This window comes from Plantactinospora sp. DSM 117369, assembly GCF_053764795.1.
The window spans coordinates 7,378,736-7,435,016 of sequence record NZ_CM132446.1; the positions used below are offsets into that span (position 1 = coordinate 7,378,736).

Here is a 56,281-nt window from a genome sequence, read left to right on the forward strand (position 1 = left end):
CCGGCTCCGGTCGTTCGGCTTCGTGCTCCAGTTCGGCGACCTGGTGCCGGAGCTGTCCCTGCGGGAGAACGTCGAACTGCCGTTACGGCTGCTCGGCAGGCCCCGGGCCGAGGCCCGGCGCCGAGGTGCCGAGTTGCTCGGCCACCTGGCCGTGGCCGAGCTGGCCGACCGGCGCCCGGGGCAGGTCTCCGGCGGTGAGGCACAGCGCGTCGCCGTCGCCCGCGCGCTCGCGCACCGACCGTCGGTGATCTTCGCCGACGAGCCGACCGGGGCGCTGGACAGCGCGGCCGGCGAGGTGGTGCTGGACGCGCTGACCGGGCTGGCCCGCAAGGAGGGCAGCTCGGTCGTGATGGTCACCCACGAGGCCCGGGTCGCGGCGTACGCGGACCGCACGGTCTTCCTCCGCGACGGGCGGGTAGCCGCATGAGGCGGTGGATCTGGCTCGGACTGAGGCTGTCGATCGGCTCCGGGCGGGGCGGGCTGCTGCGTACCGCGCTGATGTCGTCCGGGGCGGCGCTCGGCGTACTGCTGGTGCTGGCGTCGCTGGCCACGGTCTCGGTCGCCGGGGCGCAGCACGAGCGGGCGGAGGCGCGCACGCCGGTACGGGAGGAGAAGCCGGCCAGCCCGTCGGCACTGCGGATCTACGACATCGAGGACGCGGTCGGCGGCCGGGTGCTCCGGCGTACCGCCGTGGTGGGCGCCACCGCGACCAGCCCGCGCCCGCCCGGGGTGGCCGTGCTGCCCGCGCCCGGGGAGATGGTGGTGTCGCCGGCCCTGCGCGACCTGCTCGCCACCGACCCCCGGGCGGCCGGGCGCTTCCCGCAGCGGATGATCGGCACGGTCGGCCCGGCCGGGCTGCTCGCCCCGGACGAGCTGCTGGCCTACGTCGGCGCCCCACCGGCAGCGGTGCCGGAGGAGGATCGGATGCTCGACGAGCACTGGCCGGTCACCGGATTCGGCCATGCACTGGAGTACGCCCTCGGCCAAGGCTCCGGACCGGACGTCTTCACCCCGGCCCGGATCCTGGCCGGCGCCTTCGGGCTCTTCGTGCTGGTCCCGTTCGGCGTCTTCCTGGCCACCTGCGCCCGGCTCTCCGCCTCCACCCGGGACCGCCGGATCGCCGCCCTGCGGCTGCTCGGCGTCTCGGCCCGGCAGGCGACGCTGGTCAACGCGGTGGAGACCGGGGTGGTCACGCTCGGCGGCGCGCTGCTCGGCCTGACCGGCTTCGCGATCCTCGCCCCGCTGTCGGAGGGCTGGCGGATTGGCCGGCTGCGCTGGTACGCCGCCGACCTCGCCGTACCGGTCCCGGTGGTCGTCGGCATGGTCGCGCTGACCGTGGCGTACGCGGTCGCCATCGGCGTCCTCGCCACCCGACCGGCCCGGGTCAACCCGCTGGCCGTGCGCCGGGACGCGCCGCACCGCCGGCCCGGCGTCTGGCGGCTGCTGCCGCTGCTGGCCGGGCTCGCCGGGGCGGTGCTGGCCGGCTGGACCGGCCGGCACGAACCCCACCAGTCCGACGCCCTGCTCTTCGCCCTCTCGATGCTGCTCATCGGGCTGGCCTTACCGCTGGCCCTGCCCACCCTCGGGTACGCCGCCGCCGCACTGGTCGCCCGGCTGCCGGGTACCCCGGTCTGGCTGGAACTGGCCGCCGCCCGGCTGCGGCACGCCCCCGGGGTGGCACCCCGGCTGGTCGCCGCCTTCACCGTGATGATCTACGTGGCCGGGATGGGCTCCCTCAGCGTCAGCCTGGTCGTCGACGTCCGCGACCTCGGCGCGGCCGACGACCCGGGCGGACCCCGGATGTACTCGGTCCGCGGCCCGGGGCCGATCCCGGCCGCCGAACTGCGGCAGGTCCCCGGCGTGCAGGTCGTCGACCTGGCCAGCCTGCCGGCGACCGTCTCCGGCGAGCAGGGCTATCTGATCGTCGGCGACTGCGCGGACTTCACCGGCATGTTCAGGCTCGACGCCGGGGAATCCTGCGTGGACGGCCGGGTTTACCGGCTGGTGCACGAGCACTGGTTCGGCGGGCCACCGCTGCCGGAGCCGGGTAGTGAGGTGATCGCGCAGGGCGGCACCCGGATCCCGGTACCGGAGCAGATCCTGCACACGCGGATGCGGTTCGACGTGGGGATGGGCGGCATGATGCTGGTCACCCGGCAGGCGCCGGTCGCCGCCACGCTGAACGTCCCGCCGTCCTCCTCGATGCAGTTGGTGGCGAGCGACCCGGCCACCGCCGACCGGGCCGCCCAGGTGCTGGCCGCCCAGGTGCCGAGCCACTATCTCGGCGGCGACCTCGGCGCCCGGCGCGGCTTCGACACGGAACTCCTGGTGACCCTGCTGGTCACCGGGCTCACCGTGACCTTCGTGCTCGGCATCGGGGCGTTCGCCGCCGCCGCGATCGACCGCACGGTGGAGCGGCGCCGCGACAACGCCACGCTGGCCGTGGTCGGCACCAGCCCGCGCACCATCACCGCCGGAGAGGTCGGGTTCGGCACCCTGCCGCTGGTGATCGGGCTCGGCCTGGCCAGCCTGGCGACGGTCACCCTCGCGGCCGTCCTCGCCGGCCTGCTCGACCTGGACGTGGGGCGGGTGTTCGACCGGGTCGCCCCGGCGCTCTGGCTGGCTGGCGGGGCGCTGGCGGTCGGGCTGGTGCTGATCGCCGTACCGGCCTGGCTGACCCAGCGGATCACCGCCGAACAGCTCCGCCGGCCCTGACCGGGCGAGGCGATCGGGGCAGCCGGTATCTGGGGCGACGCTTCGATCCCGGATACCGGCTGGGTCGCCGTTATGGGTGCTGCCCCGTCGGTCGCGGATCGCTCGGGCGGAGTTGACGGTGCCTGTCGCGCGGACTGTCGAGCTGCCCCGCTTGTGCACCCGCCCGACCCAGGCGGTCGTCCCCGGTCGACCACGGCGTTCGTTCTTATGGGCGGGCCGCCGGCACCGCACCCACGAAGACCCGCCAGGCGTACGGGTCGAAGCGCAGCACCGGCCCGGCCGGGTCCTTGCTGTCCCGCACCGCCACCATCCCGGGCAGGTTGCCGGCGACCTCCACGCAGTCCCCGCCGGTACCGTTGCTCCGGCTGCTCTTCCGCCACCGCGCCCCGGTCAGTTCCATCGCTCCGCCACCTCTGAAATCAACTCGATCGACTGCTCGTGCGGCAGGGCCACGCTGCGGATCGCCTCCCACGCCCGGTGCAGCGCGCCGACGTCCTCCGGCTGGTCGAGGACCATGCCCCGGCGGGAGTTGTCCAGGAACGCGACGTCGTCGCCCTCCTGGGGAGTGGCGATGGTGAATGGCCCGTTCAGCCCAGCGTACGCGCCGGCCGAGGCCGGCACGACCTGCACGCGGACCCGGGGGTGCTCGGCGCAGACCCGGACGATCGCGAGCAACTGCTCACGCATCACCGCCGGGCCGCCGACCGCACGGTGCAGCACGCCCTCGTCGATGACCGCGAAGAGATGCGGCGCCGGCTCCCGGGAGAGCACCTGCTGCCGGTCCAGCCGGGCGATGACCTGCTCGGCCACCTCCTCCGGAGTGAGCAGCGCGCCGCTGGCGAGCACGGCCCTGGCGTAGTCCTCGGTCTGCAACAGGCCCGGCACCACCAACGGCTGATAGCAGCGCAGGATCACCGCCTCCTGTTCCAGGTTGGCCCAGTGCTGGAACCAGGGCAGCACCGCCGCCTCCTGGCCGGCCGCCCGGAGAATCCGCTCCAGCAGTCCGCCAGTGTTCAACACCTGCTCGCAGCGGAGCGTGAAGTCGCGGCTGGGCCGCCGCTCGCACAGCTCGATCTTGGCGATCAGCGCCGCCGAGTACTTGATCCGCTCGCTCAGCCCCTGCTGCGACAGTTCCGCCCCGGCCCGCGCCCGGCGCAACTCCTCGGCGTAGATGACCAGTGCCGTCGACCGTCCCACGTCCGTCTCTCCCTCTGCTCAGGCCAACCCCGTCGTGTCCTCGCCTCCGTATGCAGCGGCACCTACGCCTCCGATCGATGCCGACGGAGCCTGAGGGTAGCGGGATCGTCACGGCACGAGAACCACCTGGCCGCGTACGGTCTCGACGGTCCGGGAAGAGGCCCGGCTGTGGACTATCCGATAGCGGTACGGCGTGTCGCACCGTGTCGGCAACGCCGGTCGGCGGAACATCTACGCTTTGCCCCATGGACCAGGAACACCCGGCCGAGCAGGCGCCGGAGTCACCGTCGGAGTCGGACCCACCGCAGGTCAGCGGGCCCACGACGGAGCCGCAGAGCGTATTTCCGCCGGGCCTGACCGCCCGGGTCGAGCTGACCGTCACCGACGTCGACACCGCGCAGGCGGTCGGCTCCGGCGACGTACCGGTGCTGGGCACGCCCCGGGTGCTGGCGCTGGCCGAGGCGGCTACCGTCGCCGCCACCGCGAGCCGGCTGCCGGCCGGGATGACCACCGTCGGCATGCGGGTGGAACTCGACCACCGGGTGCCGACCGCGATCGGCCGGACCGCCGTGGCGCAGGCCCGGCTGGCCAAGGTCGACGGGCGGCGGCTGCTCTTCGAGGTGGCCGTCACCGAGGGCGCGACGACGGTAGCCGAGGGCCGGGTGGAACGGGTCCTGGTGGACCGGCACCGGTTCGTGGAGCGGGCTCTCGGTACGACATGACGACGACCATGGGCATCGCCTTCACCGAGATCGCCGACCGGGTGTACGTGCTGCGCCAGCCGCTGCTCGACGTCAACGTGACCCTGGTGGTCGGCGACGGCACGGCGCTGGTGGTGGACACCCTCTCCACCGCCGGTCAGGCCGCCGAACTGCTCTCCGCCGTCCGGGGGCTCACCACCGATCCGCTGGTGGTGGTCAACACGCACCACCACTTCGACCACTGCTTCGGCAACGCGGCGCTGGCCGCCGGGGGCCCGGTGCCGATCTACGCCCACTCCGAGACCGTCCGGCTGCTCCGCGAACAGCCCGCGCTGGTGCGCCGGCAGGCGTACGACGAGGTGCTGCCGGCCGATCCCGGGCTCGCCGCCGAGCTGGCCCGGACCACGATCCTCGCCCCCACCCACCCGGTACACCAGGAGGCCACGATCGACGTCGGCGGCCGGGCGGTGCTGCTGCGCCACCTCGGCCGGGGGCACACCGAGGGTGACCTGGTGGTGCAGGTACCGGACGCCGACGTGCTGGTCGCCGGTGACCTGATCGAGCAGAGCGGCCCGCCGGCCTTCGAGGACGCCTTTCCGCTGGAGTGGGTGGAGACGGTCGCCGCGCTGCTCCGCTGCCTCACCCCGGGCACGGTGGTGGTGCCGGGCCACGGCACGGTGGTCGACACCGAGTTCGTCCGGGTCCAGCACGACGACCTGGCCACCATGAGCTGGCTGATCCGCAACGGGGACGCCGATCGGGCCCCCGCCGAGCGGGTCGCCCAGCGCACGCCGTTCGGCCCGGAGGCCGGCCTCGCCGCCGTCCAGCGCGGGTACGCCGAGCTGCGCGGCGACGCCTAGCAGCCCGACGTTCGAGGGACGGGTGACCGAGGAGGGTGGCCGGCGGCTGTTACGCAGCGCGGCCACCCCACAGCGGGCCACCTTCCTGGAACTGCTGCTCGATCTGGTCTTCGTCTTCGCCCTCACCCGGATCTCGGCCCGGTTGATCGCGGACTTCACCGGCGACCAGCGCGGCGTACCGGCCGGCGTCGGGCAGTCCCTGCTGCTCTTCCTGGCGCTGTGGGCGCTCTGGTCGCTGACGGTCTGGTCGACCAGTTGGCTGGAGCCGGAGGCGCCGGTGGTGCAGACCGTCGTCGTGCTGACCACCATCGGTGCCATGGTGATGGCCGTCGCGGTACCCGACGGCTTCGGCGAGCGGGCCCCGCTCTTCGCGGTCACCTTCGTGGCCCTCCAGATCGGCCGGGTGGTGTACTTCCACCTCGCCGAGCACGGCCGGCCGGATCCGCGGCAGTCCATCCGGATCCTGTTCTGGCTCGGCCTGAGCGCGCCGCTCTGGGTCGTCGGCGGGCTGGTCGAGGAGGGCACGGTCCGGGGACCGCTCTGGACCGTCGCGGTACTCGTCGACTACACCGGGCTGCTCCTCGGCTGGCCGACCCCTCGGCTCGGTGCGCAGCGGCTCGGCGTCCGCCGGATCGCGGCCGAGCACCTGGCCGAGCGGTACCAGCAGTTTCTCCTCATCGCGCTCGGTGAGGCGATCTTCGTCATCGGGCTGGCCTTCAGCGGCAGCCGGTTCCACGCCGAGCAGACGGTCGGGTTCGCGCTGGCGCTGGCGAGCACCCTCCTGCTGTGGCGGATCTACTTCCATCTGGCGGGACGGGTGCTGAGCGCGGCGATAAGCCGCTCCCGGAACACCTCCCGGCTCACCACCGACCTGGCGTTCGCCCACCTCGCGATGATCGCCGGGATCGTGCTGACCGGCGTCGGCTTCGAGCTGTTCATCACCGAGCCGCTCGACGACCTCGCGGCGACCTGGCTCGTCGCCATCCTCGGCGGCCCCGCGCTCTTCCTCGCCGGACGATCGGTCCTCGAGTTCCAGGTCTTCGGCCGGATCTCCCGATCCCGGGCGGGCGGTCTGCTGGCCCTCGGGCTGCTGACCCCGGCAGCCCTGCACCTGCCGCCGCTCGCTGCCGGTGCCGCCGTCACCGTGGTACTGCTCGGCGTCGTCGGCGCGGACGCGCGGCGCTCGTACGGCAAGCCGGTGGAGGAACCGGCACCCCCGGTCTAGTGTCCGGTGCCGTCGCGGCCGGCGGGGCGGGTCAGCCGGGGAAGCGGCGGGCGACCTGCGCCCGGGTCGGCATCGAGACCGCGCCGCCCGGGGACTCGCAGACCAGCCCGGCGACCTGGAGCGCGTAGCCGACCCGGTCGGACCAACCGGCCGGGTCCGCCGGGAGGCCGTCGGCGAGCAAGCCGGCGATCAGGGCCGCCATCACCGAGTCACCCGCGCCGGTGGCGTCGACGGCGTCGACCACCGGCGCCGGCAGGCGTACTCCAGCGGTGTCGGCGGCGGTCGAGACGAGCGCGCCGCGCGGACCCAGGGTGACCACGACGGTGCCGGCGCCGAGGTCGTGCAGCCGCCCGGCGACGGCCTCGGCAGAGGCGTCGCCGTAGAGCACCTCGGCGTCGGCCACACTCAGCTTGACCAGGTCGGCGGAGGCGACGAACTCGGCCACCACGTCCCGGAACCCGGCCACCGCGGCCTGGTCCGGCAGCAGCCGGGGCCGCACGTTCGGGTCGAAGACCCGCAGGCCGGTGGCGAGCGTCCAGGCCCGCCGGGCGGCGGCCAGCACCGGCGGGCAGAGCAGGACGATCGAGCCGGCATAGAGCACCGAGGCGCCCTCGACCAGGGGTACGTCGAGATCCTCCGGCCCGAGCAGCCCGTAGGAGAGCGGTTCCCCGTAGAACCGGAAGTCGGGTTCCGCCCCGGCGAAGGTGGCCACCGCCAGCGCGGTGGGCACGGGGCGGACCACCACGCCCCGCCGGCCTACCCCGGCGACGGCCAGGAAGTCGGCGATCCGCCCGGCGAGTACGTCGTCGCCGAGCGAGCCGGCGAACTCCACCTCCGCGCCGAGCCGGGCCGCCCCGACGGCCACGTTCAGCGGGGCCCCGCCGATCGCCTGCCGGTAGACGGGCTGCCCGTCGTACTCGCCGTCCAGCAGGTCGACGAGGGCCTCGCCCAGCACCACCGCGTATCCCATCCGAGCCCTCCCGCACCGCACCGCATCGCACCGGCCGAGTCCGGTGTTCCCCCTGACCCTGGCACATCGGCGGTTCCGTCGTGCCCACCGGGCGGACCGGGCGGCGGCTCCCGCCCCGGGGAGCGTGATCCGCGACGGTGCACCGGACGGGTCGGCCGGACGTCCGACCCGGTGGCCAGCCGTTCCGCCGGGAAACATTTCATCGAGAGATTCCTATTGCCTCGGGCCGGGTTCCGTGATGCGATTGCCCGTACCGAGCCAGTGCGGGGGCTGACGCGCTGTGCCGGGTGCCGGCAAGGGGCCACGCGAAGGGCACACATCCGTGATCGGACTGTGCGCCGTGTCGCCCGTCTGCCGTCCGGCAGATACCAGCCCACCACCTCTGGCGGGGCGGACCGGCGATACCGCAACCAGTGTCGGAAGCGGGCGCCCGCCGTGTCGCGGGTCCCCCGCAGGTCGTCCGCAGCGTCGGTTACCAGCTGCGACACTGAACCTTTTTCAACCTGAACAGCGCGGCGAGTGCGCCCGATCTCCACCTTCGGCCACCACCAACCGCGAGGGGAGGTTGCAAGAGGTTCACTGCCCCCAGAAGGAGAACTCGGTGAAACGTCTACGCAGGATCGCGGTACTCGGCGCCGTGGCCGCGCTCACCGCCGGTGTCATCACGGTGGTCAATCCCACTCCGGTCACCGCGCACGGTGCCGCCATGGCGCCGGGCAGCCGTACCTTCCTCTGCTGGAAGGACGGGCTCAGCCCGCAGGGCGACATCAGGCCCAACAACCCGGCCTGCGCGGCCGCGGTGGCGCAGAGCGGGGCCAACTCGCTCTACAACTGGTTCAGCGTGCTGCGCTCGGACGCGGCGGGCCGGACCACCGGCTTCGTCCCGGACGGGCAGCTGTGCAGTGGCGGCAACAGCAGCTTCAGCGGCTACAACCTGGCCCGCAACGACTGGCCGCTGACCCACCTGACCGCCGGTGGCAACTTCAACTTCAAGTACAGCAACTGGGCCCACCACCCCGGCACGTTCTACTTCTACGTGACCCGGGACGGCTGGAGCCCGACCCAGGCGCTGAACTGGAGCGACCTGGAGGCGACGCCGTTCCTGACGGTGACCAACCCGCCGCAGCAGGGCGCGGTCGGCAGCAACGAGGGCCACTACTACTTCAGCGGGCGGCTGCCGACCGGCAAGAGCGGCCGGCACATCATCTACTCCCGCTGGGTCCGCTCGGACAGCGCCGAGAACTTCTTCGGCTGCTCCGACGTGGTCTTCGACGGCGGCAACGGCGAGGTCACCGGGGCTGGCCCGGGTGCCAACCCGACCAACCCGCCCACCGGCAACCCGACCACCCCGCCGACCGGCAACCCGGGCCCGGCCGCCTGCACCGCCACGTACCGGTCGACCGGTAGCTGGAGCGGCGGCTTCCAGGCCGAGGTGACCATCCGGAACAGCGGCACCACCGCGCTGAGCGGCTGGAGCACCCAGTGGACCTGGGCGAACGGCGAGACCATCGGCAGCCTGTGGAACGGCACGCACAGCCAGAGCGGCAGTACGGTGACCGTCCGCAACGTCGCGCACAACGGCAGCCTCGCCCCGGGTGCGAGCGCCACGTTCGGCTTCGTGGGCAGCGGCAACAGCACCGGCGCCCCGACGCCGACCTGCACCAGCCCGTAACCGCCACCGCAGAAACGCGACGGGCCCGGCGTCGGCGGCGCCGGGCCCGTTCGCTGCGCTCAGGAGGTCGGACGGGCGGTCAGCGGACCATCGAGCCGACCACCGGCTTGGTCAGCAGGGCCGACTGGTTGCGCTGGATGCCCGGGTCCAGGGTGCGGGCCACGAAGATGGCGTGCCAGACACAGAAGATCAGCACGGTCCAGATCTTGCGGGAGTGGTCGGCCTCGCCCCGCTGGTGCTCGTCGAGCAGCCGCATCGCGTACGACAGGTCGAGCAGGTCGCCCGCGCCGGAGATCGAGAAGATGTGCCGGGCCCAGTCGTACATCTCGCCGGCCAGCCAGACCCGGGTCGGGGTCGGGAAGCCCAGCTTGCGCCGGTTGACGATGGCCGGCGGCACCACGCCCTGCAACGCCTGCCGCATGGCGTATTTCGTCGCGTCGGAGCGGGGCGGCAGCTTCAGGTCCACCGGGATGCCGGCGGCGACCTCGAACACCTCCCGGTCGAGGAACGGCACCCGCACCTCCAGCGAGTGCGCCATCGAGATCCGGTCCGCCTTGACCAGGATGTCGCCGCGCAGCCAGGTGTAGAGGTCGACGTACTGCATCTTGGTCACGTCGTCCAGCTCGGTGCACTCGGCGTAGATCGGCGCGGTCACGTCGGTGTAGCGCACCCCCGGGTCGTACCGGCGGAGCAGCTTCTGCTTCTCCTCCTCGGTGAACATCCGGGCGTTGCCGTAGTAGCGCTGCTCGATCGGGGTGGTGCCGCGCTCCAGGAAGCTCTTGCCCTTGACCCCCTGCGGGATCGCCTTGGAGACCGCGCGCAGCCCCTTCTGCACCCCGCCGGGCAGGCCGTTGACCGCGCCGAGCGAGAGCGGCTCCCGATAGATCGTGTACCCGCCGAAGAACTCGTCCGCGCCCTCGCCGGAGAGCACCACCGTGACATGCTCGGCGGCCTTCTTGGCGACGAAGTAGAGCGGCACCAGGGCCGGGTCGGCGACCGGGTCGTCCAGGTGCCAGACGATCTTCGGCAGCGCCTCCATCATGTCCCGGGGGCCGATCTTGGTCGGGATGGTGGTCACCCCGAGGTGCCGGGCCGAGTCCTGGGCCACCTCGATCTCGGAGTAGCCGGGCACGTCGTAGCCGACGGTGAAGGTGAGGATGTTGGGGTTGAACTCCCGGGCCAGCGCCACCACGGCGGTCGAGTCGATGCCGCTGGAGAGGAAGCAGCCGACCGGCACGTCGGCCCGCATGTGCATCCGGACGCTCTCCCGCAGCGTCTCCCGGATCCGGTCGTAGAGCTTCTGCGGCTCCTGCACCGGGGCGGGCCGGAACACCGGCCGGTACCAGCGGCGCACCTCGATCTGCCGGCCCGGGCTCCAGGTCAGGTACTCCCCGGAGCCGATCCGGTTGATCCCCTGGTGCAGAGTGCCGGGCTCGGGGACGTACTGCAACGTCAGGTAGTGCGACAGGTTGGCGGTGTCCACCCCGGCGTCTCCGGCGTGCGCCGACGGCGCGAACGGCAGCAGCGCCTTCTTCTCCGAGGCGAGGTAGACCCCGTCCCGGGTCTGCAGGTAGTGCAGCGGCTTGATCCCGAAGTAGTCCCGGGCGCCGAAGGCCCGGCGCTGCTGGCGGTCCCAGATCACGAAGGCGAACATCCCGCGCAGCCGGGTGAGCACCTGCTCTCCCCAGTAGTGGAAGCCGGCGACGATCACCTCGCCGTCACCGGCGGTGGCGAACTGGGCGCCGTAGTCCCGGGCCAGCTCCTCGCGCAGCTCGATGTAGTTGTAGATCTCGCCGTTGAAGGTCAGCAGGTAGCGGCCGCCCGCGTACGGCAGCGGCTCGTGGCTGGACGCCACGTCGATGATCGAGAGCCGCTTGTGCGCGAAGACGGCGTCGGTGTACCCGTCCGGGGTGGAAATCACCTCTACACCGGTCTCGTCCGGTCCCCGGTGGTGCAGGCATTCCAACGCACCGGCCAGGGCGTCTCGGTGTGCGCCGGCGTTGCCGTGCGCGCTGAAGAAGGCCAGGAGTCCGCACATGGCGGTCATCTTTCCACGCGGACCCGCCCGCTGTGCCGGCACCGCCACCGAGACCGACCGGTCCAGGCACGGTACGGTCGGGGCACGCCAGAAGCGCAGATCAGGTCAGCCGGACGAGGGACCGGGTCGCCGGCCGGCGGGGAGTCGGATCGATCCCCCGGCCGCGCGCCGATCACGCCTCGCCCGGAACGGGCCGGACGAGGGAGGAGCGGCGATGTCAGACGAGCGCACCGACATCACGGCGGAGCCGGCCGAGGTGGACGGGACCCGGACCGAGTCACACGACCCGGACTTTCCGGAGAAGTTCCTCGAGTTCATGCGGCAGGGCTGGCGGGACAGTACCCTGCCGGTCGGTCCCCGCCCCGAGGTGCCCAACCACGCCAAGCGGCGGGCGGCGCTCTCGGCCGCGCTCCCCGGCGAGACCCTGGTCATCCCGACCGGCCCGGAGAAGGTACGCGCCAACGACACCGCCTACCGGTTCCGCCCCGGCAGCGACTTCGTCTATCTGACCGGCGACCACGATCCGGGCAGCGTGCTGGTGATGCGGCCGAACGGCTCCGGCCACGACGCCGTGCTCTACATGCGCCCCCGGTCGTCCCGGGAGAGCGACGAGTTCTTCCGCAGCCGGGACGGCGAACTCTGGGTCGGCCGCCGGCACACCCTGGCCGAGAAGTCGACCGAGCTGGGCATCGAGACCGCACCCCTGTCCGACCTGCCGGCGGCGCTGGCCGACTGCGCTCCCGGGCGGACCCGGGTGCTGCGCGGGCTGGACCCGGCGGTGGACGGCGCGGTGCGGCCGTACGAGCCGCCGAAGAGCGCAGCGGCCGAGGACTCCGAGCCCCCGCTGGGCCGGGACCGCGAGCTGGCCGCGCTGCTGAGCGAGCAGAAGCTGGTCAAGGACGAGTGGGAGATCGCCCAACTCCAGGAGGCGATCGACGCCACCGTACGCGGCTTCGAGGACGTGGCCCGGGTGCTGCCGGCCGACCGACCGGTCAGCGAACGGCTGCTGGAGGGGGTCTTCGGGCTGCGGGCCCGGCACGACGGCTACGACGTCGGCTACAACTCGATCGTCGGCTCCGGCGAGCACGCCACGATCCTGCACTGGATCCACAACACCGGCATCACCCGCCCGGGTGAGCTGCTGCTGATGGACATGGGCGTGGAGGGGCGGCACCTCTACACCGCGGACGTGACCCGGGTGCTGCCGGTCTCCGGCACCTTCTCCCCGCTGCAACGCCAGGTCTACGACATCGTGTACGCATCGCAGCAGGCCGGCATCGACGTCATCCGGCCCGGGGTGAGCTTCAAGGACGTGCACCGGACCTGCATGCGGGTGCTCGCCGAGGGGCTCGCCGAGCTGGGCCTGCTGCCGGTCAGCGTGGACGAGGCGATGGACGAGACGTCGATGGTCTACCGCCGGTGGACGCTGCACGGCTTCGGGCACATGCTCGGGCTCGACGTGCACGACTGCGCCAACGCGCGCAAGGAGAGCTACCGGGACGGCACCCTCGGCGAGGGGTACGTGCTGACCGTCGAGCCCGGGCTCTACTTCCAGCCCGAGGACGACCTGGTCCCTGCGGAGCTGCGCGGGATCGGCATCCGGATCGAGGACGACGTACTGGTGACGGCGGACGGCGCGGTCAACCTCTCGGCCGGGCTGCCCCGGCGGGCCGACGAGGTGGAGGCGTGGCTGGCGGCCCAGCGCGCCGCCGGATTCCGGCTGCCGGGCTGACCCCGGCCCCGCTCGCGTCGCCGGTCGGGCACCTCGCCGGCCGGCGACGCGCCGGTGCGAAGAAATGCCTCGATCGTTTCACGTTCGCTGCGGGCAGACCTCGACGGTACGATGGCGCTGCGTCCCGCACCGGATAGCAGGAGAGGTGTGGTGCCCGGAAACAGCCTCGGCGAGCCGCCCCGCGCACCGACCAAGAGTGTGCTCAGACTGGTGTTCGCGCTCGCCGGAGTGGTCGCCTTCGTCTGTGGCTACATCGGGCTCTATCAGCACATCAACCGGATCGGCGGATACGGCAACAACCCGTACGACCTGATCTACTACGACCTACAGCTCTTCGTGCTCGGCTCTCCGCCGCTGGACGAGGGTGGGCCGTTTCCGCCGCTGCTGGACTTCGCCCGGTTCGCGGCACCGGCCGTCACCGCGTACGCCGTGGTGGAGGCCTGTCGGCTGCTCTTCGCCACCGAGCTGCGCCGGCTGCGTGACCGCAACGCCCGGGGGCACGTCATCGTCTGCGGCGACGGCCTGGTGGCGGACACCCTGACCCGCCGGCTCCAGGCCGCCGGGCACCGGGTGGTGGCAGTCCGCTCCGACGACACGACGCCGTCCGGCACCGGCCGGGTGGCCCGGGCCGCCCGCGATCCGAACGTACTGCGCGGCGCCGGCATCGGGCGGGCCAAAGCGGTCTACGCCTGCACCGACGACAGCGCGACCAACGCCGCGATCGGGCTGGCCGCCGCCCGGCACGGCCGGTCCCCGCTGGCCGTGTACGCCCAGGTCGCCGACCCCGAACTCTGTCTCGCCCTCCAGGCCCGGCACCTGGGGCTGGCCCGGCACCCCGGCGCCCGGCTGGACTTCTTCAACATCGACGACCTGGCCGCCCGGAAGCTCTTCGCCGAGGACCCGCTGATCGCGGTGGACGGCCGGCCGCCCCGGGTGGTGGTGCTCGGCGCCACCGCGTTCGGCCGGGCGGTGCTCGTCGAGCTGGCCCGGCGGTGGCGGGTACGCGACCCGCACGGCGCCCGGCTGGTTCCGCTGGTCCTGGTCGACGAGGCGGCGACCGAGGCGGCGGCCCAACTCACCCACCGCTATCCGTTCCTGTCCCGGGTCTGCCGGATCATCCCGCTCGACGGCGGGCTCACCGAGCTGCTCGGCCAGCTTCCCCGGGCCGGCTTCCCGCTCCCGCCGGACCGGGTCTTCATCTGCTACGACGACGAGGAACGGGCGCTGAAGACCGCGCTCACCGCCGAGCAGCTCTGGCACGGCGGGCCCGGCTCGATGGTGGTCCGGCTGGACCGGCTGGCCAACCTGCGGGAGGCGTTCGGCAGCGGGCACGGCCTCGGCGTCCTCGACGACCTCTCCGGCGCACTCCGGCTCTACGGCGTGGTGCACGCGGCCTGCGACCCGGCGCTGATCGGGGACGACCTGGTCGAACGGCTGGCCCGGGTGATCCACGAGAGTTACGTGGTGGCCCGGCGCCGGCACGGTGATCGGCCCGGCAGCAATCCCGCGCTGGTGCCCTGGGAGGAGTTGCCGGAGTCGCTGCGCCGGGCCAACCGGGCCCAGGCCAAGGACATCGGCCGGAAACTGCGCGAGTTGGGCTGCGCCCTGTCGCCCCGGGTCGGGCCCGGCGACGAACACGCCCTGGAGGAGCCGGAGATCGAACGGCTGGCCGTCCTGGAGCACCAGCGCTGGCTGGCGGAGCAGGTGGCGAGCGGGTGGCGGTACGCGCCACACCGCGACGACGAGCGACGACTGCATCCGGCGTTGAGCCCCTGGGAGGATCTACGGGAAGATCTCCGGGAGCGTAACCACGAAGCGGTCCGGGAACTCCCGGTCATCCTGGCCGACGCGGGCTTTCGGATCGTCCGCGTCGGGCACGCGTAACCACGAACGGACGGTGCTGGATGGCCCGCATCGGTGTCACCGGGCACGTAGTGCTCGCCGACGGCACGGCGGAGCTGGTCTACGCCCGGCTGACCGAGGAGCTTCGCCCGTACGCCGGGCCGGAGCTGCACGGCATCACCTGCCTCGCCGACGGCGCCGATCAACTCTTCGCCCGGGCGGTACTGGCCAGCGGCGGGAGCTACGAGGCGGTGATCCCGGCCCGGGACTACCGGCAGCGGGCGGTGCGGGCGCACAACCTGTCCGCCTTCGACGAGCTGCTGTGCCGGGCCACCTCGGTGTCGTACATGCCGTTTCCGCGCTCCGGGCGGGAGGCGTACCTGGCGGCGAGCCTGGAGATGCTGCGCCGGTGCGAGCGGCTCTTCGCGGTCTGGGACGGCAACCCCTCGGCGGACGTCGGGGACACCGCAGACGTGGTCCGGGCGGCGCAGTCCCGGAACCTCCCGGTGACCGTGCTCTGGCCGGCCGGCGCCCGCCGCCGCTGACCGATGGACGGCGAGGTCCGTCACCGACGACTGACGGCGTCGTTGCCGGTGAGCAGGGCGCGGGCCAGCGGGGTGAGTGTGTGGTGGGCGGCCTTGCCGTGCCGGGTGGTGCGCAGCAGCCCGGCGTCGCGGAGCACGCTGGCATGCTGCGACGCGGACGGGGTACTGATGCCGGCCCGGCGGGCCAGGTCGGTGGTGTTCGCCCCGACCAGGGCGGCCCGGAGCACCGCCGCCCGGGAGCGCCCGAGCAGCGCGGTCAGCGGATCGCCGGTGGCCGCGGCGGCGCCGAGCGCGTACACCGGAACCGGCCGGTGCCCGGGGGCACGACCGCCCGGGGTGCGGGGCCGGCGTACCGGATAGGCCAGCACGACCGAGTCCGGTCGACCGCCGACCCAGAGCTTCCGGGCGAAGACCGACGGCACCAGCAGCAGGCCGGCGCCGTTCGGCCGCAGGTCCAGGTCGACGGCGGAGCTCACCGAGAGCACCGGGTTACGCCACGCCGCCCACGGGTCGAACATCGCCAGCAGGGCCTCCACCCCGCCGGTGGCCAGGGCACGGCTGCGCTCGTTGACGTCGAGCCGGACAACCGACTCCCAGGTCGCCAGTTCGGCGGCGACCCGGCGGTCGTAGTAGCCGCGCACCGCCGCAGCAAGGCTCCGGGCCCGGCGTACCGAGGTGGTGAGCAGCCAGGCGAGCGCGCCCTCCAGGGTCCGGTCCTCGGAGAGCGGGGCGAGCAGGTCGGCCGAACCGGCCCGGCCGTCCGGGGCCGGCGTCGGCCTGCGCCGGCCACCCGGACCGGCGCCGGTCGACTCGCCCAGCTCGCGCAGCCAGCCGGCGAGTTCCGGTCCGGCCACCGGATCCGCCGTGCCGTCGGCCGGTGCCCCGGCGAGGCTGACGACGACCTCGTACAGCGGGAGGGGCGCGGGTGCGATCCGGGTCCGGGCGATGTCCTCGGGGCCCAACCAGATCCGGATCATCACCACCTCCACGCCTCGGCCGAGCCGCACTGCCCGACTGTTGTCTGCTCACGAGACGCGATCACCCCGCCGCCCAGTTGTCGGCTCTCTGGACGGTTTGGACCCAGTCAAAAGCATTGCCCGGACGGGCTGATCGGCTCGTAACTGGGAGGCAGGAGCCGGCCGGTGATGGCCCGGTCCGGCCGGACGGACGACCGTCGCGCCCGGCGAGGTCCCGCCGCCCCGGGCTGCCGGTGCGGCACCGATGCGAAGGAGTCCTGATGCCGGTGTCCAGACGGATGACCTGGAGCGCGGCGGCGCTGGCCGTCGTACTCGCCGCGACGGGGTGCAGTGGCGACGGCGAGGACTCGAGCACCCCGGACGCCGACGCCGTGGTCCGGATCGGGATCGCCGAGCCGCAGCACCTGCTCCCGTCGGACACCACCGAGAGCGCCGGGGCGCAGGTGCTGGCCGCCCTCTACACCCCACTGGTCGAGTTCGACGAGAACAAGAAGCCGTTCGAGGTGGCGGCCGAGTCGATCGCGTCGACCGACAACAAACTGTGGACGGTGAAGCTGAAGGGCGGGTACACCTTCCACAACGGCGAGGCGGTCACCGCCGACAGCTACATCAACGCCTGGAACCACGCGGCATACGGGCCGAACGCCAAGGGCGGGGCGTACTTCTTCGGCCAGATCGAGGGGTACGAGGATCTCCAGTCGACGGACCCGGACGGCGACGGCCCGCAGAAGGCTCCGGAGCCGAAGGCCCGGAAGCTGACCGGCCTGAAGAAGGTCGACGACCTCACCTTCACCATCACCCTCTCCGGGTCGTTCGCGGAGTTCGAGTCGGTGCTCGGCTACCACGTCTTCGCGCCGCTGCCGAACGCCGCCTGGGCCTCGGACGGGGTGCTGAAGGAGGGCTTCGAGGACGCTCCGATCGGCAACGGCCCGTTCAAGATGAAGGGCACCTGGCAGCACGACAGCCGGATCGAGGTCGAGCGGTACGACGCCCACCCCGGCCCCAAGCCGAAGGTCGGCGGCGTGGTCTTCCAGATCTACCAGGTACTGACCGCCGACTACGCCGACCTGCTCGCCGGAAACAACGACGTGACCCGGCAGGTGCCGATTGAGGCGCTGAGCACCGCGCCGGGCGACCTGGGCGACCGGTTCAAGAAGAGCCCGCTGTCGTCGTTCCAGTTCCTCGCCTTCCCCACCTTCCAGCCCGAGTTCGCCAGGGCGGAGGTACGCAGGGCGATCTCGATGGCGATCGACCGGGACGAGCTGGTGAAGACGGTCTTCAAGGACTCGCAGACCTCGGCACGCTCCTTCGTCTCCCCACTGGTCGCCGGTGCCCGGCCGGACACCTGCGGCGAGGCGTGCCAGTTCGATCCGGCCCGGGCGAAGGCCGACTACCAGGCGGCCGGCGGGCCGGCGAAGTTGCAGATCTCCTACAACGGCGACGGCGGCCACAAGGAGTGGATCGAGGCCACCTGCAACCAGCTCTCCAACAACCTCGGCGTGGACTGCATCAGCACGCCCGAGGCACGCTTCGCCGACCTGCTGAACAAGGTGGAGGCGAAGACCCCGGTCGGGATGTTCCGGATGGCCTGGTCGATGGACTACCCGTCGATGCAGAACTACCTCGGGCCGCTCTACACCACCGACGGGTCGTCGAACTACTACGGCTTCAGCAACGCCGAGTTCGACCGGCTGGTCGCCGAAGGCGAGCGGGCGCCGAACCAGGAGGAGGCGATCAAGAAGTACCAGGAGGCGGAGCAGATCCTGGCCCGGGAGATGCCGGTGATCCCGCTCCGGTTCGGCCAGAACAACTTCGGCCACTCGGCCCGGGTCAGCAACGTCGAACTGGACGCGTTCGGCCAGGTCGACCTGCTGAAGATCGAGGCGACCGGCTGACCGGCCCCGGCGCGGCGGGCTGAGCGCTCCGTCGCAGCCCGTCTCCGACGCCCCGTTCTCCGCCGCCGGTGCCGCCGGTACTGGGGAGCGGGGCAGCGGTTCGGCCGGCAAAACCGGTTGCCCGGCGTACTGCCGGGATAACAGGGTGGACGGGTGCTGACGCCACCGGACGATCTTCCCGAGGACGTACTCCGGTCGGCGCTGGTCCGGGAGTGGGAGCTCGGGGTCGCCTCGCTCGAATACCGCGCGGTGGGCCGGGGCAGCCACCACTGGGAGGTCGTCGGCACCGAGGGCGGCCGGTGGTTCGTCTCCGTCGACGACCTGGCCACCAAGCGGCTCAGCCTGACCGACCCGCTGGACGCGGCGTACGCCCGGTTGCGGGCCGCGCTCGGCACCGCCCGGCGGCTCCAGGAGCACGGTTGCGGGTTCGTGGTGGCCCCGATTCCGACCCGGGGCGGCGAGCCACTGGTCCGCACGGGCGACCGGTTCGGCGTGGCGGTCTATCCGTACGTCGACGGGGAGAGCTTCCGGTGGGCCGAGTGGGCCTCCCCGGCGCACCGCCGGGGCGTACTCGATCGGGTGATCGCCGTGCACGCGGCGCCGGCGGCGGCCCGCGACCATGCCCCGGTCGACGACTTCGCCATCCCGCACCGGGACGAGTTGGAGGTCGGCCTGGCCGGCACCGGGCGCGTCCCCGACACCGGCCCGTACGCCCGGCTCGCCGCCCGGCTGCTCGCCCGGCACGCGGCACCGGTACGCCGGCTGCTCGCCCGGCACGCCGAACTCGTGCTGGTGGCGCGGGCCCGACCGGCCCGGATGGTCCTCACCCACGGTGAGCCGCATCCCGGCAACACCATGCGGACCGCCGACGGCTGGCGGCTGATCGACTGGGACACCGTGCGGATCGCGCCGCCCGAGCGCGACCTCTGGCTGATAGAGCCCGGTGACGGCTCGGTGCTCGACGGCTATGCCGAGGCCACCGGTGTGGCGCCGCTGGCGGAGATGCTGGAGCTGTATCGCGGCTGGTGGCATCTTGCCGACGTCGCCGAGGAGACGAGCCGGTTCCGGGCCCCGCACACCGGGACCGAGGACGACGACGAGTCGTACGCGATCCTCCGCTCGGTGCTGGAGCACATCAGCACCCTGCCGACCGCCCAGGTCTGAACCGTGCTGACCGCCTGCTGTGGCACCATTGATCAAGATATGTCGGAACGCTCGGTGGCGGCGCGGTCGAGCTTCCACCCGAGGAGATTCCGTCGGGAAGGGTCGAGATGCGCGCCCGGAAGTGGACGGCCCTGGTCGTGCTGCCGGCGCTGGCCGCCTGTGCCACGCTGCTCGGCTGCGACTCGCGGGACGAGGAGAAGCGGCCGTCCCAGGCGGAGACCCTGCGCGCCTACCAGCCCCGGTTCGAGGAGCTACGGCGCAGGCTCGGCCAGGTCCGGTCGGTGCTGCCAACCGGCAAGGTGGGCCGGGATTCCTGTCAGGTCCCGGGCCCGCTGGATCCGGCGTTCACCTACCGGACCGGGGACGAGGAGCAGAACGGGAACACCGCCGAGGTCTTCGTGGAGCGGTCCCTGACCGAACCGGACACCCGGCTGCACTGGGACCGCAGCTTCCAGTACGGCGACACGCTGCTGCTCGACGCCCTGCACTGGACCGGGCCGCGCGGCCCGCTGGGCGAGAACCACTTCGAACTCTGGCCGCAGCCGTACTACTGGGACGAGGGCGACGACCGCGAGCTGCGGGCCACACTGGACCGCGCCCTCGACACGCCCTACCTGGTGGTACTCCGGGTACGCACGTACACCCCGCCGACCTCGCAGGACGGTCGCACCGCGATCGGCTTCGTCGCGAGCGTCGAGCTGGACGGCTTCGTGGTCGACCTGCGACAGGTGAGGCTGCTCTGCTCGTTCGGCGCCGCCGGGCGGTACGCGGCACTGCACGTCATCAACATCGGGCCGGGCCAGTCCTGGGGAAGCCGGGTCTACGAGGAGTTGCAGGGGTCCGCGGGACGCCGGATCGCCGAGAAGCTGGAGTCGCTGACCGGCGGCACCGCCGACCCGCCACAGACGACGACCGCCTGGCGGTGAGGACCGGGCACGTCAGAACACCGTGGTGATCGGCGTGGGCCGCCCCGTCTTGGCCGAGGTGAGCCGCCAGGCTGCCGAGATCAGCCCGATGTGCGAGAACGCCTGCGGAAAGTTGCCCAGTTGCTCGCCGGTACGCAGGTCGATCTGCTCGGCGAAGATGCCGAGGTCGTTGGCCCGGGCCACCAACCCCGCGAAGAGCGCGTCGGCCCGATCCTGTTCACCCAGGAGCGCGAGACAACCCACCAACCAGAACGAGCAGATGACGAAGCCGGCGGAGTCGCCGGACCAGCGCCGGACCAACCCGTCGGTGGTCAACTCCCGTTCGATCCGCTCGATCGTCGCGCGCATCCGCGGATCGGTCGCGGAGATGAACCCGACCAGGGGAAGGACGAGAACCGAGGCGTCCAGCCGGTCCGACCCGAAGGCGTCGGTGAAGGCACCGACGCCGGGGTTCCAGCCGTACCGCAGGATCGCCTCCCGGATCTCGTCGCGGACGGCCGCCCACCGCGCCACCTCGGCCGCCTCGCCCAGCATGGCGTCGAACCGTACGGCCCGGTCCAGTGCAATCCAACATCCCAACTTGGCCGTGAGGTAGTGACGTTCCTCGCCCCGCAGTTCCCACATGCCCGAATCCGGCAGCCGCCACGTCTCGACCGCGCGCTGGGCCATGGTCCGCAGCATCCGCCGTACCGGCTTGGGCATGGGGTCGAGGCGCTTGCGCAGCAACCACGCGGCGTCCAGCACCTGGCCGAGTACGTCCTGCTGGCGCTGGTGCCAGGCGTCGTTGCCGAGCAGCACCGGATCGTTCTCGCCCGGCTCGCCCAACATCCCGAGTTCACGTTCGGCCAGATCACGCTCTCCCTCCACGCCAAACATGATCGGTACGGGCGCCAGGCGGGCGTCGCCGATCGACTCGGCCAACCAGCAGAACAGCCTGTCCGCCTCCTTCGGGCAGGCCGCGACGGAGAGCATGCGCAGGGTGAGACTGAAGTCGCGCAGCCACACGTAGCGGTAGTCGTAGTTGTCGTGACCCTCCGGCCGCACCGGCACAGAGGTGGTCGCCGCCGCGACGACACCGCCGCTGGGCTGGTAGGTCAATCCCATCAGCAGCAACGTGCTGCGCCGTACCAGCTCCGAATGCTCCCCTTGGTAGTCGTGCTCCGCCATCCAGGAGCGCCAGCCCTCGACGGTGTCGGACAGCACCGCCGGCACGTCGGGAGGTATCGGTGCGTCCTCCCGGTAGCTCGACCAGTAGGCCAGCGAGAAGCTCTCCCGCTGGCCCGGTCCGATGGTGAACGACGAGGAGGCCGTCGTCTCCTGGCAGTCCACCGGCACGCTCGCGGTCATCCCGAGGGTGGCGCCGGTGGCGGTCCCGATCACGGTCTGACCGCGCGGTTCGAGGTAGGCGCGCACGCGGCCGTACTCGAAGTGGGGTGCGTAGGACATCACCATCGGCACCTCCCCGGCGAGCCCTTCCACCAGCCGCAGGAGCAGACCGGGCGGGCTGCGGCCGATGTCGTGCCCCCGGCCGCGGCCCAGGGTCAGGGCATCGGTGACCGCCACCGACCCCTCCTCGGTGTTGAAGACCGTACGCAGCACCAGCGTGTCCTGCAGGTAGCTCCGCTCGACCCGGTACTCGCCTGCCGGGCGGATCCACCAGTGCCCGCCGCTCTCGTCGAGCAGGCGAGCGAAGACCGAGGGCGCGTCGAACCGGGGCGGGCACCACCAGTCCACCGACCCGTCCCGGCCGACCAACGCACCGGACCGACCGTCGGCGAGATAGCCGTAGTCGTCGATCCGACGGGCGCACATCGCACGCCACCCCCCGGCTGGTCGATGTCCGGCGACCCCGGTCGCCTCTGCTCACCCCTACGTCTCCGGGCGGTCGCTTACCCCCACTCCGGCCGACCTAACCGACCGACGTCCGCGCCCGGCTCTGGCTGACCTTCGCCCGAGGTCAGCGCCAGCGTGTGCACGGTGCCGAGTCGGCGGCCTCGCGCTGAGCTCCGGCTGAGGTGGTCGGCCGGAGCCCGGTCGTCGTAGGGTCGGCCGGTGGATCCCAGCGAGATGGTCGGGGCGGCCCTGGCGGTCGCCGAAGCGGGCCTGGCGGCCGGGGAACAGCCGATCGGCGCCGTGGTGGTGCTGGGAGACGAGATCGTCGGACGGGCCTTCACCCGGGAACGCGGCCTCCGGCGCCGGCTGGTGCATGCCGACCTGCTGGCGATGATCGAGGCCGACGAGCGGCTGGGCTGGCGGGAACGCCGTGCTCCGCTGCGGCTGGCGGTCAACCTGGAGCCGTGCGTGATGTGCCTGGGCACGGCGATGGCGCTCGGCGTGGACGAGGTCTACTTCGGACTGGAGTCGCCGAGCGACGGCGGCGCCTCGGTCGCGGCGAGTTGGCGGCCGGAGCCGGCCGTACCGTGGTTCGCGGCTCCGTCGGTGCTGATCGGTGGAATCCGCCAGGAGGAGAGCCGGGAGCTGTTCCGCCGCTGGTGCGCGACCGCGCCTGATTCGCCCGCCCGGCGCTGGGCCGAAACCCTGGTCACCCCGTCGGCCTGAGGCTCTGGCCGGGCCGCCGCCCGACCGATCGCCTCGCCGGACGCGGGCCGCTCGGCCCAGTCCCAGCGAATCTGGTTGGCCCAGCCCCGCTAACCCGTTACCCGGGGCCTATCCGAGAACCTGCGACGACAGCGTCCGCCATCCATCATCGTGCGCAAGCCGCACCGCCGCTCGTACGGTCTCCGGGCGGGGCGGCACCAGCGGCAGCCGTACCGAGGGGGTCGGGATGCGGCCCTGCGCGTGCAGCACCGCCTTGATCACTGTGGGGTTCGGCTCGGCGAAGAGCGCGGTGGAGAGCACGGCGAGGCGGTGCCCGAGCGCCCGGGCCCGGGCGGTCCCGCCGGACCGCCACGCCTCGGCAAGCTCCACGAAGGCGGCGGTGCCGACGTGTGCCGAGGCCAGGATGCCGCCGTGCGCGCCGAGCGCCAGCAAGGGCGAGATCAGCGCGTCGTCACCGCCCAGCACCGCGAAGTCGGGCGGCAGCTCGGCCAGCAACTCGACGGTACCGCTGTCGATGCCGCCGACCGAGTACTTGATCCCGGCCACTCCGGGCAGCTCGGCCAGGCGCCGGATCGCACCCGTGGAGAGGTGCTGGCCGGTCCGGTACGGCACGTGGTAGACGACCAGCGGTACCGGACTGGCGGCGGCCAGCGCCGCGAAGTGCGCGAGTACCCCCGCCTCGCCGGGGCGCAGGAACGGCGGCACCACGCTCAGCGCCGCCACCACCTCGGCCCGGCCGGGCAGCGCCGCCACCGCCTCCACCGCATTGGCTCCGACGATCAGCGGGGCGTTCCGCTCCCGGCACACCCGGGCGATGACGTCGACCACGGCGTGCCGCTCCCGGACGTTCAGCGAGGCCGGCTCCGCCGTGGTGCCCAGGGCCACCACGCCGCCGGCACCGGCCGCCAGCACCTGGTGGGTCAGGGCTTCGAGCGCGCCGAGCGCCACCGCGCCGGTGGCCTCGAACGGGGTGATCAGCGGTACGTACACACCGGTTAACGTCATGACCACAGCGTCCGGCAGGCAGACCCGTAAGGTCTAGCAGCGCTTTCTGAACAGAAGCGTAAGCTTTCCTGATGCTCGACGTACGTCGGCTCCGGCTGCTCTGCGACCTCGCCCGGCTCGGCACGATCGCGGCCGTGGCGCAGGCGCACACCTACACCGCGTCGGCGGTCTCCCAGCAGCTGGCCGTGCTGGAGCGGGAGGCGGGCGTACCGCTGCTGGAGCGCACCGGACGGCGGGTCACCCTCACCACGGCCGGCCGGGTGCTGGTCCGGCACGCCGAGACGGTCCTCACCGCGCTGGAGCAGACCACGGCCGCGCTCGCCGCGGTCACCACCGGACCGACCGGCCCGCTGCGGATCGGTGCCTTCCCCACCGCGGTCCGTACGCTGCTCCCGGCCACTCTGGTCGCACTCGGCCACCAGCATCCCGGGCTGGAACTGCGGGTGACCGAACTGGACCCGGTGGCGGTGCCGGCCGGGCTGCGCGAACGCCGTCTCGACGTGGGCCTGCTGCACGACTACGACGTCGTACCGGTGGAGCCCGATCCCGGGCTGGACACGGTGCCGCTGCTGGACGAGACGGTCTTCCTCGCCGTGCCCACCAGCGTCCCCGAAGCCGCCGACCCGCTCCGGGACAGCCGGGACGCCGCCTGGATCCTGGCCAGTCCCGGCACCCTGTGCCACACGGCGACCCTGCACGTCTGCCTGGCCGCCGGCTTCACCCCCCTGGCCCGGCACCACGCCGACGACTTCGCCACCGTGCTGGCCCTGGTCGCCGCCGGGCAGGGCGTCTCGCTGATCCCGCAGCTCGCCGCCGCGCAGCCACCGGTCGGGGTCCGGCTGGTCCCGCTGGACACCCGGCGACGGACCCGGATCGCGTACCGACGCGGCGGCGCCAGCCATCCGGCGACGGCCGCCTTCGTCTCCGCGATCCGCGCCGCCACCAGCACGTTCCTGGGCCGCTGACCCGGCCGGGTCTGGCTGGCACCGCCCGCTGCGCGCCGCCGCGCTCGGCCCGGCGCCGCCCCGTCCGTGCACCCAGCTCGACAGTCCGCGCAGCGGCTACCCTCCGGTCGCCCATCAGGGCCGCTCCGACCCCGGGCTCCGCCCGACAGCGGGCACCGCCACTACCCTGGGCCGGTGCGGAGACGACGGTGGACGAAGCTCGGGGCGCGGCGGCGCAAGAAACTCGGCAAGCGGCTGGCGGCGGCGGTGCTCCGGGACGACGTGCCGCAGGTGGCCGCGCTGCTGGCCGCCGGCGCCGACCCGAACGCGGCGACCTCGGACGGCAGCACTCCGCTGTACCGGGCGTCCGTGCAGGGGCTGGCCCCGGTCGTACGGCTGCTGCTGGCCGCTGGAGCGGCGCCGGACGCCGAGAGCGGGCGGGGCGACGAGGGCACCCCGTTGACCGGTGCGGCTGCCTGGGGACACGCCGACGTGGTACGCGTACTGCTGGCGTACGGCGCCGACCCGGAGCGTCGGGAGGACTCCGGCACCGGCGCCACCCCGCTGGACTGGGCGGTACGCGGCGGGCACCAGGAGACCGCCGACCTGCTCAGGTCGCGGCCTAGCTAGTCGATCTCGCAGGCCCGACCGTTCACCGTGCAGCTGATCGGCCGCTCGCCGTCTCCCCAGCGCTCGAACTGGAACCGCAGCGGATCGGACCGTCCACTGGAGAGCGGCGCCCCACTCCGGAAGATCCACCGCCCGTCGTCGCGGTCCACCGACGGCCGGGGCGCACCCTCGACCCAGAAGCCCCACAGGTCGTCGACCTCGTTGCGGAACCGCAGCTCCACGGTCCAGGACTGCGCCGAGCCGGCCTCGTTCCGGACCAGCACCTCGGCGATGAACGAGTCACGGTACTCGGCGAGTACCCGATAGCGGCCGGTCAGCGGCTCGGGCGGCTTCGGCGCGGAGCTGGTCGGCCGGGCCTGCGGCGGTGTGGTACGCGGCGGCGCGGCCCGGGACGCCGCCGGCTTGCCACCGCCGTTCGGCCTGGTCGCGGTGGGCGTCGGAGTCCGGGGCCCGGCCGACGGCGAACCGCCCGGACTCGCCGGGTCGGTGGCGGAGTCCACCGGCGACGGGGTCGAGCCCGGGGCGAACGGCCAGGCCGGATCGGGTGCGCCGGAGGTGCGCCGGTCGCCGGTGAGGAATCCGCTGGCGAACGCGAAGAGCACGATCATGACCAGGACGCCGGCCAGCACGACGATCCACGGCGCCGCCGCCAGCAACCGCGGCCGGGTCGGTTCGGGGGCGCTCACCGTGCCGGGATCCGCACCGCGATCTCGTTGCCGAGTCGCCGTCCGGCGGAGAGTTCGAGGTCGTCGCCGCTCCAGAACCGCCCGGGGTCGTACCAGCTCGGCCGGCGCCCGGCCGGGAGCAGCCCCATCGCCTGGTAGGTCGCCGCGACCACCTCGGCGCAGTAGGCCGTCTCCAGAGTGCTGTCGCTCGGTCGGCGGCGCACGGCGGGAGCCCGGCCACGCAACCACCGCCAGGCGAGCTGGGCGGTGGACGGGAACGGCGTTCCGTCCAGGCGGGCGATGGTACGCAGCACCCCGTTCTCCATCTCGTCGTCGACCGGCGGTTCGAGTTGCCGCAGCCAGGCGCGCTGACCGTACCGGACTCCCCAGATCCGGACCGCGTCGCGCAGGTCGTGCAGTTGCACGCCCCGGTGGTGGCTGCCCGACCACATGTCCGGCAAGGACCGGCCGAGTTCGGCGTGCCACATTAACGGCGGCAGGTCCTCGATGACCACGGACATTCCGACATGGTTGACCGGACTGTTCGTGGTGAACTGGATCGCCCGATCCGGCACGCTGCGCCCCCGGAAGACCCACACATCGCCGGTACGGGTCAGCTCGACCGCCTCGTCGAGGCTGAGTTCGCTGCGCTCCTCGGCCATCGCTCCCACCTCGGTCCGCCCGTCCGCCCCGGGCCTGCGACTACCCTAGGCGGATGCGCTGGTGGAAGGTAATCGGTGTGGCGAGTGTCGTCGGGGTGGCCGCCACCGGGGTGGTGTTGGCCCGGGCCGAGCGACGCCGCCGGGCGTACACACCGGAACAGATCCGCGACCGGTTGCGGGAACGGCACGCCGAGGCGGTCGGCAGTGCAACTGACCGGACCGGGTGATGGTGCTGGCCGAGGAGGGCTGCGACTTCGTCCCCCAGCCGGCCGAGCCGTGCACCATCTCTTTTCCGCGTAACGGCATCAGCCGGACGCTCTACCAGCTCGACGAGGTGATCCGGGCGCAGGGCGTCGGCGCGGTCGAGCCCTGAACCGGGGACTCGGCGTCCCGGAATCCGGACAGGCTTGCGTTTATAGCAAGACGGACGTACGGTTTTGTTGAGTCGAACGAATGTCGGTAAGGGTTACCTGAGCCCGGTGCCCAGGTAATGGGTAGGAAAGACTCGGTACCACGCCCGGTCGCCCACCGGCCGGGAGGCCGGCCGGACCCGCCCCCGGAGACCGACGGCATGGGCCGGGACGAAGACAGCGTGAAGGAGTACGACGTGGCGAGCCTCGACACCTTCGGTGCGAAGAGCCAGCTGCGCGTCGCAGACGCGAGCTACGAAATTTTCAAGATCAACACGGTACCCGGGCACGAACGCCTGCCGTACAGCCTGAAGATCCTGCTGGAGAACCTGCTCCGCACCGAGGACGGCGCGAACATCACCGCCGAGCACATCCGGCAGCTCGGCGACTGGGACCCCACCGCCGACCCCAGCGTGGAGATCCAGTTCACCCCGGCCCGGGTGCTGATGCAGGACTTCACCGGCGTGCCCTGCGTGGTCGACCTGGCCACCATGCGGGAGGCGGTGCGCGAGCTGGGCGGCGACCCGACCAAGGTCAACCCGCTCGCACCGGCCGAGCTGGTGATCGACCACTCGGTGATCGCCGACCTCTTCGGCCGGCAGGACGCCTTCGCCCGCAACGTCGAACTGGAGTACGGCCGCAACAGGGAGCGCTACCAGTTCCTCCGCTGGGGCCAGACCGCCTTCAACGAGTTCAAGGTCGTCCCGCCCGGCACCGGCATCGTGCACCAGGTCAACATCGAATACCTCGCCCGGACGGTGATGGAGCGCGACGGCCAGGCGTACCCGGACACCGTGGTCGGCACCGACTCGCACACCACCATGGTCAACGGGCTCGGCGTGCTCGGCTGGGGCGTCGGCGGCATCGAGGCCGAGGCCGCGATGCTCGGCCAGCCGGTCAGCATGCTCATCCCCCGGGTCGTCGGCTTCAAGCTGCACGGCGAGGCGCCGGCCGGCACCACCGCCACCGACCTGGTGCTGACCATCACCGAGATGCTGCGCAAGCACGGCGTGGTCGGCAAGTTCGTCGAGTTCTACGGCCCCGGCGTCAGCGCGGTGCCACTGGCCAACCGGGCCACCATCGGCAACATGTCCCCGGAGTACGGCTCCACCGTCGCGATCTTCCCGATCGACGAGGAGACGGTCCGCTACCTGCGGCTCACCGGGCGCTCGGAGCAGCAGGTCGCGCTCGTCGAGGCGTACGCCAAGGAACAGGGCATGTGGCACGACCCGGCCGCCGAGCCCGACTACAGCGAGCGGCTCGAACTCGACCTGTCGACGATCGAGCCGTCGCTGGCCGGCCCGAAGCGCCCGCAGGACCGGGTGCCGCTCGCCAACGCCAAGACGCTGTTCCGGTCCGCGCTGATCGACTACGTCGGTGACGGCGTCGGCGCGCACGGCCACGCCGACGAGGCGAGCGAGGAGTCGTTCCCGGCCAGCGACCCGCCGGCCAACGCCGTCAACGACCCGGCCGACGCGCCGCGCGAGCTGGTCTCCGCCGCCACCGGGGCGAAGGGCCGGGCCAGCAACCCGATCCGGGTCACCGGCGACGACGGCGTGGAATACGAGCTCGACCACGGCGCGGTGGTGATCGCCGCGATCACCTCCTGCACCAACACCTCCAACCCGCAGGTGATGATCGGCGCCGCGCTGCTGGCCCGGAACGCCGTCGACCGGGGGCTGTCCCGCAAGCCGTGGGTGAAGACCACCCTGGCCCCCGGCTCCAAGGTGGTGATGGACTACTACGAGCGGGCCGGCCTCACCCCCTATCTGGAGAAGCTCGGCTTCCACCTGGTCGGCTACGGCTGCACCACCTGCATCGGCAACTCCGGCCCGCTGCCCGAGGAGGTCTCGGCGGCGGTCAACTCGCACGACCTGTCGGTGGTGTCGGTGCTGTCCGGCAACCGGAACTTCGAGGGCCGGATCAACCCGGACGTCAAGATGAACTACCTGGCGTCCCCGCCGCTGGTGGTGGCGTACGCGCTGGCCGGCACGATGGACATCGACCTGGCCAACGAGCCGATCGACACCGGCGCCGACGGGCAGCCGGTCTACCTGCGGGACATCTGGCCCAGCGCCGCCGAGATCGACGAGGTCATCGCGAACGCGCTGCGCAGCGAGATGTTCACCAAGGACTACGCCGACGTCTTCGCCGGGGACGAGCAGTGGCGCTCGCTGCCCACCCCGGAGGGCGACACCTTCGCCTGGGCCGGCGAGTCGACGTACGTGCGCAAGCCCCCGTACTTCGAGGGCATGGACCGGGAGCCGGCGCCAGTCGTGGACATCTCCGGCGCCCGGGTGCTGGCCAAGCTCGGTGACTCGGTCACCACCGACCACATCTCGCCGGCCGGCTCGATCAAGCCCGACTCCCCCGCCGGGAAATACCTGGCGGACCACGGCGTACCCCGGCACGAGTTCAACTCGTACGGGTCGCGGCGGGGCAACCACGAGGTGATGATCCGGGGCACCTTCGCCAACATCCGGCTGCGCAACCAGCTCGTGCCGGGTGTCGAGGGCGGGTTCACGGTCAACCACCTGACCGGCGAGCAGACCTCGATCTACGACGCCTCGGTGGCGTACCAGTCCGCCGGCATCCCGCTGGTGATCCTGGCCGGTACGGAGTACGGCTCCGGCTCGTCCCGGGACTGGGCGGCCAAGGGCACCATGCTGCTCGGCGTGCGGGCGGTGATCGCCCAGTCGTACGAGCGGATCCACCGGTCGAACCTGATCGGGATGGGCGTGCTGCCGTTGCAGTACCCGGCCGACACCGACGCGGCCTCGCTCGGGCTGACCGGCACCGAGACGTTCTCGATCAGCGGGGTGACCGCGCTGAACGAGGGCCGGATCCCGGGTACCGTCCGGGTGACCACGGACACCGGTGTCGAGTTCGACGCGGTGGTCCGGATCGACACCCCGGGCGAGGCCGACTACTACCGGCACGGCGGCATCCTGCGGTACGTGCTGCGCAAGATGCTGGCCGCCTGAGTCAACCCGCCAGTTCCGCGAAACCGGGCCGGTCACCCTCGGGTGGCCGGCCCGGCCCGGTTCCGGCGACTTGACCTCAATCGAGGTTGAGGGCACAGACTCGGCCCGTCCACACGACGACGGGGAGGATGTCTGATGCGAGCGGCGGGTTTCACCGAGTACGGCGGTCCGGAGGTGCTCCGGCTGCTGGAGCTGCCCACTCCGGTGCCCGGCCCCGGCCAGGTACGGATCCGGGTGAAGGCGGCCGGCGTCCAGCCGTACGACTGCGCGGTCCGGGCCGGCTGGACGCCGCCGGGGGTCACCGGCGGCCTGCCGAGGGTGCCCGGCAACGAGTTCGCCGGCATCGTCGACCAGCTCGGGCCGGACGTCACCGGCGTCCGGGTCGGTGCCGAGGTGCTGGGCTTCGGCCAGCTCAACTGCTACGCCGAATACCTGGTGATCCCGGCCGACCAGATCACCGCCAAGCCGCCGGGCATGCCCTGGGAGGTGGCCGGTGGCTTCACCGCCGGGGCGCAGACCGCGCACATCGCCCTCGGCGAGTTGGGCCTCGCCCGCGGCGAGACGCTGCTGGTGCACGCCGCCGCCGGTGCGGTAGGCACGGTGGCGGTACAGCTCGGCGTGGCGGCCGGCGTGACGGTGCTCGGTACCGCCAGCCCGGGCAACCACGACTACCTGCGGTCACTCGGCGCGACCCCGGTGGCGTACGGGCCGGGCCTGGCCGACCGGATCCGCGCGCTCGCACCGGACGGGGTGGACGCGGCGCTGGACGGGGCCGGCGGCGACGCGCTGCGGGTCAGTCTGGAGCTGGTGCCGGACCGGACGCGGATCGTCACCCTGGTCGAGCACGACCGGGCCGAGGAACTCGGCGTCCGGCTCAGCCGCAACCTCCGCTCGGCGCGCCGGCTGGCCGAACTCGTCGACCGGCACACCCGGGGCGAGTTGCGGATCCACGTCCGCCGGACGCTGCCGCTGGAGCAGGCCGCCGAGGCGCATCGCGAGGTCGAGACCGGCCACGGCCGGGGCAAGCTGGTGCTCACCCTCGACTGAACAAGGCGACCGGACCGGTATCGTCGGTGCGGCGCGGGCCGGCTCCAGCGGGCGCCATCACCGGAAACCATCAGGCAGGGGGACTCCGTGCGGCAGAGTTCGGCCCGGGCGGGCGGGGTACCGGCGCTCTTCGCGTCCGCGCTGGCGACGGATCCGGTCCGGCCGTTGCTCACCTACTACGACGACGCGACCGGGGAGCGCACCGAACTGACCGCCGAGGCGCTGGCCGAGTGGGTGGCCCGGACGGCGAATCTGCTGGTCCACGGGTGCGGGCTGGGCATCGGCGCCCGGGCCGCGGTGCTGTTGCCGCCGCACTGGCAGACCGCCGCCGTACTGCTCGGCACCTGGTCGGCCGGAGTGTCGGTGAGCTTCCACGGCACCGCCACGGCCGGGCTGCCCCGGCTCGGCCCGGGCGTCGAGGAGCCGTTCGACGTCACCTACGCCGCGCTGGGCCGGATCGACGACTGGCTCGACCACGTACCCGAGGCGGCGCACCGCTTCGTGCTCGGCTTCGCCCCGGACGCCGCCCCGCTGGGCGAGCCGCCAGCCGGCTACCGGGACTACCTCACCGAGGTACGCCGGCACGACCCCAACCTGCGGCCGTACGTGCCGCTGCGGCCCGACGACCCGGCCAGCGTGGACGGCACCAGCTACGCCGACTGGGGCCGGCTGGCCCGGGGGATGGCGGACGAGGTCTTCGGACTGCACCCCGGCGACCGGGTACTGGTCGACGCGGCCGCGCACGAGCACCCGGTGAAGTGGCTGCTGGCGCCGCTGGCCGCCGGCGCCACGGTGGTGCTCTGCGCCAACCTCGACCCCGCGACGGTGCAGCGGCGCAGCCGGGCCGAACGGGTGACCCGGGTGCTCTGACCGTCCCGCCTCCGGTTCAGCCGGTGGTGGAGGTGTCCGGCAGCAGGCTGGTCGCACCGGGCACGTACGGGTCGAGCAGGTGGGTGGCGAGCACGATCCGCTGCCACCGGCTGACCGGTACCCCGCTCGACTCGGCCAGCCGCACCACCGTGCGCCAGTCCCGCGAGCAGCGGGTCCGGATCCGGCCGATCAGCGACACCAGTTCCCCGGCCGCCGTACCCGCACCGTCCCGCCGGCGGGCCTCGGCGACGTCGGCCAGCTCGCCGAGGGTCCGGTCCAGTTCGAGGTCCACCTCCGGAGTGGCCGCCTCCAGCCGGTCGGCCAGGGCGAACGCCTCCGACCGACCGTCCGGGGACGGACCCGCCGCCCCGCCGAGCGTGCGCCGGTAGAGACCGGCCCGGGTCTCGTGGTTGCAGAGCACGGCCAGCTCCCGGAGCAGGTCGGCCGGCTCGTCGGCGGCGTGCACCAGGTTGAGCTGGTAGTTGAAGCTGCCGACGTCGTAGCGGAGCTGGCCGGGCCGGCAGCGGACCGGGTCGGCCGGCCCCTTGGCGGTGCTCAGCACCAGCGAGGCCGGCTCGGGACGGCCGGGCAGAGCGAGCAGCAGGAGCAGGCATTCGCACGCCGTGACGTAGAGGTCGGCGGCGTCCCGCCGGTCCCGGCTGGCGGCGTTGAGGCCGTACTGCCACAGCGCCCGTACGCCGTGCCGGTCGATGGTCACCGTCGCCGCCCAGACGATGCTGAAGCCGTACGCCAGCACCCAGCGCAGCACCGGGCCGAGCCGGCGGCTGACCACGGCGTCCGGCTTCAGCAGCAGGAGTGCGTGGTCGTGACAGAACTCCTCGATCCGGCCACCACCGACGGCGAGCAGGTCTTCGAAGCTCTCCCGGAAGTACGTGTCGACCGCGTAGAGGGACCGCTTCTGGGGAAGCGTCGACAGGAAGGCGGGGATCTCCTCGGCGCCGGGGGTGGCCATCGCGGGTCACTCACGCAGTTCCGCGGCTCGCCGTCCGACCTCTCCCGGGCTGAGCAGCTCACCGTCGAGCACCACGCCGACGAATCCGTCCAGCGGGATGTGCTCGAAGACCGGCGCGCCGAGGCGGGCGAAGACCGGCGCGGGGACCAGCTTCAGCGCGGTGGTGACGATCAGGGTGGGCAGCGTCTCCGCCAGTTCCCGGGTGCCCCGGATGTTGAGCACGGTGTCCGGCCCGATCGCGTCGGCGCCGGCCAGCGCGACCGCCGGCTCGCCGGTACGCAGCGACTCCGGCAACTGGGCCAGGATCTGCTTGACGATGGAACTGCTCGGCGCGTAGGTGACCGGGACACCCTGCTCGCCGACCCAGGTGACCGCCGCCTTCACGGTGTTCTCCACCGCGTGGTCCAACTCGGCCCGGATCCGGCGGAGCGCCTCGGCCGGCTCGGCGGAACGTACCGCGTTGGCGATGTGCCACATCGGTGCGTAGCCGGGTAGCCGGGCCGTCAGGAACTCGGTCGCGTCGGCCGCCGCGGCGGGATCGTCGACCAGGTCGAGCAGACCCTGGATCACCAGCCGGGCCACTCCGGTGGCCCCGGCCGTGGTGACCGTGACGGCCTCGCGAAGCGATGGCGGCAACGTAGCTTGGTCCATGATGTTCGGGCTCTTTCCATTCCGGGTCTGGTCCCCTGAGGACAGGACTACCTCCCGGCATCGAGAGTGCCCGATCTGCGCGCACCCCGGCACCGAGTTTGGTAGTTCATATCAAACGGACACCCCGGTTGGAGCCGAATGCCCAAATAGCAGCGGCGGTCACCGCCCGACGACACGCAGTGCCCCCGCGCGGCCGGGCCGCGCGGGGGCACTGGCGGACGGTCGGGACCCACCTCCCGACCGTCCGCCCCGGCTGGCCACCGACTGACCGGTCAGCCAACAGACCGGGTCAGCCTGGGGATCGGGTCAGCCGGAGATCCTTCCGGTGCCGGCACCGGCCCGGACCGACGCCGGCACCCCGGCCGGCGCGTCGAGCTGGTACGCGTAGTACGTGCGCGGCTCGACCACCGAACCCGCCGTCTCCGGTACGCCGGAGTTCACGAAGATGTTGTTCCGCTGTACCGCCCGGCCGGGTCCACTGTCGGCATAGCCGCTGGCCGAGTAGAGCGGGTACGGCACGTTCTCGAAGTAGTTCCCCTCGACCAGCACGCCGGCGTTCTCGGTGGAGGCGACGGCGTACAGCTCGTTGCCGAGGAAGTAGTTGTTGTAGACGTGCACCGGCTCACCGAACCGGACCCGGGGGTGCCGCTGCCGGCTGTTGTCGAAGAAGTTGTGGTGGATGCTGACCTTGAGGTGCCCGATGTCGGTCGAGGCGGCCCCGTCGGAGTGGCTGATCAGCATGCTCTTGTCGGCGTGGTCGAAGTGGTTCCAGGAGACCGTCACGTAGTCGGCACCCCGGACGATGTCGACCGAGCCGTCCACCGCGCCGGTGAACCGGTTGTGGTCGATCCAGATGTGGTGCGATTCCTGCCCCACGTTGACCGCGTCGTCCTCGGCGTTGGTGAAGTTGAGGTTCTGGACGATCACGTTGTACGACCGGTAGAAGTCCAGCCCGCCGCCGTCGATCGTGGCGTTCGCACCGACGCCGATGATCGTCTTGTTCGGCCGTACCCCCTGCTTGCTGGTGATCTCGATGGTGCCCTGTACCCGGATCACCATCGGCCCGACCGTGTCGATGTACTCCAGGAAGTCGTCCGCGTTGGTGGCGGTGACCACCGGCCCGCCGACCCCGCCGGTGGTGCCGTTCTGGCCGAGCGCGTTGACGCCGGCGAAGCCGTCCGGCTGCCCGACCGGGACCGCCAGCGCGGTGGTCGGCGGCGGGGTCGCCCGGGCCGGCCCGGTGCCGCCGGCCAGTGCGGCGGTCACCGTCACGGCCAGCGTTGCGGCGAGGGCGGTGCCGAGGGGGCGCCAGCCCGGCGCCCGGCGTACGAGGAGGTTTCCGTTCATCGGGTCAGCCCAGCTTTCCCACCCCGGCACCGGCCGGGACGATGGTCGGGATGTCGGCCGCGTTGTCCGGCTGGTAGCGGTAGAAGCCGCTCGGCTCGGGCACCGTGCCCCGGGTCTCGATCGGGTGGTTGCAGTCGACCAGGATGTTGCCGCGTTCGGCGATCCGGCCCAGGTCGCCGCTGAACTCGACCCGGCCGGGATTGTTGACGCTGTAGAAGTAGTTGTTCTCGACCAGCACCGCGGCGTCGTAGGTGGAGGCCACGCCGTAGCTGTTCTCGAAGTAGTAGTTGTTGTAGACGTGCGTCATGGCCGAGAAGCGCACCCGGGGGTGCCGCTGGTCGGAGGCGTTGAACCAGTTGTGGTGGTAGGTCACCCGCAGCCGCCCGATGTCCTGGGGCCCGGCGTCCTCGTCGTGCGAGAGCAGCAGCGTCTTGTCGTGGTCGTGGAAGTGGTTCCACGAGACGGTGACGTAGTCGGAGCCGCGCTTGATGTCGACCGCGCCGTCGTCGCCGTTGGAGAACTCGTTGTGGTCGATCCAGATGTGGTGCGAGAACATCTGCACGTTGAGCAGGTCGTCGGTGGCTCCGGTGAGGTGCAGGTTCCGGATGATCACGTTGTGCACCGCGTCGGCCGGCGGCGCGGTGACGTCGTCGTCCACCGGCAGGCCGATGTTGAGGCCGCCGCCGGAGAGGGTGGCGTTCGACCCGATGCCCACGATGGTCTTGTCCGAGGTGACGTTGTGCATGCCGTCGCTGTTGCCGGTCGGCAGGGTGATGGTGCCGGCGACCTGGATGACGTACGGGCCGGGTCGGGCGATGTAGTCGAGGAAGGCGGCCGTGCTGTTCACCGTGACGACCGGCCCACCGGCGCCTCCGGTGGTGCCGTCCTGGCCGAGCGCGTTCACGCTGGCGAAGCCGTCGGCCGGGCCCGCCGGTACCTGCACGGTCGGTCCGGATATGCCGGGCGTCAACGAGATGCGGGACGGGCCGGGCGGAGCGGCCTCGACCGTGACGTCGCCGGTATCGGTGAAGAGGGTGGCGGCCTGTGCGGCGCCGGGGCCGTAGCCGAGGGCGGCGGCCAGCGCGACGGCGAGCCCGACGCTGGCGGGCCGCCGCCAGCGTCTGCCGGCCGGTCTGCTCGGGGCGGCGGTGCCGGTGCTGATGCTCGGTGAGGTCACGAGTCTTCTGCCTTTCCGGTGGTGGCGGGGATACGCGGCGGTGTGGCGGTGTGCGCGGAGCAGGCTCGACCGGCGCGGCGGGGTGCGGTTGCAGCGGGCAGCGCCACCGGGGGGCGGCCGGTGCGGGTACGCCGGCGGGACGGGTCTGCGCACTTCGAGGCGGTGGAAAGACGTCGGGGTGGGTGCTTCGGAGGGGCCGGAAAGCGCTTTCCTAACGCCACGATAGGAACCGGAGAGAACTATGTCAATGAATGCGCCCCGGCCGGGCCCGGCAACGCCCCGCCGCGTGCCGCCCATCACCCGCGCGGATGGTGGGCGGCGCGTTCGACGCTGTGCCAGGATCTTGGGCATGGACGACAGGACGATTCTGAGCCGGATCTCCGACCTGGTCGACGAGGAACACCGGCTCCGCAACCACGCCCAGCAGGTCGAGAACTCGACCGACGAGGACCGGACCCGGCTGCGGGAGTTGGAGGAGTCGCTCGACCAGTGCTGGGACCTGCTCCGGCGGCGCCGGGCCGCCCGCCAGGCCGGCAACGACCCGGACACCACCGGGGCCCGCAGCGTGAACGAGGTCGAGAAATACCTCCAGTGAACGTCTAGCGCAGCCCCGCCTCCCGGAGCAGTTGCTCGGTCAGCACGCCCGGGTCGACCAGCTCGCCGGGGAGTCCCCGCGCCGCGAACCAGGCGGCCACCACCCGAACGTCCCGGGCCAGGAACTCCCGCCCGCTCGGGTTGGCGACCACGTCCACCACCTGCGGCAGGTCGATCAGCACCAGCCGGTCGGAGTGCACCAACAGGTTGTACGGCGACAGGTCACCGTGCGCCAATCCAGCCCGGGCCAGTACGACCAGCGCGTCGACGAGCTGGTCCCAGAGCCGGCGCAGCGACACCGGATCGGGCCGGAGCTGGGCCAGCCGGGGCGCCGCCTCCCCCTGCACCGGATCACCGACGAACTCGAGCATCAGCTCCGTCCCGATGAGCTGCACCGGGTACGGCACCGCGATGCTGCCCAGCTCCAACCCCACCTGCCAGAGCCGGGTCAGCGCGGCGAACTCGGCCGCAGCCCACTGGCCAGCGATCATCTGCCGGCCGAACGCGGTACGCCCCTCCATCGCCCGGTTCTCCCGGGACCGGCGCACCCGGCGCCCCTCCAGGTAACCGGCGTCCCGATGGAAGAGGCGGTGCTCGGGATCGCGGTAGCGCTTGGCGGCGAGCAGGCAGCTCCGGTCGCTGTCCGGTACCGCCCGGCGGACCAGGTGTACGTCCGCCTCCTTGCCGGTCTTCAGCACACCCAGCTCGGTGTCGATGGCGGCCAGCTCGGTGACCAGCCAGTCGGGATGCGGCTCCGGCCCGTGCACCGCCTGGTCCCAGGTCGACCAGCGGTCACCGACGTCCGGTGTGTCGGTGTCGGCGTTGGTGTCGAACGCGGCCGCCGTGGCGTGCCGGTTCCGTTTCAGGAAGCGCGGCTCGTCGTCGTCGAACCGGCGGATGGTGCGGCCGCCACGGGAGCGGGCCGAACCGGAATAGTCGTCATAATCGCGTGGCACTGGAGGAATCCTCTGGTCGAGTCGGAAGAGAACAGGCGAGAGCGCAGCACAACGACAGCCACCGTCACCCCTCCTTCCACTCGGCCGGGCGGTGCCCGGGATGCGATACGACCCGGAGAGACCAGGCAGGGTCCTCCGACGCGCAATGCTCGCCGGTCCGGCGAACGGCGGTCAACCGAATTACCGCCGCGCGGCCGGGCGCGGCCTTCCTGGTGGCCGTCACGATCGCCGTGACGGTGTCGGACTGCTCACCCGACGCCGGGTCGGGCGGCGGGGCGGACCGGAATCAGGCGGCGAGCACCGTGGCGACGGCGGCGATCAGCCCGTCCACCGTCTTGGTCGGTGCGTACCGGCGCTCCATCCAGCGGCGGCCCCGGTGCAGCCAGACGCTGGGCAGCCCGACCGCGGCGGCTCCGCCGATGTCGGCCTCCGGGCTGTCCCCGACCATCCAGGCACCGCGCAGCCGCATCCGGACCCGTTCGGCGGCGAGCGCGAAGATCCTGGGGTTCGGCTTGCTGACCCCGACCTCCTCGGAGATCACCCAGTCCGCCAGATAGCGGTCCAGGCCGGTACGCCTGATCTTCATCTCCTGGAGCCGCTCGGTACCGTTGGTGACCGCCACCGGCACCCAGCCGGCCTCGTCGGCGATCCGCAGCGCGCAGGCGATCAACGGATCGAGCCGGGTGTATTCCACCACTCCCTCGTGCAGCGCCTCGACCAGGTCGATGGAGGGGATCCGGAGGCGGTACCTGTCGCGGATCGCGTCGGCCACGTCCCAGCGGTTGGTCAGCCCGTCGGCGTCCACCGAGAGCAGCCAGTCGATGTCACTCTCGGGTGCTCCGATCTCGTCCAGGAACCTCTGCGCCCAGGTCCGGAACGGGCCCGCCCGGTCCAGCAGAGTGTTGTCCAGATCGAGGAGCAACAGCGGCACTTGCGCACAGTACGGGACGCACCCGGTCGGACAACAGTCCCAGCATGTAAACAACCCGGGTTGGCCGGGCTGACAACAGGCGGTCAACCGGTCAACAGGGTCCGTACCCCGCCCTGCCCGGGCAGCCGGTCGGCGAGCATCCGGTGCGCGTCGCGTACCCGGTGCAGTTCGGCCGGGTCGAACCGCGCCACGACGACGGCCGCACCGGAGTCCGCGGCCCGGCGCAGCACCTGGCCCTCGGGGTCGTAGATCGCCGCGCCGCCGTTGAACCGCCACGGCGCCGGGCCACCGACCGCGTTGGCGAAGACCACGTACATGGTGTTGTCCAGCGCGCGGGCCCGGTAGTAGAGGTCACGCCGGTGTTCGGAGCCGACGAGGTAACCGCTCGGGCAGAGATAGCCGTGCGCCCCGTCGGCCGCCGCCGCCCGGCCGTGCTCGGGGAAACAGCCGTCGTAGCAGACCCCGAGACCGAGCCGCCAACCGTCGACCAGCAGGGTCGCACCGCACCGCCCGGGCGTGAACAGCGCGTTCTCGTCCGGGCCCCAGAGGTGCTGTTTGGCGTACCCGGCGCTGACCCGGCCCGCGCCGTCCACCACCAGCGCCGAGCAGGTCCGCCGGCCGTCCGGGTGCCGGACCGCCGCGCCGACCACTACCACCACCCGGCGGTCCCGGGCGAGGGCACGCAGCGGATCGAGCCGGGAGTCCGCCACCTGCCCGTCGTGGTCGGCGGCCACGTCGGTACCGGCCGGATCGCCGGCCAGGGTCGGCGGGTGGTACGCCGGCAGGAACAGTTCCGGAAGTACGACGACCCGGGCGCCGTCGTCGGCGGCCCGCCCGGCCAGCCGGGCGGCGGAGCCGGCGTTCCCGGCCACGTTCCCGGGTTCCGCCTCGGCCTGGACCGCGGCGACGGGCAGTGCGGCGGCCGGCGGTTCGGCGGTGGTCTGCGTCACGGCCGCGATGATAGCCGGGCGCGGATCCCGCGCCGATCTTGCGAACGTGCCGCCGGAGAGGAAAATCGGCCCGTGCCCGACGCCTTCTTCCTACCCACCGATGCCCCCGAGCGGTTCGTCGCCACCCCGGCCACCGAGGGGCCGTGGAGCAGCGGCCTGCAACACGGCGGACCGCCGTGCGCGCTGCTGACCCGTGCCGTGGAACGGGCACCCAGCTCGCTGGACGGGCCGGCCCAGGTCACCCGGCTGACGGTGGAGTTCCTCGGCGGCGTGCCGGTGGCCGAGGTCGCCGTCCGGGCCGCCGTTGCCCGGCCCGGACGCTCGGTCGAACTGGTCGAGGCCGAACTGCACGCCGCCGGGCGGGTGGTGCTGCGGGCCCGGGTGTGGCGGATCCGGCGTACCCCGGTGGACCTGCCCGCCGAGGTGGTCACCGCGCCGGCCCCACCACCGCCCCGGCCGGCCGAGCCGTCCCGGTTCGCCGAGCCGCGCTGGCAGATCGGCTATCTGCGGGCGGTCGACTGGCGGTTCGTCGACGGCCACTTCGAGCGCCCCGGCCCGGCCTCGGCCTGGGCCCGGCAACGGATCCCGCTGGTGGCCGGGGAAGAGCCGAGCCCGCTGCAACGGGTCGCCCTGCTCGCCGACTCCGGCAACGGGCTGAGCCGGCTGCTGGACATGGAGCAGTGGTGGTTCATCAACACCGAACTGACCGTGCACCTGCACCGGCAGCCGGTCGACGAGTGGCTGCACGTACGGGCCGGCACGACCCTGGACGGGCACGGGTCCGGGCTGGCCGAGACGGTGCTCTCCGACGCCAGCGGCCCGCTGGGGCGGGGCGCCCAGGCCCTGATGGTCGGACGCCGGACCGGCTGAGCCACCCGTCGGTTCGCCGGACCGGCCGAGCCCCGTCGCGGCGCCGGGTCGTGCGACAACCCAAGACGTACGTACGGATTGCATACCGGGCCGCTGCCTGGCACGATCGGGTGGTGCCCAGGGTAAGTCAGGACCAGCTCGACGCCCGCCGTCAGGAGATCCTCGGCGCGGCACGGGCCTGCTTCGCCCGGCACGGCTACGAGGGTGCCACCGTGCGCCGGCTCGAAGAGGCGACCGGGCTCTCCCGGGGAGCGATCTTCCACCACTTCCGGGACAAGGACTCGCTCTTCCTCGCGGTCGCCGAGGACGACGCCGCCGCCATGGTCGCCACGGTGGCCCGCAACGGTCTGGTGCAGGTCATGCGCGACCTGCTGGCTGGTGCCACCTCGCCGGACACCGCCGGCTGGCTGGGCAGCCAACTCGAGGTGTCCCGGCGACTGCGCACCGACCCGGAGTTCGCGAAACGCTGGGCGGAACGCTCGGCGAGCCTCGCCGAGGCCACCCGGGAGCGGCTGGCCCGGCAACGGGACGCCGGGGTGCTGCGCGACGACGTACCGATCGAGACGCTGGCCCGGTTCCTGGAGCTGGCCTACGACGGGCTGGTGCTGCAACTGGCGATGGCCCGGCCGGCCGGCGACCTCGGCGCGGTGCTGGACCTGGTCGAGGAGGCGGTCCGCCGGCCGGGCGGCTGAACACGCTCGCCCCGGACGGCAGCGGTCGGCCGCTGGCAGGTTTGCCGAACCGCGACCGGGCCGGCTGGCGTACCCGATCCACAATGGTGGCAGTCCGACCCCCCGTACGGCTGGAGTCACCCGATGGACGTGCTAGCGGTGCGGACCGAGACCTGGGGCGTACCCGGGCCGGTCTTCCTGACCCTCTACCTCACGATCGCCGGGCTGATCCTGCTCGGCACCCTGCTGCACCGGCTGGTCGGGTTCGCCGGGCGCCGCCCGCCCGGGGCGGAGCGACTGCACCCCGTCCAGCTCGCCTGGTTGTCCGGCGGTGATCGGCTGGCCGTGCACGCCACGCTCGGCGGGCTGCGCGCCGCCGGGGCGGTCGGCACGACCGCGCAGCACCGGCTGACGCAGACCGGGCCGTTGCCGATGCGGGCCACGCCGCTCGACGCCGCCGTCCACCGGGCGGCCGCGCAGGGCGTACGCGGACGGACGCTCGACAACGATCCCCGGGTCCGGGCGGCGCTCGCCGACCTCCGGGCCGACCTGGCCCGGAGCGGCCTCGCGCCGTCCCCGTCGGCCCGCCCGGTCGCCCGGATCGGCCCGGTACTGCTGCTCGGGCTGGTGGCGGTCGGCCTGGCCCGGCTGGTCGCCGGTCTGGCCGGCGGCCAGCCGGTCGGCTACCTCGGGCTGAGCCTGCTGGTGCTCGCACCCACCAGCGTGGTGCTGCTCTGCGCGGTCCCCCGCCGGACCCGGGCGGCGAACGCGCTGCTGCGCGACCTGCGCGGGCAGCACCAGCATCTCGCGCCCCGGCACGCGCCCGCCTACGCCACCTACGGCGCGGCCGGCGCGGCGTTGGGGATCGCCCTGTTCGGCACGGCCGCGCTGATCGAGTTCGACCCGGCGTTCGCGGTCGAGGCGGAGGTGCAGCGCGCGATGAGCGGCTCGGCGGGCGGCAGCGGCTGGACGGCTGGCAGCACCGGCGGCGGCTCCGGCGGCGACAGCTCCAGCGGCGACGGTTCGGGGGGCGGCGGCTGCGGCGGCGGGTGCGGAGGATGCGGCGGGTGCGGCGGATGACGACCGGAGCCGGTGTGCCAGTGCCAGAAGCCGGATACGGGGTAGGGATCGGCTGGCGGCCCGAGATCGCCGGCTTCGTCGCGGAGCTGCCGGGCCTGCGCTTCGTCGAGGTGATCGCCGAGTCGATCCCCGCCGCCGGGCCGCCGCCGGGCCTCGTCGAACTGCGCGACCGCGGCGTGACGGTGGTACCGCACGGGGTGCGGCTCTCCCTCGGCGGTGCCGACCCGGTCGAGCCGGCCCGGGTACGCCAGTTCGCCCGGGCCGCCGAGCTGCTGGACGCGCCGCTGGCCAGCGAGCACATCGCCTTCGTCCGGGCCGGTGGGATCGAGGCGGGGCACCTGCTGCCGTTGCCGCGTACCCGGGAGGCCGTCGACGCGGTGGTCGGAAACGTCGCCCGGGTACGGGCCGAGCTCTCCGTCCCGCTGGCCCTGGAGCCGATCGCCGCCATCTTCGACTGGCCGGACGACGAGCTGGACGAGTCGGACTTCCTCACCGAGATCCTGGACCGGACCGGCGCGCTGCTGCTGCTGGACATCGCCAACGTCTACGCCAACGCCCGCAACCGGGGCACCGACCCGGTCCACCTGCTCGACCGGCTGCCGCTGGAGCGGGTCGGCTACGTACACGTCGCGGGCGGGGCGGCCAGCGACGGGATCTACCACGACACGCACACCGACCCGGTGCCGCAGGAGGTACTCGACCTGGTCGCCGAGCTCTGCGCCCGGCACCGCCCGCCGGCGCTGCTGCTGGAGCGCGACGGGCACTATCCACCGGCGGCGGCGCTGCGCGCCGAACTCGACGCGATCGCCGCCGCCTCCGGCTACCCGGCGGTGACCTGAGGTGACCGCCGATTCCCGCACCGGGCCGGCCGGGACGCTGGCCGACCGGCAGGCCGCGCTGGTGGCCGCGCTGGTGGCCGGGGCGCCGCTGCCACCCGGCTTCGACGCCCGGCTGGTCGGGGTGGCCCGGTCGGCGCTGCTGCACAAGCGGGCCGGCGAGGTCGCCCGGCACTGGCCGCTGCTCGCCGCCGTGCACGGCCGGCGCTGGTCGACCGTCTTCGCCGCCTGGGCGGCGGACCGCCCGACCTCGGGCTCGATCCGGGACGGCTGGGACCTGGCCCGGCACCTGGCCGCCGAGGGGACGCTACCGGCGCCCGCCGCCGAGGAACTCGCGGTCCGGGAGGCCGGCTGGCGGTACGACGGCCGCACGCCCCCGCGCCGGCGCCGGCGCCCGGCGCTGCGCCGGACCGGCAACGTGCTGGTGGTGCAGGTCGCCGGTCGGGTACGGACGTGGACCGTGCCCGGCTCCCGGGCCGCCTTCCGTTCGTGACTGCGAGGCTCGCAAACCCGGCTCACTCCTCGCACTCACGGTGCCGCCGTTCGCTCGTGACTGCGGGGCTCGCAAACCCGGCTCACTCCTCGCACTCACCGGGGACCCGAAGATCGACTCAGTGCCGCCCGGGTCATAGGATCCCTTCCATGGATCTCGGACTCGCGGACCGGGTGTACGTGCTGACCGGCGCCTCGAAGGGACTCGGCTTCGCCACCGCCCGGGCCCTGGTGGCCGACGGTGCCCGGGTGGTGATCTCGGCCCGGGATCCCGACCAGGTGGCCGCGGCGGCGGGACGACTCGGCCCGGACGACCGGGTGGTGGGACTCACCGCCGACCTGGCCACCCCGGACACCGCGACCCGGCTGGTCGACACCGCCCTGGAATGGTTCGGTCGGCTCGACGGCGGCCTCGTCTCGGTCGGCGGACCGCCGCCGGGCAGCGCCGCCCAGGCCACCGACGCGCAGTGGCGGGACTCCTTCGAGACCATCTTCCTCGGCACGGTCCGGGCCGCCCGGACGATCGCTACGGCACTGCCCAGCGGCGGCGCGCTCGGCCTGGTGCTCTCCAACTCGGTGCGGGCGCCGATTCCGGGGCTCGGCATCTCGAACGGGCTGCGGCCGGGGCTGGCCGGAGTGGCCAAGGACATGGCCGACGAGTACGGCCCGCACGGCGTACGCGTACTCAGCCTGCTGCCGGGCCGGATCCTCACCGACCGCAACCGGGAACTCTTCGCCGCCAGCGGAGACCCGGAACGGGCCCGGGCCGACGCGGAAGCGGCGATACCGCTGCGCCGGATCGGCGACCCGGATGAGTTCGGCCGGGTGGCCGCGTTCGTGCTCTCCCCCGCCGCCAGCTATCTGACCGGGGTCACCATCCCGGTCGACGGCGGCGCGCTGCGCAGCCTCTGAGCTGGTCTCGGCCCGCCGACCGGCTCGCGGGCCGGGATAGAGTTGCCACCCGTTGTGGAGGTGAGCGTGATTTCGAGCGTCGGCATAATCGTGGCCGCCGTCGTCGGCGGGCTCTGCTGCCTGATGGTGGTGACCGCCGTGGTGCTGCTGGTGGTATGGGCGGCCCGGAAGAACCAACGGCCTTGACAGCGGCCCGGCCGTCCCGGCCCCGGCCGACCCCGGCCGAGGTGGCGGCGGCCGCCGACCGGCTGCTCCCCGACCTGATCGCCCCGGACCTGGACGTGCTCTTCTGCGGCATCAACCCGGGTCTCTACTCGGCCGCGACCGGCTGGCACTTCGCCCGGCCCGGCAACCGGTTCTGGCCGGCCCTGCACCGGGGCGGCTTCACGCCGCACCTGGTGGACCCGGCCGACCAGGCCGAACTGCTCGGCTACCGGCTGGGCATCACGAATCTGGCGGCCCGGGCCAGCGCGCGGGCCGACGAACTGACCCGGGAGGAGCTCGTCGAGGGCGGCCGGCTGCTGGTCCGCAAGGTCCGGCGCTACCGGCCGCGCTGGGTCGCGGTGCTCGGGGTCACGGCGTACCGGACGGCGTTCGAGCGGCGTACTGCGCGGATCGGCCGGCAACCGGAGACGCTCGGCGGGGCGCGGCTGTGGGTGCTGCCGAACCCGAGCGGGCTGAACGCGCATTTCACCGGGCCCGGATTGGCCGCCGAGTTCGCGGCGCTGCGCGCGGCGACTCTGGAGGAGCCGGCGCCGGTGGCGGAGGAGGCGGTCAGACCGGGTCGTAGTCGGGGCGCGGCATCGTGATCACCGGCTCCGGGCCGACCGCGTCGGCGTACGGGGCCGGGGAGTCGGCGACGGCGAACTGCGTCCGGTACAGCTCGGCGTAGAGCCCGCCGACGGCGACCAGCTCGTCGTGCCGGCCCCGTTCGACGATCCGCCCGCCGTCCAGCACCAGGATCTGGTCGGCCTCCCGTACGGTCGACAGCCGGTGCGCGATGACCAGTGCCGTACGCCCGCTCAGCGCCACCGACAGCGCCCGTTGCACCGCCGCCTCCGACTCGGAGTCGAGGTGTGCGGTCGCCTCGTCGAGGATCACGATCGACGGGGCCTTGAGCAGCAGCCGGGCGATGGCGATGCGCTGCTTCTCGCCGCCGGAGAACCGGTAGCCCCGCTCGCCGACCATGGTGTCGAGCCCGTCCGGCAGCGAGCGGACCAGCTCTTCCACCTGGGCGCCGCGCAGCGCCGCCCAGAGTTCGTCGTCGGTCGCGTCGGGCTTGGCGTAGCGCAGGTTCTCGGCGATCGTCTCGTGGAACAGGTGCGAGTCCTGGGTCACCACCCCGATGGTGTCGCGCAGCGAGTCGAGGGTGGCGTCCCGGACGTCGACGCCGCCGACCCGGACCGCCCCGTCGGTCACGTCGTAGACCCGGGAGACCAGCATCGAGGTGGTGGACTTGCCGGCGCCGGAGGGCCCGACCAGGGCCACCAGCTGGCCCGGCTCGACGGTGAACGAGACGCCGCGCAGCACCGGCTCGTTGACCGTACGGTCCAGCGTGGCGACCTCCTCCAGCGAGGCGAGCGACACCTCGGCGGCGGTGGGATAGCGGAACCGTACGTCGGAGAACTCCAGCCGCCGGGCACCGCGCGGGATCTCGACCGCGTCCGGCTTCTCGGCGATGGACGGGGTCAGGTCGAGCACCTCGAAGACCCGGTCGAAGGAGACCAGCGCGCTCATCACGTCCACCCGGACGTTCGACAGCGCGGTCAGCGGGCCGTAGAGACGGGTGAGCAGCAGGGCGAGCGTCACCACCGTGCCGGCGCTGACGTTGCCCTGCACGGCGAGCCAGCCGCCGAGCCCGTAGGTCAGGGCCTGGGCCAGCGAGGCCACCAGCAGCATCGCCACGAAGAAGGTGCGGGAGTACATCGCGGACTGGATGCCGATGTCGCGGACCCGCTCGGCCCGGTCGCCGAACCGCCGCGCCTCGACCTCGGGCCGGGCGAAGAGCTTGACCAGCAGCGCCCCGGCCACCCCGAACCGCTCGGTCATGGTGGCGTTCATCTTGGCGTCGAGGTCGTACGACTCCCGGGTGATCTCCGCCAGCCGGCGGCCGACCCGGCGGGCCGGGATGATGAAGATCGGCAGTAGCACCAGGGAGAGCACGGTGATCTGCCAGGAGAGCGTGAACATCACGGCGGCGGTGAGCACAAGCTGGATGATGTTGCTGACCACCCCGGAGAGGGTGCTGGTGAAGGCCCGCTGCGCGCCGGTCACGTCGTTGTTGATCCGGCTGACCAGCGCCCCGGTCTGGGTGCGGGTGAAGAACTGCAGCGGCATCCGCTGGACGTGGTCGTAGACCCGGGTCCGCAGGTTGAGGATGATCCCCTCGCCGATCCGCGCCGAATACCAGCGCTGGGCCAGCGAGAGCAGCGCGTCGACCACCGCGAGGCCGGCGATCACCAGGGCCAGCCGGACGACCAGGCCGCCCGCGTCCGGGCCACCCCGCGAGATCGCGTTGATCACGTCACCGGCCAGCACCGGGGTCGCCACCCCGATGATCGCGGCGAACACCACCGTGACCAGGAACACCACGATGTCCCGCCGGTACGGCCGGGCGAACTCCACCACCCGCCGTACGCTGCGCCGGCTCACCCGGTGTGCGGTCACCTCGTCGCGGTTGCGCAACGAGCGCAGCATGCTCCAACCGCCCATGCTGGCACCGCCACCCATCGGGTTCACCACGCGCGACCTCCCAGTCGTCCTCGACGACTACGACAACCGGAGTGGCGGCCCGATTCTTCCCGAATGGTCCCTTGATCACGCACCCCGTCGGCTGACCACGCAGCCGTCGGGCTCCAGCCTATTCGCCGGCTCCGACAAGATCGCGCATCCGCCGGGCCTGCGCCTCGCGCTCGGCCCGCTGCTGCTCCACCGGAGAGCGCCCGGAAGCGCCGGCGAGCAGCGCCTTGATCTCCACCACCGCGTCCCGGTTGCCGCTCAGGATCGCCGCGGTCAGGTCCTGGACCGCCGCGTCGAGATCGTCCGGCGGCACGACCACGGTGGCCAGGCCGAGCCGCTCCGCCTCGGCCGCGTCGATCCGCCGCCCGGTCACGCAGATCTCCAGGGCCCGGGCGTAGCCGACCAGGTCCACCAGCCGCTTGGTGCCGGCGAGATCGGGCACCAGGCCGAGGGTGACCTCGGCCATCGCGAACGTGGCGTCGGAGGCCAGCACCCGCAGGTCGCAGGCGAGTGCGAGCTGGAAGCCAGCCCCGATGGCGTGCCCCTGCACCGCCGCGATCGAGATCAGGTCGGGCCGGTGCAGCCAGGTGAAGCCGGCCTGGAAGCCGGCGATCCGCTCGGCACACTCCTCCGGCGGCAACGCGGCCATCTCGGCCAGCGAGTTCTCCGCCCCGGACCGGCCCGTCGCCACCGAGAGGTCGAGCCCGGCAGAGAAGGCCCGACCTTCGCCCCGTACCACCACGACACGCACGTCGCCCGGGAGGTCCCGGGAGAAGTCGCGCATCGCCCGCCACATCTGTGGGGTCTGTGCGTTGAGTACGTCGGGCCGGCACAACGTCAGTGTCGCGACCGGCCCGTCGCAGTTGAGTCGTACGCCGACGGTCACGAAGACGTCCGTGGGCGTACGGGTCCGGACCACGCTGCTGAGCGGGTCACGCCTTCTTCCGACGACGCGCGCCGCCACGCTGACGAAGCTGTACACCAGACTCGGTGAGCACCCGGTGGATGAACCCGTAGGAACGGCCGGTCGAGGCCGCCAGGGCGCGGATGCTTTCGCCGGAGGTATACCGCTTGACCAGGTCCTTGGCGAGCGTCTGGCGCTCGGCTCCGACGATCCGGCGACCCTTCTCAGTGCTGGTGGCTGTGCCAGTGGCTGCCATGTTGATTCCTCACGTCCCAGACTGTGCGGTTCGATACGGTCCCACCTATTAGACCGCCTCGAACGATCATGCGCTAGATATCAACTCTTCGCCAACCGACACGCACAGCAGTGTCAGTTTCCCGATTGAGTGATTGCGCCACCGAGGCCGTCCACACCCACCATCCGAGCTTCCGCCGCACGTCAGCAGGGATTTCGAGCCGCGGCCGTCCGGTCGCGACCCGGGCCGGCGCGGTTTTCTCGGCCCTCGGTCGAGTTTCCTTCCACGCAACGGGAGTTTCGCCTCATCATCCGGCGAGTTTCGTTCTTCCGACGTCAAGTTTCGGCTCCCGTCGGGGAGAGTTTCGTGCCCGGCTCGGATTCCGTAGGGGCGGATTCCGCAGAATGGTGTTCCGGTCCGCGCAGTGTCGTCTGTGGCTCGCCGCCGGCAAACCCCGCGACATTGTCGTACTGACCGTCCTCTTGGTCACGTCGTCACCAGCGGGACCGTACCGATCCCGGCAGATCGTCGTCGGTCAGTACCCGGAATCCCGCCGCCGGCCGGCGGCGGGACCGCCGCTAGGCCAGCTCGACCAACTCGAGCAGGTCGTCGCTCCAGGCATCCTCGTCGCCGTCGGGCAGCAGGATCGCCCGGTCGGGCTTGAGCGCCAGCACCGCGCCCGGATCGTGGGTGACCAGTACGATCGCCCCCGGATAGCGGGCGATCGCGTCGAGCACCTGCTCCCGGCTCACCGGGTCGAGGTTGTTGGTCGGCTCGTCCAGCAGCAGCACGTTCGCGCCCGAGCAGACCAGGGTGGCCAGCGCCAGCCGGGTCTTCTCGCCGCCGGAGAGCACCCCGGCGGGCTTGTCCACGTCGTCGCCGGAGAAGAGGAACGCGCCGAGGATCTTGCGCAGGTCGGTGTCGGACTGCTCGCTGGCGGCGCTGCGCATGTGGTCCAGCACGCTGCGGTCCACGTCGAGGGTCTCGTGCTCCTGCGCGTAGTACCCCAGCCGCAGCCCGTGGCCCGGCCGGACCTCGCCGGTGTCCGACTCCAGCAGCCCGCCGAGGATCCGCAGCAGGGTGGTCTTGCCGGCGCCGTTGAGCCCGAGGATCGCGACCCGGGAGCCCCGGTCGACGGCGACGTTGACGTCGGTGAAGATCTCCAGCGAGCCGTACGACTTGGAGAGCCCGGTGGCGGTCAGCGGCGTCTTGCCGCACGGCGCCGGGCTGGGGAACCGGACCTTGGCCACCTTGTCGGCGACCCGGGCCTCCTCCAGCCCGGAGAGCAGCTTCTCGGCCCGGCGGGCCATGTTCTGCGCGGCCACCGTCTTGGTCGCCTTGGCCCGCATCTTGTCGGCCTGGGCCATCAGCGCGCCGGCCTTCTTCTCGGCGTTGGCCCGCTCCCGGCGGCGGCGGCGCTCGTCGGTCTCCCGCTGCTCCAGGTATTTCTGCCAGCCGACGTTGTAGACGTCCACCACCGAGCGGGTGGCGTCCAGGAACCAGACCTTGTTGACCACGGCCTCCAGCAGCGAGGCGTCGTGGCTGATCACGATCAGCCCGCCCTTGTGCGCGGCGAGGAAGCCACGCAGCCAGGTGATCGAGTCGGCGTCCAGGTGGTTGGTCGGCTCGTCGAGCAGCAGGATCCCGCCGCCGTTCTCGGCCGCGTCCCGGAACAGGATCCGGGCCAGCTCGACCCGGCGGCGCTGACCGCCGGAGAGGGTGCCGATGGTCTGCGCGAGGACCCGATCGGGCAGGCCGAGGTTGGCGCAGATCCGCGCCGCCTCCGCCTCGGCGGCGTACCCGCCGAGGGAGGCGAACTGGTCCTCCAGCGCACCGTACCGGCGGACCAGCCGGTCGTCGCCGGTGCCCTCGGCGAGCTGCTCCTCGATCTCCTTCATCCGGGCCATCAGCACGTCCAGCCCCCGGGCGGAGAGCACCCGGTCCCGCGCGGTGACCCCCAGGTCGCCGGTACGCGGGTCCTGCGGCAGGTAGCCGACCTGGCTGCGCCGGTCGATCTGCCCGGAGTAGGGCTGGCCCTCGCCGGCCAGCACCTTCAGGGTGGTGGTCTTGCCGGCGCCGTTTCGGCCGACCAGGCCGATCCGGTCGCCGGGCTGGACCCGCAGCGTGGTGTCGGACAGCAGGATCCGGGCGCCGGCACGGAGTTCCAGGCCGCTCGCAGTGATCATGTCGGAGGACTCGCTCTCGGGGTCGAAGGCTGACTCAGGGCACACGGACGAGCCGGCGGACCACGGATCCGTCGGCTCGGGGCGTTCAGCCTTCGCAGAGCAGCACGGTCCGATTGTACCGGGCAGGCGGCGGGACCCGGGACCGGATTACCGATCAAGATCACGGGGTATCGACAAACCGCGACATCGGGCACGAGCAGGCATCGAGCGAGGCATCGGCGATCAGGGCGATCGGGGTACGTGATGGAGCTCAACGAGGACGCACGGATCGATACCAGTCAGGTGGAGGACCGGCGTGGGTCCGGCGGCGGGCTGGCCGGCATCCCCATCCCGACCGGCGGTGGCCGGGGCGGCGTGGTCGGCCTGATCATCGCCGTCCTGGTCACCCTGGTCGGCGGCGGCTTCGGGGTGAGCCAGCTCACCGGCGGGGGCGGCGAGGAGCAGGGCGACAACACCGCGCTGGAGCAGCGGTGCCAGGCCGATGACGCGCTGGGCCAGCTCGACTGCCGCAACACCCTCTACGTCAACTCCATCCAGGCGTACTGGCAGCGGGCGATGCCGCAGCACTTCGACCGGCCGTACCAGGAATCCGACACGGTCTTCTTCGCGCAGGCGGTGAGCACCGGCTGCGGGCAGGCCGACTCCGGGGTCGGGCCGTTCTACTGCCCGCTCGACGACCAGGTCTACATCGACCTGAGCTTCTACCGGGTACTCGCCGAGCAGCTCGGCGCCCCCGGCGAGTTCGCCCAGCCGTACGTGCTGGCGCACGAGTACGGCCACCACGTGCAGGACCTGCTCGGCACCGAGCAACGGGTACGCGACCAGCGGCAGGCCAGCCCCGACGAGGCCAACCGGCTCTCGGTGCTGCTGGAACTCCAGGCGGACTGCTACGCCGGCGCCTGGGCCCGCAACGCCACCGGCACCGCCGACGACCGGGGCGTGAAGATCTTCACCAGCCTCACCGAGCGGGACATCCAGGAGGGGCTGGACACGGCGGCGGCGATCGGCGACGACGCGATCCAGCGGAGGTCCGGCGGCCGGATCGACGAGTCGCAGTTCACCCACGGCAGCTCGGCTGACCGGCAGAAGTGGTTCGGCACCGGCTACTCCAGCGGCGACCCGACCTCCTGCGACACCTTCGGCACCGCCCGCTGACCATTCCGCCGCGGGTATCGCCGGCTAGGGATCGCGGACCAGTACGCGGACCGCCCGGGCGGCGGAGATCGCGTCGACCAGTACGGTGTGCCGGGGTTCGGGTACGTCGAGCAGCCGCTCGGCCCGCAGCGCCGCCACCGGGGCCAGCCGCCGGTCGGCCAGGATGGTCTCCACCGCCCGCCGGTCGCCACCGGCCACCACGGCGGCGAGCCGGCCGGCCTCAGGCAGCAGCAGCCGGACGGCCAGCTCCGCCCCGTCGGCCGCGGCGGCCTTCGCCTGGTTGTCCCGGCGCCGGGCGAACCGCTGCTGTGACCAGCCGCCGGCCGCGGTGCGGCCCTGCACGTACCGGCTGTCCACCTTGGAGACGACGAGGCGGTCGCCCTCGGCGACGCCGACCGCCACCGCACCCTTGCGGGCCAGCAGCAGGCCCAGCCGCCGGGGTGCCGCGACCTGCGCCGCGAAGGTGGGCAGGTCGTCCGGGGCGGGCACGCCCGGCGGCGGATGCAGCACCGCGAGCGTGCCGTCCGGGGCGGTCAGCCGCAGCCCGTCCGGGCCGGCGTCGACCGCCGGCGGCCCGCCGTGCCGCTCGGCGAAGCCGTCGAGCCAGCGGGCGAGCCGGGCCGGGGGCACGTCCACCCAGCGGCCGCCGCCGGCAGCGGGTCGGCTGTTCACCCCCGAACGGTACGACGTCCACCGCCGGCACCCGGCCGCCGGGTCCGCCCGTGCCATGAGTTCCGGGAACGGTCGCACCCCGCCGCGGGTCCGACCCGTCCGCTGGTTTCTGGCACAGCTCCCGCCCGGAGAACGTCGGGCGAGCGACCGCAGGTCCCGGTCAGCGCAGCAGCAGGTGGACGGCGAGCGCGGCGATCAGGGCGCTGGAGACGAGGGCGGTGCCCAGCCTCCCCCGGGGTCCGGAGAGCACCCGGCCGATGAGCGAACCACCGGAGGCGACCAGTAGCTGCCAGCTCGCCGAGGCGACGAACGCGGCGAGCACGAAGACCACCTCCGCACCGCCCGACCAGTCGGTGGCGGCCCGCCGGCCGAGCACCAGCGCGGCGAAGTAGAGGATCGTCATCGGGTTCAGCAGGGTCAGCGCCAGCAGCCCGCCGTACGCCCGCAGTGGCGTGCCCAGGCTCCGGTCGGTCCTGGCCGCCCGGCCCGGGTCGGTCCGGTGCCGGACGGCGCCCCAGGCGCCCGTACCGGCCAGCAGCAGCAGTACGCCGACCGCGACCCAGCGCAGCGGCTCGGCGATCGGCTCGATCAGGCCGGCCAGCGCGGCGCCGCCGAGCACCGCGACGGCCGCGTAGAGCCCGTCGGCGGTGGCGACCCCGAGCGCGGCGGCAGCGCCGACCCGGATCGAGGTACGCGCGGTCAGTCCGATCACGAGAATGGCGATGGCGCCGACCGGTATGGCGACGCCGTATCCGGCGAGCAGGCCGGCGACGAGCGCGTCGGTCACGACGGTGCCGCGGTGATCGACGCCAACCGGGTGCGCTTCCGCTGTCGCCGGGCGGCCCGGTCGGGCACGGCGACGGAAACGGAGGTCCACGAGACAGGCGTGATCACGGGACGATTCTGGCCGGTCGCGGGGCCGGTCGCGACGGATTATCCGCCAGTGCCGCACCGCCGATCCAGGACTATCTATCGGCCCGGCGAACTCGTTACCATCCGGTAGCCGAATGTTGCTCACATTCGCTCGTACCGTCGGAAGGATCCCCGATGGCCCACCGTCCCCGCCGCCGCGCCGCCGCCGGGATCGCGGTGCTCAGCGCGGCCGTGCTCGCGTTCACCGCCGCACCGGCACCGGCCGCACCGCCGCCCGGCCCGGCCGCCGGTCCCGCCGCCGCGCCGGCCAGCACCGCCTTCGCGGCCGGCGACTACTGCCTGGGCGAGTGCGCCGACATCCTGCCGCCGGGCCAGAACGGCAATGCCACCCTGGTCGAGGTGCTGGCCAACCAGGCGCTCGGGGTGCTGCCCCGGCACGCCGGCGACCAGCTCGACCGGTACGCCAGCCTGGTCTACGGGTACGCCGGGCTGCGGGAGGAGCAGCTCGGGGCGTTCTTCAACGACGCCTCCTTCGGGGTGCCGCCCGGCCAGGTCGAGCGCAGCTACTCGCCCCGCGCCGACGTCACCGTGCTGCGGGACCGGGCGACCGGCGTCCCGCACGTCACCGGCACCACCCGGGGCGGCACCATGTTCGGCGCCGGTTACGTCGGCGCGGAGGACCGGCTCTTCACCATGGACCTGCTCCGGCACGTCGGCCGGGGCACCCTCACCCCGTTCGCCGGCGGGGCACCGGGCAACCGGGCTCTCGAACAGAGCGTCTGGCGGAACTCGCCGTACACCGAGGCGGACCTCGCGGCCCAGGTGGCCGCGCTGCGCCAGCGGGGTCCCCGGGGCGAGCAGCTCTACGCCGACGTGCAGGAGTACATCGCCGGGATCAACGCCTACATCCGGCACTGCATGGCCAACCGCAACTGCCCCGGCGAGTACGTGCTGACCGGGCACCTGGACGCGATCACCAACGCGGGTGGGCCGGAGCCGTTCCAGCTGACCGACCTGATCGCGATCTCCGGCGTGGTCGGCGGGCTGTTCGGCGGCGGTGGCGGGCACGAGTTGCAGTCGGCGCTGGTCCGGATCGCCGCCCGGGCGAAGTACGGGCCGGTCGAGGGTGACCGGGTGTGGACCGCGTTCCGGATGCAGAACAACCCGGAGACGGTGCTGACCCTGCACGACGGGCAGAGCTTCCCGTACGGCGCCGCCGACCCGGACGCGCCCAGCGTGGTGCTGCCGGACCCGGGCTCGGCCCGGCCGGAGCCGGTCACCGCCAACCCCAGCGGGTCGGCCCGGCAGACCACCGGCGGACCGTCGGAGCTGGCCGCCGCGCTGTCGGGGCTGACCATCACACCACGGGGGATGTCGAACGCCGCCGTGATCTCCGGTGCGCACTCGGCCACCGGCCACCCGATCGCGGTCTTCGGCCCGCAGACCGGCTACTTCGCGCCGCAACTGCTGATGATGCAGGAGTTGCAGGGGCCGGGGATCAGCGCCCGGGGTGCGGCGTTCGCCGGGGTCAACCTCTACGTACTGCTCGGCCGGGGCCAGGCCTACGCCTGGAGCGCCACCTCGGCCACCCAGGACATCACCGACACCTACGCGGTGCCGCTCTGCACCACCGACGGCAGCGCACCGACGCTGGCCAGCAACTTCTACCGCTATCGCGGCCAGTGCCTGGCGATGGAGGAGATCTCGCACGTCAACTCCTGGCGGCCGACCGTCGCTGACGGCACAGCGGCCGGCTCGTACACGATGATCGCCCGGCGGACCAGGCTGGGGCTGGTGGCGTGGCGGGGCACGGTCGGCGGGGTGCCGCACGCGTTCACCCAGCTCCGGTCGACGTACCGGCACGAGGCCGACTCGGCGATCGGGTTCCAGATGTTCAACGACCCCGCCGCGATGGGCTCCGCCGCCCAGTTCACCGCCGCGGCGTCCGAGATCGGGTACGCCTTCAACTGGTTCTACGTCAACTCGCGCCAGGCGGCGTACGCCAACTCCGGGCTGAACCCGGTGCGGGCCGCCGGGTCGAACCCGAACCTGCCGATCCGGGCCGAGCCGGCGTACGAGTGGCAGGGCTTCGACCCGGCCAGCAACACCGCGAACTACCACCCGGCGTCGGCGCACCCGAACTCGGTCGACCAGGACTACTACGTGAGCTGGAACAACAAGCAGGCCGCCGACTACGGCGCGGCGGACGGCAACTTCAGCTTCGGGCCGGTGCACCGGGGCGACCTGCTGGACAAGCCGATCCGGGCGGCGATCGAGGCCGGGCAGAAGTTCGACCGCGCCTCGCTGACCGCGCTGGTGCAGCGGGCCGGCCTCACCGACCTGCGCGGGATCGAGGTACTCGACGAACTGGTCCGGGTGCTGGAGAGCCAACCGGTCGGCGACGCCGGCCTGGCCGGGGTGATCGGCCGGCTGAAGGCGTGGCGGCAGGCCGGGGCGCTGCGGGTGGAGACCTCGGCCGGCGCGAAGACGTACCAGCACGCCGAGGCGATCCGCGTCTTCGACGCCTGGTGGCCGTTGCTGGTCCGGGGCCAGTTCGCCGGGCCGCTCGGCGGCGACCTCTACCAGGCGCTGGTCAACGCGATGCAGATCAACGAGTCCCCCTCCGGGCACCAGCAGGGCGACACCCCGGACCTGCCTGGTTCGGCCGCCGCCGCCCAGACGCACAAGGGCTCGTCCTTCCAGTACGGCTGGTGGGGTTATGTCGATGCCGACCTGCGGGCGGTGCTCGGCGAGCCGGTGTCCGGCGGGCTCGGCCGGACGTACTGCGGCGACGGGAGCCTGGCCGCCTGCCGGCAGATCCTGCTGGACACCCTGCGCACCG

The 56,281-nt window shown here is 72.8% G+C and carries 52 protein-coding genes (2 of these 52 cut by a window edge); 30 read left to right on the plus strand and 22 right to left on the minus strand.

Annotated features, from left to right (window positions below; all coding sequences use genetic code 11):
- On the plus strand, nucleotides 1-427 hold the 3' portion of the coding sequence (locus tag ACSMXO_RS31180) for an ABC transporter ATP-binding protein (protein ID WP_455414894.1). The gene continues 251 nt to the left of window position 1, outside the view; the window shows 427 of its 678 coding nt (coding positions 252-678); its start codon lies off the left edge, out of view; the stop codon is at nucleotides 425-427.
- On the plus strand, nucleotides 424-2,715 hold the full coding sequence (locus ACSMXO_RS31185) for an FtsX-like permease family protein (protein ID WP_455414895.1): 2,292 nt from the start codon (nucleotides 424-426) through the stop codon (nucleotides 2,713-2,715). The genes ACSMXO_RS31180 and ACSMXO_RS31185 overlap by 4 nt, the downstream gene beginning before the upstream one ends.
- A 205-nt stretch (nucleotides 2,716-2,920) precedes the next feature.
- On the opposite strand, the gene ACSMXO_RS31190 is transcribed toward ACSMXO_RS31185, so the two are convergent.
- Both ACSMXO_RS31190 and ACSMXO_RS31195 read right to left on the minus strand, forming a co-directional pair.
- Entirely contained in the window at nucleotides 2,921-3,115 is a 195-nt protein-coding gene (locus ACSMXO_RS31190; RefSeq protein ID WP_455414896.1) for a DUF397 domain-containing protein, read from the minus strand.
- The gene (locus tag ACSMXO_RS31195; protein WP_455414897.1) at nucleotides 3,106-3,912 is read right to left on the minus strand and encodes a helix-turn-helix domain-containing protein; all 807 of its coding nucleotides are present in this window, start codon (nucleotides 3,910-3,912) and stop codon (nucleotides 3,106-3,108) included. Before ACSMXO_RS31195 ends, ACSMXO_RS31190 begins: the two co-directional genes overlap by 10 nt.
- A gap of 245 nt (nucleotides 3,913-4,157) precedes the next feature.
- Between ACSMXO_RS31195 and ACSMXO_RS31200 the strand changes: the two genes are divergently transcribed.
- Genes ACSMXO_RS31200 through ACSMXO_RS31210 form a run of 3 tightly spaced genes read left to right on the plus strand, consistent with a single transcriptional unit; the run spans nucleotide 4,158 to nucleotide 6,698 of the window.
- Nucleotides 4,158-4,634 (plus strand): thioesterase family protein, encoded by a 477-nt coding sequence (locus ACSMXO_RS31200; RefSeq protein ID WP_455414898.1) that lies wholly within the window; start codon nucleotides 4,158-4,160, stop codon nucleotides 4,632-4,634.
- Between the two features lie 8 nt (nucleotides 4,635-4,642).
- A complete protein-coding gene (locus ACSMXO_RS31205; protein WP_455419354.1) occupies nucleotides 4,643-5,473 on the plus strand; it encodes an MBL fold metallo-hydrolase in 831 nt (276 codons plus the stop codon).
- Nucleotides 5,474-5,495: 22 nt separating this feature from the next.
- On the plus strand, nucleotides 5,496-6,698 hold the full coding sequence (locus ACSMXO_RS31210; RefSeq protein WP_455414899.1) for a low temperature requirement protein A: 1,203 nt from the start codon (nucleotides 5,496-5,498) through the stop codon (nucleotides 6,696-6,698).
- A 31-nt stretch (nucleotides 6,699-6,729) separates the two neighbouring features.
- Here the strand turns inward: ACSMXO_RS31210 and ACSMXO_RS31215 are convergent, their stop codons facing one another.
- A complete protein-coding gene (locus ACSMXO_RS31215) occupies nucleotides 6,730-7,668 on the minus strand; it encodes a carbohydrate kinase family protein (protein WP_346258940.1) in 939 nt (312 codons plus the stop codon).
- Between the two features lie 601 nt (nucleotides 7,669-8,269).
- Here ACSMXO_RS31215 and ACSMXO_RS31220 point away from each other — a divergent pair.
- Complete coding sequence (locus ACSMXO_RS31220; protein ID WP_455414900.1) at nucleotides 8,270-9,340, plus strand: lytic polysaccharide monooxygenase auxiliary activity family 9 protein; 1,071 nt, start codon at nucleotides 8,270-8,272, stop codon at nucleotides 9,338-9,340.
- Nucleotides 9,341-9,419: 79 nt separating this feature from the next.
- On the opposite strand, the gene asnB is transcribed toward ACSMXO_RS31220, so the two are convergent.
- Complete coding sequence (gene asnB / locus ACSMXO_RS31225) at nucleotides 9,420-11,378, minus strand: asparagine synthase (glutamine-hydrolyzing) (protein ID WP_346258941.1); 1,959 nt, start codon at nucleotides 11,376-11,378, stop codon at nucleotides 9,420-9,422.
- A 214-nt stretch (nucleotides 11,379-11,592) separates the two neighbouring features.
- Here asnB and ACSMXO_RS31230 point away from each other — a divergent pair, with 214 nt between their 5' ends.
- From ACSMXO_RS31230 to ACSMXO_RS31240, 3 genes are all read left to right on the plus strand, one after another.
- Nucleotides 11,593-13,110, plus strand: a complete 1,518-nt coding sequence (locus ACSMXO_RS31230) for an aminopeptidase P family protein (RefSeq protein ID WP_455414901.1) — start codon at nucleotides 11,593-11,595, stop codon at nucleotides 13,108-13,110.
- A 150-nt stretch (nucleotides 13,111-13,260) separates the two neighbouring features.
- Nucleotides 13,261-14,994, plus strand: coding sequence for a RyR domain-containing protein (locus tag ACSMXO_RS31235; protein ID WP_455414902.1), 1,734 nt, complete (start codon nucleotides 13,261-13,263; stop codon nucleotides 14,992-14,994).
- Between the two features lie 20 nt (nucleotides 14,995-15,014).
- Nucleotides 15,015-15,497, plus strand: coding sequence for a hypothetical protein (locus ACSMXO_RS31240; protein ID WP_346258944.1), 483 nt, complete (start codon nucleotides 15,015-15,017; stop codon nucleotides 15,495-15,497).
- A 20-nt stretch (nucleotides 15,498-15,517) separates the two neighbouring features.
- Here the strand turns inward: ACSMXO_RS31240 and ACSMXO_RS31245 are convergent, their stop codons facing one another.
- Entirely contained in the window at nucleotides 15,518-16,504 is a 987-nt protein-coding gene (locus ACSMXO_RS31245) for an ArsR/SmtB family transcription factor (RefSeq protein WP_455414903.1), read from the minus strand.
- Between the two features lie 230 nt (nucleotides 16,505-16,734).
- On the opposite strand from ACSMXO_RS31245, the gene ACSMXO_RS31250 reads away from it, so the two are divergent.
- The 3 genes from ACSMXO_RS31250 (at nucleotide 16,735) to ACSMXO_RS31260 (ending at nucleotide 20,459) form a co-directional block, all read left to right on the plus strand.
- Complete coding sequence (locus ACSMXO_RS31250) at nucleotides 16,735-18,369, plus strand: peptide ABC transporter substrate-binding protein (protein WP_455414904.1); 1,635 nt, start codon at nucleotides 16,735-16,737, stop codon at nucleotides 18,367-18,369.
- A 153-nt stretch (nucleotides 18,370-18,522) separates the two neighbouring features.
- A complete protein-coding gene (locus ACSMXO_RS31255) occupies nucleotides 18,523-19,533 on the plus strand; it encodes a phosphotransferase family protein (RefSeq protein WP_455414905.1) in 1,011 nt (336 codons plus the stop codon).
- A 107-nt stretch (nucleotides 19,534-19,640) separates the two neighbouring features.
- Nucleotides 19,641-20,459 carry a hypothetical protein gene (locus ACSMXO_RS31260; protein ID WP_455414906.1) on the plus strand — a complete coding sequence of 273 codons (819 nt, stop codon included), beginning with the start codon at nucleotides 19,641-19,643 and terminating at the stop codon, nucleotides 20,457-20,459.
- A gap of 12 nt (nucleotides 20,460-20,471) precedes the next feature.
- On the opposite strand, the gene ACSMXO_RS31265 is transcribed toward ACSMXO_RS31260, so the two are convergent.
- Nucleotides 20,472-22,271 carry a glycoside hydrolase family 15 protein gene (locus ACSMXO_RS31265; RefSeq protein WP_455414907.1) on the minus strand — a complete coding sequence of 600 codons (1,800 nt, stop codon included), beginning with the start codon at nucleotides 22,269-22,271 and terminating at the stop codon, nucleotides 20,472-20,474.
- Between the two features lie 240 nt (nucleotides 22,272-22,511).
- Here ACSMXO_RS31265 and ACSMXO_RS31270 point away from each other — a divergent pair, with 240 nt between their 5' ends.
- Nucleotides 22,512-23,018 (plus strand): nucleoside deaminase, encoded by a 507-nt coding sequence (locus ACSMXO_RS31270; protein WP_346258951.1) that lies wholly within the window; start codon nucleotides 22,512-22,514, stop codon nucleotides 23,016-23,018.
- Nucleotides 23,019-23,126: 108 nt separating this feature from the next.
- Here the strand turns inward: ACSMXO_RS31270 and ACSMXO_RS31275 are convergent, their stop codons facing one another.
- Nucleotides 23,127-24,023: a dihydrodipicolinate synthase family protein gene (locus ACSMXO_RS31275; RefSeq protein ID WP_455414908.1), complete on the minus strand. Its 897-nt coding sequence runs from the start codon at nucleotides 24,021-24,023 to the stop codon at nucleotides 23,127-23,129.
- A 71-nt stretch (nucleotides 24,024-24,094) separates the two neighbouring features.
- Between ACSMXO_RS31275 and ACSMXO_RS31280 the strand changes: the two genes are divergently transcribed.
- Complete coding sequence (locus tag ACSMXO_RS31280) at nucleotides 24,095-24,988, plus strand: LysR family transcriptional regulator (RefSeq protein WP_455414909.1); 894 nt, start codon at nucleotides 24,095-24,097, stop codon at nucleotides 24,986-24,988.
- Between the two features lie 174 nt (nucleotides 24,989-25,162).
- Nucleotides 25,163-25,597, plus strand: a complete 435-nt coding sequence (locus tag ACSMXO_RS31285; protein ID WP_346258954.1) for an ankyrin repeat domain-containing protein — start codon at nucleotides 25,163-25,165, stop codon at nucleotides 25,595-25,597.
- On the opposite strand, the gene ACSMXO_RS31290 is transcribed toward ACSMXO_RS31285, so the two are convergent.
- Together ACSMXO_RS31290 and ACSMXO_RS31295 are read right to left on the minus strand one after the other, a co-directional pair.
- Nucleotides 25,594-26,283 carry a cellulose binding domain-containing protein gene (locus ACSMXO_RS31290; RefSeq protein ID WP_455414910.1) on the minus strand — a complete coding sequence of 230 codons (690 nt, stop codon included), beginning with the start codon at nucleotides 26,281-26,283 and terminating at the stop codon, nucleotides 25,594-25,596. The two genes, ACSMXO_RS31285 and ACSMXO_RS31290, sit on opposite strands and share 4 nt — an antisense overlap.
- A complete protein-coding gene (locus ACSMXO_RS31295) occupies nucleotides 26,280-26,924 on the minus strand; it encodes a hypothetical protein (RefSeq protein WP_455414911.1) in 645 nt (214 codons plus the stop codon). Before ACSMXO_RS31295 ends, ACSMXO_RS31290 begins: the two co-directional genes overlap by 4 nt.
- A 53-nt stretch (nucleotides 26,925-26,977) precedes the next feature.
- Between ACSMXO_RS31295 and ACSMXO_RS31300 the strand changes: the two genes are divergently transcribed.
- The 5 genes from ACSMXO_RS31300 (at nucleotide 26,978) to ACSMXO_RS31320 (ending at nucleotide 32,235) form a co-directional block, all read left to right on the plus strand.
- On the plus strand, nucleotides 26,978-27,151 hold the full coding sequence (locus ACSMXO_RS31300) for a hypothetical protein (RefSeq protein ID WP_346258957.1): 174 nt from the start codon (nucleotides 26,978-26,980) through the stop codon (nucleotides 27,149-27,151).
- Nucleotides 27,151-27,297 carry a hypothetical protein gene (locus tag ACSMXO_RS31305; RefSeq protein ID WP_455414912.1) on the plus strand — a complete coding sequence of 49 codons (147 nt, stop codon included), beginning with the start codon at nucleotides 27,151-27,153 and terminating at the stop codon, nucleotides 27,295-27,297. Before ACSMXO_RS31300 ends, ACSMXO_RS31305 begins: the two co-directional genes overlap by 1 nt.
- 219 nt (nucleotides 27,298-27,516) lie before the next feature.
- On the plus strand, nucleotides 27,517-30,318 hold the full coding sequence (locus ACSMXO_RS31310) for an aconitate hydratase (RefSeq protein ID WP_455419355.1): 2,802 nt from the start codon (nucleotides 27,517-27,519) through the stop codon (nucleotides 30,316-30,318).
- A 135-nt stretch (nucleotides 30,319-30,453) separates the two neighbouring features.
- Nucleotides 30,454-31,365 (plus strand): NADP-dependent oxidoreductase, encoded by a 912-nt coding sequence (locus ACSMXO_RS31315; RefSeq protein WP_455414913.1) that lies wholly within the window; start codon nucleotides 30,454-30,456, stop codon nucleotides 31,363-31,365.
- An 87-nt stretch (nucleotides 31,366-31,452) separates the two neighbouring features.
- Complete coding sequence (locus ACSMXO_RS31320; RefSeq protein ID WP_455414914.1) at nucleotides 31,453-32,235, plus strand: TIGR03089 family protein; 783 nt, start codon at nucleotides 31,453-31,455, stop codon at nucleotides 32,233-32,235.
- A 16-nt stretch (nucleotides 32,236-32,251) separates the two neighbouring features.
- Here ACSMXO_RS31320 and ACSMXO_RS31325 read toward each other — a convergent pair whose 3' ends face one another.
- The 4 genes from ACSMXO_RS31325 to ACSMXO_RS31340 form a co-directional block, all read right to left on the minus strand.
- Nucleotides 32,252-33,208 carry a nucleoside-diphosphate kinase gene (locus ACSMXO_RS31325; protein ID WP_455414915.1) on the minus strand — a complete coding sequence of 319 codons (957 nt, stop codon included), beginning with the start codon at nucleotides 33,206-33,208 and terminating at the stop codon, nucleotides 32,252-32,254.
- Between the two features lie 6 nt (nucleotides 33,209-33,214).
- On the minus strand, nucleotides 33,215-33,859 hold the full coding sequence (locus ACSMXO_RS31330) for a hypothetical protein (RefSeq protein WP_346258962.1): 645 nt from the start codon (nucleotides 33,857-33,859) through the stop codon (nucleotides 33,215-33,217).
- 306 nt (nucleotides 33,860-34,165) lie between these two features.
- The gene (locus ACSMXO_RS31335; RefSeq protein WP_455414916.1) at nucleotides 34,166-35,206 is read right to left on the minus strand and encodes a pectate lyase family protein; all 1,041 of its coding nucleotides are present in this window, start codon (nucleotides 35,204-35,206) and stop codon (nucleotides 34,166-34,168) included.
- Nucleotides 35,207-35,210: 4 nt separating this feature from the next.
- Nucleotides 35,211-36,383, minus strand: a complete 1,173-nt coding sequence (locus tag ACSMXO_RS31340) for a pectate lyase family protein (RefSeq protein ID WP_455414917.1) — start codon at nucleotides 36,381-36,383, stop codon at nucleotides 35,211-35,213.
- A gap of 349 nt (nucleotides 36,384-36,732) precedes the next feature.
- On the opposite strand from ACSMXO_RS31340, the gene ACSMXO_RS31345 reads away from it, so the two are divergent.
- Complete coding sequence (locus ACSMXO_RS31345; RefSeq protein ID WP_346258965.1) at nucleotides 36,733-36,978, plus strand: DUF2630 family protein; 246 nt, start codon at nucleotides 36,733-36,735, stop codon at nucleotides 36,976-36,978.
- Between the two features lie 4 nt (nucleotides 36,979-36,982).
- On the opposite strand, the gene ACSMXO_RS31350 is transcribed toward ACSMXO_RS31345, so the two are convergent.
- The 3 genes from ACSMXO_RS31350 to ACSMXO_RS31360 all read right to left on the minus strand — a co-directional run bounded on the left by ACSMXO_RS31350 (nucleotide 36,983) and on the right by ACSMXO_RS31360 (nucleotide 39,814).
- Entirely contained in the window at nucleotides 36,983-37,933 is a 951-nt protein-coding gene (locus tag ACSMXO_RS31350; protein WP_455414918.1) for a serine protein kinase RIO, read from the minus strand.
- 286 nt (nucleotides 37,934-38,219) lie between these two features.
- On the minus strand, nucleotides 38,220-38,864 hold the full coding sequence (locus tag ACSMXO_RS31355; RefSeq protein ID WP_346258967.1) for an HAD family hydrolase: 645 nt from the start codon (nucleotides 38,862-38,864) through the stop codon (nucleotides 38,220-38,222).
- Between the two features lie 83 nt (nucleotides 38,865-38,947).
- Entirely contained in the window at nucleotides 38,948-39,814 is an 867-nt protein-coding gene (locus ACSMXO_RS31360) for a carbon-nitrogen hydrolase family protein (protein WP_346258968.1), read from the minus strand.
- A 72-nt stretch (nucleotides 39,815-39,886) separates the two neighbouring features.
- Here ACSMXO_RS31360 and ACSMXO_RS31365 point away from each other — a divergent pair, with 72 nt between their 5' ends.
- From ACSMXO_RS31365 to mug, 7 genes are all read left to right on the plus strand, one after another.
- Complete coding sequence (locus ACSMXO_RS31365) at nucleotides 39,887-40,684, plus strand: thioesterase family protein (RefSeq protein ID WP_455414919.1); 798 nt, start codon at nucleotides 39,887-39,889, stop codon at nucleotides 40,682-40,684.
- 113 nt (nucleotides 40,685-40,797) lie between these two features.
- A complete protein-coding gene (locus ACSMXO_RS31370; protein WP_455414920.1) occupies nucleotides 40,798-41,376 on the plus strand; it encodes a TetR/AcrR family transcriptional regulator in 579 nt (192 codons plus the stop codon).
- Nucleotides 41,377-41,499: 123 nt separating this feature from the next.
- Nucleotides 41,500-42,435: a TIGR04222 domain-containing membrane protein gene (locus tag ACSMXO_RS31375; RefSeq protein ID WP_455414921.1), complete on the plus strand. Its 936-nt coding sequence runs from the start codon at nucleotides 41,500-41,502 to the stop codon at nucleotides 42,433-42,435.
- Nucleotides 42,432-43,274 (plus strand): DUF692 domain-containing protein, encoded by an 843-nt coding sequence (locus ACSMXO_RS31380; protein WP_455414922.1) that lies wholly within the window; start codon nucleotides 42,432-42,434, stop codon nucleotides 43,272-43,274. The genes ACSMXO_RS31375 and ACSMXO_RS31380 overlap by 4 nt, the downstream gene beginning before the upstream one ends.
- A gap of 1 nt (nucleotide 43,275) precedes the next feature.
- Nucleotides 43,276-43,764, plus strand: a complete 489-nt coding sequence (locus ACSMXO_RS31385; RefSeq protein ID WP_455414923.1) for a hypothetical protein — start codon at nucleotides 43,276-43,278, stop codon at nucleotides 43,762-43,764.
- Between the two features lie 149 nt (nucleotides 43,765-43,913).
- A complete protein-coding gene (locus ACSMXO_RS31390) occupies nucleotides 43,914-44,675 on the plus strand; it encodes an SDR family oxidoreductase (RefSeq protein ID WP_455414924.1) in 762 nt (253 codons plus the stop codon).
- A 155-nt stretch (nucleotides 44,676-44,830) separates the two neighbouring features.
- Complete coding sequence (gene mug, locus ACSMXO_RS31395; RefSeq protein ID WP_455414925.1) at nucleotides 44,831-45,484, plus strand: G/U mismatch-specific DNA glycosylase; 654 nt, start codon at nucleotides 44,831-44,833, stop codon at nucleotides 45,482-45,484.
- Here the strand turns inward: mug and ACSMXO_RS31400 are convergent.
- The 4 genes from ACSMXO_RS31400 to ACSMXO_RS31415 form a co-directional block, all read right to left on the minus strand.
- Nucleotides 45,450-47,405: an ABC transporter ATP-binding protein gene (locus ACSMXO_RS31400; protein WP_455419356.1), complete on the minus strand. Its 1,956-nt coding sequence runs from the start codon at nucleotides 47,403-47,405 to the stop codon at nucleotides 45,450-45,452. The two genes, mug and ACSMXO_RS31400, sit on opposite strands and share 35 nt — an antisense overlap.
- Nucleotides 47,406-47,535: 130 nt before the next feature.
- Nucleotides 47,536-48,300: an enoyl-CoA hydratase/isomerase family protein gene (locus ACSMXO_RS31405; protein ID WP_455419357.1), complete on the minus strand. Its 765-nt coding sequence runs from the start codon at nucleotides 48,298-48,300 to the stop codon at nucleotides 47,536-47,538.
- Between the two features lie 46 nt (nucleotides 48,301-48,346).
- Nucleotides 48,347-48,574 carry a helix-turn-helix domain-containing protein gene (locus ACSMXO_RS31410; protein WP_007462679.1) on the minus strand — a complete coding sequence of 76 codons (228 nt, stop codon included), beginning with the start codon at nucleotides 48,572-48,574 and terminating at the stop codon, nucleotides 48,347-48,349.
- A 557-nt stretch (nucleotides 48,575-49,131) separates the two neighbouring features.
- Nucleotides 49,132-50,739, minus strand: coding sequence for an ABC-F family ATP-binding cassette domain-containing protein (locus tag ACSMXO_RS31415; RefSeq protein ID WP_455414926.1), 1,608 nt, complete (start codon nucleotides 50,737-50,739; stop codon nucleotides 49,132-49,134).
- Nucleotides 50,740-50,982: 243 nt separating this feature from the next.
- On the opposite strand from ACSMXO_RS31415, the gene ypfJ reads away from it, so the two are divergent.
- On the plus strand, nucleotides 50,983-51,894 hold the full coding sequence (ypfJ, locus tag ACSMXO_RS31420; RefSeq protein WP_346258977.1) for a KPN_02809 family neutral zinc metallopeptidase: 912 nt from the start codon (nucleotides 50,983-50,985) through the stop codon (nucleotides 51,892-51,894).
- Nucleotides 51,895-51,918: 24 nt separating this feature from the next.
- Here the strand turns inward: ypfJ and ACSMXO_RS31425 are convergent, their stop codons facing one another.
- The gene (locus ACSMXO_RS31425; protein WP_346258978.1) at nucleotides 51,919-52,566 is read right to left on the minus strand and encodes an acVLRF1 family peptidyl-tRNA hydrolase; all 648 of its coding nucleotides are present in this window, start codon (nucleotides 52,564-52,566) and stop codon (nucleotides 51,919-51,921) included.
- A gap of 160 nt (nucleotides 52,567-52,726) precedes the next feature.
- Nucleotides 52,727-53,353 (minus strand): LysE family transporter, encoded by a 627-nt coding sequence (locus ACSMXO_RS31430; protein ID WP_455414927.1) that lies wholly within the window; start codon nucleotides 53,351-53,353, stop codon nucleotides 52,727-52,729.
- A gap of 260 nt (nucleotides 53,354-53,613) precedes the next feature.
- Between ACSMXO_RS31430 and ACSMXO_RS31435 the strand changes: the two genes are divergently transcribed.
- On the plus strand, nucleotides 53,614-56,281 hold the 5' portion of the coding sequence (locus ACSMXO_RS31435) for a penicillin acylase family protein (RefSeq protein WP_455414928.1). 209 nt of this gene lie beyond the right edge of the window; the window shows 2,668 of its 2,877 coding nt (coding positions 1-2,668); it begins with the start codon at nucleotides 53,614-53,616; the stop codon falls past the right edge of the window.

What these genes read in the sequence shown, in the direction of transcription:
- ACSMXO_RS31185 (WP_455414895.1), top strand. Translation starts at nt 424, where the DNA reads ATGAGGCGGTGGATCTGGCTCGGACTGAGGCTGTCGATCGGCTCCGGG.
- ACSMXO_RS31190 (WP_455414896.1), bottom strand. Translation starts at nt 3,115, where the DNA reads ATGGAACTGACCGGGGCGCGGTGGCGGAAGAGCAGCCGGAGCAACGGT.
- ACSMXO_RS31200 (WP_455414898.1), top strand. Translation starts at nt 4,158, where the DNA reads ATGGACCAGGAACACCCGGCCGAGCAGGCGCCGGAGTCACCGTCGGAG.
- ACSMXO_RS31205 (WP_455419354.1), top strand. Translation starts at nt 4,643, where the DNA reads ATGGGCATCGCCTTCACCGAGATCGCCGACCGGGTGTACGTGCTGCGC.
- ACSMXO_RS31215 (WP_346258940.1), bottom strand. Translation starts at nt 7,668, where the DNA reads ATGGGATACGCGGTGGTGCTGGGCGAGGCCCTCGTCGACCTGCTGGAC.
- asnB (WP_346258941.1), bottom strand. Translation starts at nt 11,378, where the DNA reads ATGTGCGGACTCCTGGCCTTCTTCAGCGCGCACGGCAACGCCGGCGCA.
- ACSMXO_RS31230 (WP_455414901.1), top strand. Translation starts at nt 11,593, where the DNA reads ATGTCAGACGAGCGCACCGACATCACGGCGGAGCCGGCCGAGGTGGAC.
- ACSMXO_RS31240 (WP_346258944.1), top strand. Translation starts at nt 15,015, where the DNA reads ATGGCCCGCATCGGTGTCACCGGGCACGTAGTGCTCGCCGACGGCACG.
- ACSMXO_RS31250 (WP_455414904.1), top strand. Translation starts at nt 16,735, where the DNA reads ATGCCGGTGTCCAGACGGATGACCTGGAGCGCGGCGGCGCTGGCCGTC.
- ACSMXO_RS31260 (WP_455414906.1), top strand. Translation starts at nt 19,641, where the DNA reads ATGCGCGCCCGGAAGTGGACGGCCCTGGTCGTGCTGCCGGCGCTGGCC.
- ACSMXO_RS31265 (WP_455414907.1), bottom strand. Translation starts at nt 22,271, where the DNA reads ATGTGCGCCCGTCGGATCGACGACTACGGCTATCTCGCCGACGGTCGG.
- ACSMXO_RS31275 (WP_455414908.1), bottom strand. Translation starts at nt 24,023, where the DNA reads ATGACGTTAACCGGTGTGTACGTACCGCTGATCACCCCGTTCGAGGCC.
- ACSMXO_RS31280 (WP_455414909.1), top strand. Translation starts at nt 24,095, where the DNA reads ATGCTCGACGTACGTCGGCTCCGGCTGCTCTGCGACCTCGCCCGGCTC.
- ACSMXO_RS31295 (WP_455414911.1), bottom strand. Translation starts at nt 26,924, where the DNA reads ATGGCCGAGGAGCGCAGCGAACTCAGCCTCGACGAGGCGGTCGAGCTG.
- ACSMXO_RS31300 (WP_346258957.1), top strand. Translation starts at nt 26,978, where the DNA reads ATGCGCTGGTGGAAGGTAATCGGTGTGGCGAGTGTCGTCGGGGTGGCC.
- ACSMXO_RS31305 (WP_455414912.1), top strand. Translation starts at nt 27,151, where the DNA reads ATGGTGCTGGCCGAGGAGGGCTGCGACTTCGTCCCCCAGCCGGCCGAG.
- ACSMXO_RS31315 (WP_455414913.1), top strand. Translation starts at nt 30,454, where the DNA reads ATGCGAGCGGCGGGTTTCACCGAGTACGGCGGTCCGGAGGTGCTCCGG.
- ACSMXO_RS31325 (WP_455414915.1), bottom strand. Translation starts at nt 33,208, where the DNA reads ATGGCCACCCCCGGCGCCGAGGAGATCCCCGCCTTCCTGTCGACGCTT.
- ACSMXO_RS31330 (WP_346258962.1), bottom strand. Translation starts at nt 33,859, where the DNA reads ATGGACCAAGCTACGTTGCCGCCATCGCTTCGCGAGGCCGTCACGGTC.
- ACSMXO_RS31335 (WP_455414916.1), bottom strand. Translation starts at nt 35,206, where the DNA reads ATGAACGGAAACCTCCTCGTACGCCGGGCGCCGGGCTGGCGCCCCCTC.
- ACSMXO_RS31345 (WP_346258965.1), top strand. Translation starts at nt 36,733, where the DNA reads ATGGACGACAGGACGATTCTGAGCCGGATCTCCGACCTGGTCGACGAG.
- ACSMXO_RS31375 (WP_455414921.1), top strand. Translation starts at nt 41,500, where the DNA reads ATGGACGTGCTAGCGGTGCGGACCGAGACCTGGGGCGTACCCGGGCCG.
- ACSMXO_RS31380 (WP_455414922.1), top strand. Translation starts at nt 42,432, where the DNA reads ATGACGACCGGAGCCGGTGTGCCAGTGCCAGAAGCCGGATACGGGGTA.
- ACSMXO_RS31390 (WP_455414924.1), top strand. Translation starts at nt 43,914, where the DNA reads ATGGATCTCGGACTCGCGGACCGGGTGTACGTGCTGACCGGCGCCTCG.
- mug (WP_455414925.1), top strand. Translation starts at nt 44,831, where the DNA reads ATGGGCGGCCCGGAAGAACCAACGGCCTTGACAGCGGCCCGGCCGTCC.
- ACSMXO_RS31400 (WP_455419356.1), bottom strand. Translation starts at nt 47,405, where the DNA reads ATGGGTGGCGGTGCCAGCATGGGCGGTTGGAGCATGCTGCGCTCGTTG.
- ACSMXO_RS31410 (WP_007462679.1), bottom strand. Translation starts at nt 48,574, where the DNA reads ATGGCAGCCACTGGCACAGCCACCAGCACTGAGAAGGGTCGCCGGATC.
- ACSMXO_RS31415 (WP_455414926.1), bottom strand. Translation starts at nt 50,739, where the DNA reads ATGATCACTGCGAGCGGCCTGGAACTCCGTGCCGGCGCCCGGATCCTG.
- ypfJ (WP_346258977.1), top strand. Translation starts at nt 50,983, where the DNA reads ATGGAGCTCAACGAGGACGCACGGATCGATACCAGTCAGGTGGAGGAC.